Annotated in this window: 47 protein-coding genes; 18 read left to right on the top strand and 29 right to left on the bottom strand. The window is 71.4% G+C overall.

Annotation, left to right across the window (positions count from 1 at the left end):
* Window positions 1-565: 565 nt before the first annotated feature.
* The gene (locus ACWEF6_RS26825) at window positions 566-1288 is read right to left on the bottom strand and encodes a DUF3159 domain-containing protein (RefSeq protein WP_449685453.1); all 723 of its coding nucleotides are present in this window, start codon (window positions 1286-1288) and stop codon (window positions 566-568) included.
* A gap of 9 nt (window positions 1289-1297) precedes the next feature.
* A complete protein-coding gene (locus tag ACWEF6_RS26820; RefSeq protein ID WP_003074944.1) occupies window positions 1298-1678 on the bottom strand; it encodes an OB-fold nucleic acid binding domain-containing protein in 381 nt (126 codons plus the stop codon).
* 135 nt (window positions 1679-1813) lie between these two features.
* On the opposite strand from ACWEF6_RS26820, the gene ACWEF6_RS26815 reads away from it, so the two are divergent.
* On the top strand, window positions 1814-2497 hold the full coding sequence (locus ACWEF6_RS26815) for an alpha/beta hydrolase (RefSeq protein ID WP_449685458.1): 684 nt from the start codon (window positions 1814-1816) through the stop codon (window positions 2495-2497).
* 41 nt (window positions 2498-2538) lie between these two features.
* On the opposite strand, the gene ACWEF6_RS26810 is transcribed toward ACWEF6_RS26815, so the two are convergent.
* On the bottom strand, window positions 2539-3201 hold the full coding sequence (locus ACWEF6_RS26810) for a DUF3710 domain-containing protein (protein WP_449685452.1): 663 nt from the start codon (window positions 3199-3201) through the stop codon (window positions 2539-2541).
* Window positions 3201-3704 (bottom strand): dUTP diphosphatase, encoded by a 504-nt coding sequence (gene dut, locus ACWEF6_RS26805; RefSeq protein ID WP_449685451.1) that lies wholly within the window; start codon window positions 3702-3704, stop codon window positions 3201-3203. Before dut ends, ACWEF6_RS26810 begins: the two co-directional genes overlap by 1 nt.
* Before the next feature lie 24 nt (window positions 3705-3728).
* Between dut and ACWEF6_RS26800 the strand changes: the two genes are divergently transcribed.
* The gene (locus ACWEF6_RS26800) at window positions 3729-4211 is read left to right on the top strand and encodes a DUF3093 domain-containing protein (RefSeq protein ID WP_449680724.1); all 483 of its coding nucleotides are present in this window, start codon (window positions 3729-3731) and stop codon (window positions 4209-4211) included.
* Window positions 4212-4351: 140 nt separating this feature from the next.
* On the opposite strand, the gene ACWEF6_RS26795 is transcribed toward ACWEF6_RS26800, so the two are convergent.
* Complete coding sequence (locus ACWEF6_RS26795) at window positions 4352-4660, bottom strand: DUF4193 domain-containing protein (protein ID WP_013224476.1); 309 nt, start codon at window positions 4658-4660, stop codon at window positions 4352-4354.
* 508 nt (window positions 4661-5168) lie between these two features.
* Here ACWEF6_RS26795 and cei point away from each other — a divergent pair.
* On the top strand, window positions 5169-5852 hold the full coding sequence (gene cei, locus ACWEF6_RS26790) for an envelope integrity protein Cei (protein WP_449685450.1): 684 nt from the start codon (window positions 5169-5171) through the stop codon (window positions 5850-5852).
* Between the two features lie 128 nt (window positions 5853-5980).
* On the opposite strand, the gene ACWEF6_RS26785 is transcribed toward cei, so the two are convergent.
* The gene (locus ACWEF6_RS26785; protein WP_449685449.1) at window positions 5981-6799 is read right to left on the bottom strand and encodes an inositol monophosphatase family protein; all 819 of its coding nucleotides are present in this window, start codon (window positions 6797-6799) and stop codon (window positions 5981-5983) included.
* A gap of 64 nt (window positions 6800-6863) precedes the next feature.
* Here ACWEF6_RS26785 and ppgK point away from each other — a divergent pair, with 64 nt between their 5' ends.
* Window positions 6864-7631, top strand: a complete 768-nt coding sequence (gene ppgK / locus ACWEF6_RS26780) for a polyphosphate--glucose phosphotransferase (RefSeq protein ID WP_396136973.1) — start codon at window positions 6864-6866, stop codon at window positions 7629-7631.
* Between the two features lie 173 nt (window positions 7632-7804).
* Window positions 7805-9205, top strand: coding sequence for an RNA polymerase sigma factor (locus ACWEF6_RS26775; RefSeq protein ID WP_449685448.1), 1401 nt, complete (start codon window positions 7805-7807; stop codon window positions 9203-9205).
* Between the two features lie 55 nt (window positions 9206-9260).
* Here ACWEF6_RS26775 and ACWEF6_RS26770 read toward each other — a convergent pair whose 3' ends face one another.
* From ACWEF6_RS26770 to ACWEF6_RS26720, 11 genes are all read right to left on the bottom strand, one after another.
* Window positions 9261-9653 (bottom strand): hypothetical protein, encoded by a 393-nt coding sequence (locus ACWEF6_RS26770; protein ID WP_449685447.1) that lies wholly within the window; start codon window positions 9651-9653, stop codon window positions 9261-9263.
* Window positions 9654-9767: 114 nt separating this feature from the next.
* Entirely contained in the window at window positions 9768-11975 is a 2208-nt protein-coding gene (glgB, locus tag ACWEF6_RS26765) for a 1,4-alpha-glucan branching protein GlgB (RefSeq protein WP_449685446.1), read from the bottom strand.
* Entirely contained in the window at window positions 11972-13351 is a 1380-nt protein-coding gene (locus tag ACWEF6_RS26760; protein ID WP_449685445.1) for a maltokinase N-terminal cap-like domain-containing protein, read from the bottom strand. The genes glgB and ACWEF6_RS26760 overlap by 4 nt, the downstream gene beginning before the upstream one ends.
* A 5-nt stretch (window positions 13352-13356) precedes the next feature.
* A complete protein-coding gene (gene treS / locus ACWEF6_RS26755; protein ID WP_449685443.1) occupies window positions 13357-15165 on the bottom strand; it encodes a maltose alpha-D-glucosyltransferase in 1809 nt (602 codons plus the stop codon).
* Between the two features lie 41 nt (window positions 15166-15206).
* Window positions 15207-17189, bottom strand: a complete 1983-nt coding sequence (locus ACWEF6_RS26750; protein ID WP_449685442.1) for a maltotransferase domain-containing protein — start codon at window positions 17187-17189, stop codon at window positions 15207-15209.
* 246 nt (window positions 17190-17435) lie between these two features.
* Window positions 17436-19583, bottom strand: coding sequence for a glycogen debranching protein GlgX (gene glgX, locus ACWEF6_RS26745; protein ID WP_449685441.1), 2148 nt, complete (start codon window positions 19581-19583; stop codon window positions 17436-17438).
* 51 nt (window positions 19584-19634) lie between these two features.
* Complete coding sequence (gene treZ / locus ACWEF6_RS26740) at window positions 19635-21359, bottom strand: malto-oligosyltrehalose trehalohydrolase (protein ID WP_449685440.1); 1725 nt, start codon at window positions 21357-21359, stop codon at window positions 19635-19637.
* Window positions 21356-23632: a malto-oligosyltrehalose synthase gene (treY, locus tag ACWEF6_RS26735; protein WP_449685439.1), complete on the bottom strand. Its 2277-nt coding sequence runs from the start codon at window positions 23630-23632 to the stop codon at window positions 21356-21358. The genes treZ and treY overlap by 4 nt, the downstream gene beginning before the upstream one ends.
* The gene (gene glgX / locus ACWEF6_RS26730; protein WP_449685438.1) at window positions 23629-25755 is read right to left on the bottom strand and encodes a glycogen debranching protein GlgX; all 2127 of its coding nucleotides are present in this window, start codon (window positions 25753-25755) and stop codon (window positions 23629-23631) included. Before glgX (ACWEF6_RS26730) ends, treY begins: the two co-directional genes overlap by 4 nt.
* Before the next feature lie 77 nt (window positions 25756-25832).
* Complete coding sequence (gene malQ / locus ACWEF6_RS26725) at window positions 25833-27809, bottom strand: 4-alpha-glucanotransferase (protein ID WP_449685457.1); 1977 nt, start codon at window positions 27807-27809, stop codon at window positions 25833-25835.
* 100 nt (window positions 27810-27909) lie between these two features.
* Window positions 27910-28485 (bottom strand): hypothetical protein, encoded by a 576-nt coding sequence (locus ACWEF6_RS26720; RefSeq protein ID WP_449685437.1) that lies wholly within the window; start codon window positions 28483-28485, stop codon window positions 27910-27912.
* Window positions 28486-28594: 109 nt separating this feature from the next.
* Between ACWEF6_RS26720 and ACWEF6_RS26715 the strand changes: the two genes are divergently transcribed.
* Genes ACWEF6_RS26715 through ACWEF6_RS26705 form a run of 3 tightly spaced genes read left to right on the top strand, consistent with a single transcriptional unit; the run spans window position 28595 to window position 31949 of the window.
* Entirely contained in the window at window positions 28595-29761 is a 1167-nt protein-coding gene (locus ACWEF6_RS26715; protein ID WP_449685436.1) for a sensor histidine kinase, read from the top strand.
* A gap of 58 nt (window positions 29762-29819) precedes the next feature.
* Window positions 29820-30479, top strand: coding sequence for a response regulator (locus ACWEF6_RS26710; RefSeq protein WP_449685435.1), 660 nt, complete (start codon window positions 29820-29822; stop codon window positions 30477-30479).
* Between the two features lie 42 nt (window positions 30480-30521).
* A complete protein-coding gene (locus ACWEF6_RS26705; RefSeq protein WP_449685456.1) occupies window positions 30522-31949 on the top strand; it encodes an amino acid permease in 1428 nt (475 codons plus the stop codon).
* On the opposite strand, the gene ACWEF6_RS26700 is transcribed toward ACWEF6_RS26705, so the two are convergent.
* Together ACWEF6_RS26700 and ACWEF6_RS26695 are read right to left on the bottom strand one after the other, a co-directional pair.
* On the bottom strand, window positions 31927-32709 hold the full coding sequence (locus ACWEF6_RS26700; RefSeq protein ID WP_449685434.1) for a DUF6885 family protein: 783 nt from the start codon (window positions 32707-32709) through the stop codon (window positions 31927-31929). The two genes, ACWEF6_RS26705 and ACWEF6_RS26700, sit on opposite strands and share 23 nt — an antisense overlap.
* A gap of 806 nt (window positions 32710-33515) precedes the next feature.
* Window positions 33516-34319 (bottom strand): EamA family transporter, encoded by an 804-nt coding sequence (locus ACWEF6_RS26695; RefSeq protein ID WP_449685433.1) that lies wholly within the window; start codon window positions 34317-34319, stop codon window positions 33516-33518.
* Between the two features lie 341 nt (window positions 34320-34660).
* On the opposite strand from ACWEF6_RS26695, the gene ACWEF6_RS26690 reads away from it, so the two are divergent.
* A complete protein-coding gene (locus ACWEF6_RS26690; protein ID WP_004561029.1) occupies window positions 34661-34840 on the top strand; it encodes a DUF7455 domain-containing protein in 180 nt (59 codons plus the stop codon).
* A 149-nt stretch (window positions 34841-34989) separates the two neighbouring features.
* Here ACWEF6_RS26690 and ACWEF6_RS26685 read toward each other — a convergent pair whose 3' ends face one another.
* From ACWEF6_RS26685 to ACWEF6_RS26665, 5 genes are all read right to left on the bottom strand, one after another.
* Window positions 34990-36171 carry an ROK family protein gene (locus ACWEF6_RS26685; protein ID WP_449685432.1) on the bottom strand — a complete coding sequence of 394 codons (1182 nt, stop codon included), beginning with the start codon at window positions 36169-36171 and terminating at the stop codon, window positions 34990-34992.
* 11 nt (window positions 36172-36182) lie between these two features.
* Window positions 36183-37646, bottom strand: coding sequence for a sugar ABC transporter permease (locus tag ACWEF6_RS26680; RefSeq protein WP_449685431.1), 1464 nt, complete (start codon window positions 37644-37646; stop codon window positions 36183-36185).
* Between the two features lie 20 nt (window positions 37647-37666).
* Complete coding sequence (locus ACWEF6_RS26675) at window positions 37667-38440, bottom strand: ATP-binding cassette domain-containing protein (protein WP_004561026.1); 774 nt, start codon at window positions 38438-38440, stop codon at window positions 37667-37669.
* A 90-nt stretch (window positions 38441-38530) separates the two neighbouring features.
* Complete coding sequence (locus ACWEF6_RS26670) at window positions 38531-39670, bottom strand: sugar ABC transporter substrate-binding protein (protein WP_449685430.1); 1140 nt, start codon at window positions 39668-39670, stop codon at window positions 38531-38533.
* Between the two features lie 542 nt (window positions 39671-40212).
* A complete protein-coding gene (locus tag ACWEF6_RS26665) occupies window positions 40213-41949 on the bottom strand; it encodes a DEAD/DEAH box helicase (RefSeq protein WP_310974867.1) in 1737 nt (578 codons plus the stop codon).
* A 213-nt stretch (window positions 41950-42162) separates the two neighbouring features.
* Between ACWEF6_RS26665 and ACWEF6_RS26660 the strand changes: the two genes are divergently transcribed.
* Window positions 42163-43314, top strand: a complete 1152-nt coding sequence (locus tag ACWEF6_RS26660; protein WP_449685429.1) for a YihY/virulence factor BrkB family protein — start codon at window positions 42163-42165, stop codon at window positions 43312-43314.
* An 89-nt stretch (window positions 43315-43403) separates the two neighbouring features.
* Window positions 43404-46544, top strand: coding sequence for an efflux RND transporter permease subunit (locus tag ACWEF6_RS26655; RefSeq protein WP_449685428.1), 3141 nt, complete (start codon window positions 43404-43406; stop codon window positions 46542-46544).
* 132 nt (window positions 46545-46676) lie between these two features.
* Here the strand turns inward: ACWEF6_RS26655 and ACWEF6_RS26650 are convergent, their stop codons facing one another.
* Window positions 46677-47513 carry a hypothetical protein gene (locus ACWEF6_RS26650; protein WP_449685427.1) on the bottom strand — a complete coding sequence of 279 codons (837 nt, stop codon included), beginning with the start codon at window positions 47511-47513 and terminating at the stop codon, window positions 46677-46679.
* Between the two features lie 167 nt (window positions 47514-47680).
* Complete coding sequence (locus ACWEF6_RS26645) at window positions 47681-47923, bottom strand: DUF3039 domain-containing protein (RefSeq protein ID WP_176176076.1); 243 nt, start codon at window positions 47921-47923, stop codon at window positions 47681-47683.
* Between the two features lie 58 nt (window positions 47924-47981).
* Here ACWEF6_RS26645 and ACWEF6_RS26640 point away from each other — a divergent pair, with 58 nt between their 5' ends.
* Genes ACWEF6_RS26640 through ACWEF6_RS26625 form a run of 4 tightly spaced genes read left to right on the top strand, consistent with a single transcriptional unit; the run spans window position 47982 to window position 51198 of the window.
* The gene (locus tag ACWEF6_RS26640; RefSeq protein WP_449685426.1) at window positions 47982-48767 is read left to right on the top strand and encodes a sporulation protein; all 786 of its coding nucleotides are present in this window, start codon (window positions 47982-47984) and stop codon (window positions 48765-48767) included.
* Window positions 48767-49384, top strand: coding sequence for an HD domain-containing protein (locus tag ACWEF6_RS26635; protein WP_449685425.1), 618 nt, complete (start codon window positions 48767-48769; stop codon window positions 49382-49384). Before ACWEF6_RS26640 ends, ACWEF6_RS26635 begins: the two co-directional genes overlap by 1 nt.
* Window positions 49385-49393: 9 nt before the next feature.
* Complete coding sequence (locus tag ACWEF6_RS26630; protein WP_449685424.1) at window positions 49394-50299, top strand: pseudouridine-5'-phosphate glycosidase; 906 nt, start codon at window positions 49394-49396, stop codon at window positions 50297-50299.
* Complete coding sequence (locus ACWEF6_RS26625) at window positions 50296-51198, top strand: carbohydrate kinase family protein (RefSeq protein WP_449685423.1); 903 nt, start codon at window positions 50296-50298, stop codon at window positions 51196-51198. The genes ACWEF6_RS26630 and ACWEF6_RS26625 overlap by 4 nt, the downstream gene beginning before the upstream one ends.
* 64 nt (window positions 51199-51262) lie before the next feature.
* Here the strand turns inward: ACWEF6_RS26625 and ACWEF6_RS26620 are convergent, their stop codons facing one another.
* The 3 genes from ACWEF6_RS26620 to ACWEF6_RS26610 form a co-directional block, all read right to left on the bottom strand.
* Window positions 51263-52477 (bottom strand): hypothetical protein, encoded by a 1215-nt coding sequence (locus tag ACWEF6_RS26620; protein WP_449685422.1) that lies wholly within the window; start codon window positions 52475-52477, stop codon window positions 51263-51265.
* Between the two features lie 178 nt (window positions 52478-52655).
* Window positions 52656-52970, bottom strand: a complete 315-nt coding sequence (locus ACWEF6_RS26615; RefSeq protein ID WP_449685421.1) for a DUF3099 domain-containing protein — start codon at window positions 52968-52970, stop codon at window positions 52656-52658.
* Between the two features lie 37 nt (window positions 52971-53007).
* Window positions 53008-54273 carry an amidohydrolase gene (locus ACWEF6_RS26610; protein WP_449685420.1) on the bottom strand — a complete coding sequence of 422 codons (1266 nt, stop codon included), beginning with the start codon at window positions 54271-54273 and terminating at the stop codon, window positions 53008-53010.
* A gap of 28 nt (window positions 54274-54301) precedes the next feature.
* Between ACWEF6_RS26610 and ACWEF6_RS26605 the strand changes: the two genes are divergently transcribed.
* From ACWEF6_RS26605 to ACWEF6_RS26595, 3 genes are all read left to right on the top strand, one after another.
* On the top strand, window positions 54302-55804 hold the full coding sequence (locus tag ACWEF6_RS26605; RefSeq protein WP_449685419.1) for a DUF7782 domain-containing protein: 1503 nt from the start codon (window positions 54302-54304) through the stop codon (window positions 55802-55804).
* The gene (dtd, locus tag ACWEF6_RS26600) at window positions 55801-56226 is read left to right on the top strand and encodes a D-aminoacyl-tRNA deacylase (RefSeq protein WP_310974855.1); all 426 of its coding nucleotides are present in this window, start codon (window positions 55801-55803) and stop codon (window positions 56224-56226) included. Before ACWEF6_RS26605 ends, dtd begins: the two co-directional genes overlap by 4 nt.
* Window positions 56227-56514: 288 nt before the next feature.
* Entirely contained in the window at window positions 56515-57546 is a 1032-nt protein-coding gene (locus tag ACWEF6_RS26595; protein ID WP_449679630.1) for a sigma-70 family RNA polymerase sigma factor, read from the top strand.
* The last annotated feature ends 125 nt before the right edge of the window (window positions 57547-57671 follow it).

Raw genomic sequence — 57671 nt, 5'->3', positions numbered from 1 at the left:
GCGGGTGACCGGAAATGTCGGTGGCTGCCGGTAGTGTGGAAACCGGGGGCGCCCCTACGCGCGCGGGTTGCCGGCTTCGGGGCTCTCGGGGCCTCTTGCCGCACGGCTCGGCATGATCCGGCCCGGGCGGTTGGGTGTGCGGAGGCGGTGCGTCGGAGCGGGCCCGGCGGACATCGCCGGACCCCACGTCGCCTGATCGCGGCGCGGGTTCTCGTGCTCCGGGCCTCGCGCACCTCGCGTGATTCCGAGCGGGACTCGCGTGAACCGGAGACGGGACTCGCTAACTCGCGTGACTCGATGCGGACCTCGCGTGCTTGACCCCGGATCTCGCGTGCTTGGCCCCGGATCTCACGTGCTTGAACCCGGATCTCACGTGCCGGAAGAGGTTTCTCGCGTGATCGGACGGGCCTCTCGCGTGACTGGAGCGGCATCACGCGTGATCGGGCGGTCGACACGGCGAAACTGTCGGTGCCTGCCGGTAACGTAAAAACCGGGGGGGGTCCCCCTCGCGCGCGGGTTGTGGCGCTTCGCAGCGCGGTGGCCGGCTAAAGGCCTACGGGGGTTGTCAGGCTTCGGGGGCTTGGGCGTACTTTTCGCGCAGCCGGGCTTCGACCTCGGCGTCGGTCTCCGGGGCCGGTTCGGACTCCGCCATCGCCTTCAGGCGCTTGTCCGAGCGGCGGACCGCCCACACCACCACCAGCAGGCCCAGCGCGTACAGCGGGTAGCCCATCGCGATCTTCGCGAAGGCCAGCCAGCCCGTGTAGTCCTCCTGGTAGAGCCACCGCTGCACCACGAACCGGGCCGCGAAGATCGCCGCCATCGCCAAGGTCGCGATGTCGTAGCCGTAGCGGGACGGCTTGTCCTTGCGCCACGCCTGGCCCGTGCCGTTGAGCATGTTCCAGACCACGCCCGCGATCGGCCAGCGGACCACCACCGACAGCACGAAGATGCCGCAGTAGATCAAGCTCGCGTAGATGCCGAACAGGAAGAACCCCTTCGCCGACCCCGTGCGGTAGGCGATGAACGCCGCGATCGCGACGCCGAAGAAACCGGAGATCGCCGGCTGCAGGGGCTCCTTGCGGACCACGCGCAGCACCGTGATGGCCACCGCGCTGCCGATCGACGTCCAGATGGCCGCGGTCAGGCCGAAGAACGAGTTCGCCAGCACGAAGACGATCACCGGCACCGACGAGTAGATCAGGCCGGACACGCCGCCCATCTGCTCGAGCAGGGTCGGCTGCGGCTCTTCGCCGTCGGTCTTCTTCTCGCTCGGGGCGGATTCAGTCACTTTGGGTGATCAACTCACTGGGCTCTGGAGCTCGTAATAGGGGTTGTACAGCACCTTCTGGCCGTCACGCTCGGCCATCCGGCCGCGCACCTTGATCGTCCGGCCAGGCTCGATGCCCGGGATCCGGCGGCGGCCGAGCCAGATTAGCGTCACGCCCTGTGTTCCGTCGAACAGCTCGGCCTCCAGCGTGGCGGCCTCGTTGGTCGGGCAGAGCTCGACGCTGCGGAGCCGCCCCATCACGGTGACCTCTTCGCCCGAGCGGCAGTCGCAGGCCCGCTGCGCCCCCTCGGCGCCCGACCTCATCGACATCTCGTCGGCGTCGAGATCCTCGACATCGCTGGTCAGCTTGCGTACCAGCCGGCTGAAGTAGCCGCCGTCTTTGGCGGACATAGGTGCTCCTGTGCTCCGGGGCCCCCGACAAACTGCTTGCGGCCCGTGCGATTCCAGCGTACTGCGGTCCCCGTCAGGGAAACGCCTTTGCGCAAGGATTGCAACGTGACGTCCGCAATCAGAGTTCCCACCGCGGTGCTGCTGCCCGGCACCGGCTCGGACGAAGTGTTCGTCCGGGCCGTCTTCGAACGGCCCCTGCGCGCCCTCGGTGTCCCGCTCATCGCGCCACCCCCGCCCCCGGGCGCGGCGCTCGCCGACGGCTACCTGGCGGCCCTCGACGCGCTGGCGGGCGAACACGGCGAACTGCTCGTCGGCGGCATTTCGTTCGGCGCCCACCTCGCCGCGGAGTGGGCCGTGCGCAACCAGGCCCGTTGCGGGGGCCTGCTGGCCGCGCTCCCGGCCTGGAACGGCGTCCCGGGCCCGGCACCCGCCTCGCAGGCCGCGACGCTGACGGCGGATCTGGCGGCCGCTTCCGGCGTCGGCGCCGCGCTGGCGCAGACCGAAGGCAGCCCGGCGTGGCTGCGGGCGGAACTGGACCGGGCGTGGCGGCGCCACGGCGACGGGCTGGCGGACGGCCTGCGCGTCGCGGCCGGCCGGCCCTCCCCCACCCTCGCCGAACTGGCGGCGCTGGCCGTCCCGGCCGGGATCGGCACGTGCACCGACGACCCGATCCACCCGACGAAAGTCGCATCGGAGTGGGCGAGCGCACTCCCGCGCGCGGCCCTCGGCGAGACGACGCTCACGGCGCTGGGCGCGGACCGCGAGTCCCTCGGCCGGGCGACCGTCCTCGCCTTCCTGAGGGCCCTCAAGACGCGCTGAAGGGCGCTCTCACCGCGGTGAGAGCGCCCTTCAGGAGCGGGTCAGCCCTGTTGCTGCTGGGCCGCGATGTGCTCGGCGACCGCGTCGGGCAGCGTGATGGTCAGCGGGGTCCGGACCGGCATCGGCGCGTCGCCGCGGTCGACGATCGTCCGCCGGACGATCTCGCGCAGCACCTCGACGGCCGCCGCGGCCTCCGACTGGGGGCCGGCGATGACGCCGCGCAGCATCCAGCGGGGGCGGTCGACGCCGACGAAGCGCAGCGCGACGTCGCCGATGATGGCCGAGATCTCCAGGCCCCACACGCCGCGGCCCAAGGTCACCTTGGCGCCGTCGGAGCGCAGCTGATCGGCCAGCTCGGAGCTGACCTCCCGCCACAGCCCGCCCGAGCGCGGCGCGGCGTACGCGCTGACCGTGATCTGGCCCTGCTCGGTGACGACGTGCACCGCGCGCACGCCCCCGGCCTCCGGGTCCATCTCGACCTGGACCTGGGAGCCGTCGGGCACCGGCACCTTCACCGAGCCGAGGTCGATCCGCGGGATGCCGTCGTCCTCGAAGTCCGCGACATCGAACGGGCCGTCGGAAACGTCCGAAAGCTCCGATTCCTCGTCGTACGCCTCGTCCTCGAAAGTGTCTTCGGCCTCGGGCGCGGCGTGCCGTCCCGCGGACCCGCCCTCGGTCCGCCGCTTGCGTCCGAAAATCCCCACTACTTCTCCGTTCCTTCCCCCGTGGCGGCGCTCGCGGCGAGCGCCGGTGCTTCCAGTGTGGCGTGTCCACCCGTCGAGCCGTAGCCTCCGTCGCCCCTCTCGGTCGCGTCGAGGGTGTCGACTTCGACGAACTCGGCGTGCTCGACCCGCTGCACGACCAGCTGGGCGATGCGGTCGCCGCGGGTCAGCTCCAGCGGGTGCACCGGGTCGTGGTTGATCAGGCAGACCTTGATCTCGCCGCGGTAGCCCGAGTCGATCGTGCCCGGGGTGTTCACCACCGAGAGGCCGGCCCGGGCGGCCAGGCCCGACCGCGGGTGGACGAACCCCGCGTACCCGGGCGGGAGCGCGATCGCGACGCCGGTGCCGACGACGCCGCGTTCCCCGGGTCCGAGGACGATATCCGAGGTGGTGACGAGATCGGCGCCCGCGTCGCCCGGTCGGGCGTAGGCGGGCGGCGGGACATCCGGATCGAGCCGGGAGAGGAGTACCTGAACGCTGGACACGGGCGGCGAGATTACTCTCTACCCGTGGGTGAATCAGCGAAGACGGCCGCGAACGCGACGGTCCGGCACTCCGAACGGCTGTACGTCCCGTGGTGGGGCTGGCCGCTGCCGGTGCTGGGGGCGGTCCTGCTCGCGGCCGAGATCGACCTCGGGTACCCCGGGATCCGGGCGTGGCTGCCGTACGTGATCGCGTTGCCGGTGGTCGTGGCGCTGCTGCTGTCGCTGGGCCGGTCGAAGGTCCGGATCACCGGGGGTGACGAGCCGGAACTGTGGGTCGGCGACGCCCACCTGCCGCTGCGCTACGCCGGCGAGGTGGAGGTCTTCGACAAGGAGGCCAAGCGCAAGGCGCTGGGCCGCGACGGCGACCCGGCCGCCTACGTGCTGCACCGCGGCTGGGTCGGCCCGGTCGTGAAGGTGCACCTGACCGACGCGAACGACCCGACGCCGTACTGGCTGTTCAGCACCCGGCACCCGGAGAAGGTCGCCGAGCTGCTCAAGGGCGCCTGATCGCCGTCCGGACATGGGAAGGGGGCCGGCCTGCCGGCCGGCCCCCTTGTCCCCAGCGCGCTTCGAGCCTCCCCCGGTCTCCCTCGAGGCTCTCCGTCGCGTCTGTTCGTCCCCTGTGTCCGAGAACCCCTCTGCGCTTCTCAGGCGCAGTCGCGGCAGATCAGGCGTCCGCCGTTGTCCTCGGCCAGCCGGCTGCGGTGGTGCACCAGGAAGCACACGGAGCAGGTGAACTCGTCCGCCTGCTTCGGCACCACCTTCACGGTCATGTCCTCACCGGAAAGCCCGGAGAGGTCGGCACCCGGCAGCTCGAAGTTCTCGGCGGTCGCGTCCTCGTCGACGTCGACGACGCCGGACTGGTTCTCGTTCCGCCGGGCCTTGAGCTCCTCCAACGAGTCTTCGGCCAGCTCGTCGGCTTCGCTGCGGCGCGGAGCGTCGTAGTCGGTAGCCATGTGTCCCTCACCCCTGCGATCAGCTTGTGTAGTCGTTTTCCCGGACTCCCGGATGCGCCCGTGAGTCCGCCGTGCCGCTGGTCAACGTTCCAGGGCCCCTGTTTGTGCCCGACGGCCGAAGTGACCGAGGTCTCTTCTTTTCGGGCCTCTTCCTGCGGCCGGAGCCCGGGAAGGGTAGCTCACCGCCGTCCGGGTTCTGCAACGAGTCAGACATTGCCGGGGAATCGTCACCCGACAGGGGGAACCCGCAGGTAAGACGCGTTGTCGTCCGTTCGGGTTGCCCGCAGGTGGAGAACTTCACGCGCGACCCGTGTCCGCTTGCCCCGCGCCACCCCGGCGTGGTGCGATCGCTGCCACGGGGATCGGTCCGGCCGGGGTCCGGTACCGCAGAATTGACACGGGAGCCCACGGGGGTGACCCGGGACGACGCGTGTCGGTCGCAGCGCCTAGGCTGACCGGCCTCGGCGGTGCCCGGTGCGCACGGCCGTGTTCGGGAAGGGACGGGCAGGTGGCGTCGGGGAACGGCATCGGGGACCGTGGGACGCGGCCGTATCGGAAGCACAAGCCGCTGCCGGCGCTGATCGTCATCGGCGTGCTCGCCGTCGGCGCGATCGTCGTCTGGGTGAACGCGGCCATCGGCAAGGGCGACGTCGACGAGGCGGTCAAGTGCGACCCGCCCGCCAGCCCGCCGCCGGGCGTCACGTTCAGCAGCCTGCCCCACAACGCGCTCGACGACCGCGCCCCGGTCCCGCCGGACAAGGTCGCCTACCGGGTCCTCAACGCCTCGGGCAGCCGCGGCCAGGGCGGCATCGCCACGACCGCGCTGAAGGAGCTGGGGTTCACCAGCGCCGCCGACCCGGCCAACGACCCGGCGTACGAGAACCGCGAGGCCAAGTGCCGCGGCCAGATCCGCTTCGGCGAGAACGGCGTCACCGCGGCCCGGACGCTCAGCCTGGTGGTGCCGTGCGCGGAGCTGGTCCAGGACAACCGCAAGGACGCGAGCGTCGACCTGGTGACGGGAACCCTCTTCGGCGACCTGCGGCCCCGCGCGGAGGCGAAGCAGATCATCACGCAGCTCGCCGACTGGTCCAAGACCCACCAGGGCGGCGGCGGCAACGAGCAGTCCGCGGGCGCGAAGGCACCGGTGGTGGACCAGACACTGCTGGCCTCGGCCCGCGACGTCGCCTGCTGACCCGCTGACCTGCGCCGACACTCGGCCCCGCGGGGGCGCCCCCCGTTTTCCACGCTACCGGACGGCACCGACAGTTTCGGCCGCCCGAGGCGACCCGGGCCCGGCCGCCGGAGGTCGCGCCGGGAGGCTCAGACCTCCGCGGCGCCGCAGTCGGACAGGACCTTCCGCAGCGGGTCCGCGATCGACGGCGCCGCCGCGTACGTCGCGTCCGCGCCCAGCTCCGGCGCCGCCCCCGGCAACACGACCTCCGCGCCCGCCTCGGCCGCGATCAGCGCTCCCGCCGCCCAGTCCCAGCGGTTGAGGCCGTGCTCGACGTACGCGTCCAGCCAGCCCGCCGCCACCGCGCACAGGTCCAGCGAGGCCGCCCCGTTGCGGCGGATGTCGCGCACGTGCCCGAGCAGCGAGGCCGCGAAGCGCGACTGCCGCGTCCGCCGCGCAGGCGAGTACGCGAAACCGGTTCCGACCAACGTCACCTCCAGGCTCGACGGCGCCGACACCGCCAGGCGCCGTCCGTCGAGGTACGCGCCCTGGCCGCGGGCCGCCGACCACACGCGGCCGCTCGCCGGCTCGACCACCGCCCCGGCCACCGACACCCCGCCGACCTGGGCCGCCACCGAGACCGCGAACCACGGCAGGCCGTAGAGGAAGTTGACCGTCCCGTCGATCGGGTCGACCACCCACGTGACGCCGTCGCCCGCCGCACCGCCGCCTTCCTCGCCCAGCACCGGCTCGCCGGGCCGCAGCGAGGCCAGCCGCGAGCGCACCAGCTCCTCCGACTCGTGGTCCACCGCGGTCACCACGTCGGTGGCCCCGGACTTGGTGCCCACGGCCACCGACCGGCCATCCGCCATGCCCTCCCAGGCCTCGCGGACCAGGGCGGAGGCTTCCGTCGCGACCTGCACCGCGACGCTTTTCAGCAACGACTCGTCAACTCCCACGTCCGACATGTCACCACATCCGGTTAAAGTCTCCGAGGCAGGCTTCTGAATCGTGCGAGAAGGGACCACGTCCGTGGTGGAGGCGACCCGCCGAGGTTTCGGCATCGACATCGGCGGCAGCGGGATCAAGGGCGCCTTGGTCGACCTGGACGCCGGTCAGCTCATCGGCGACCGCATCCGGATCGAGACGCCGAAGCCGTCCACGCCGTCGGCGGTGGCGGACGTCGTGCACGACGTCGTCACGCAGGCGGGCTGGGACGGCCCGGTCGGCGTCACGCTGCCGGCGGTGGTGAAGCGGGGCGTCGCGCACACCGCGGCCAACATCGACAAGCAGTGGATCGGCACCGACGCCGACGCGCTGTTCGCCAAGCGGCTCGGCCGCAGCGTCGACCAGATCGCGATGCTGAACGACGCGGACGCGGCGGGCATGGCGGAGATCCGCTTCGGCGACCCGGTCGCGCGCAAGGGCGTCACCGCGCTGCTCACCTTCGGCACCGGCATCGGCAGCGCGGTGTTCCAGGACGGCAAGCTCGTCCCCAACACCGAATTCGGCCACCTCGAGATCGACGGTCACGACGCCGAGAAGCGCGCGGCCGCTTCGGTGAAGGACAACGAGGGGCTCTCCTACCCCGAATGGGCCAAGCGGGTGCACCGTTATCTGACCGTGCTGGAGAACTTGATCTGGCCGGATCTGTTCATCGTCGGCGGCGGGGTCAGCAAGAAGGCCGAGAAATGGGTGCCGCTGCTGGACATCCGCACTCCGGTGCTGGTGGCGAGCCTGCAGAACAACGCCGGCATCGTCGGCGCCGCGGCCGCCGCGGCGGAGGGCATCGAGCACTGAATCGGCGCTGAGGGTGATCGCTTCGCACCGCATGCGCGTACCGTCGTTACAATGGAACACGGCCCACGGCTGCGGAGGGCAAAACCGCAGGCCGAGGCGTGATCCCCGAATGTGAGGCAGCAGTGGCACCCGTGCCGTTGCTCGTCGTGATCGACCGCTGCGAAAGGGCGTAAGTGGCAGCCGCAAGAACCGCAACCCGAGGCGGGACGAAGACCGCGACCGCAGCCGGCGAGCCGGCCGAAGAGGCAGCCACCGGGACGGCGAAGCCGGCGGCCCGCAAGACCACCACCGCCAAGAAGGCGCCGGCCAAGAAGGCACCGGCGAAGAAGGCCGTGACCAAGGGCGCGAAGACCGAAGACGGCGAGCCGGACGGTCCCGGCGACCTCGAGGACGAAGACCTCGGTTCGCCCGACCTGTCGGATCTGGAAGAGGTCGAGGTCGACGTCGTCGACGAGACGGTCAACGACGAGCCGGACACCGACTCGGCCGACGACGACGATGACGACGAAGAAGCCGACGAGGAGACGCCGGCTCAGCGTCGCCGCGGCGCCGCGGCCGACAAGGCGGCGAAGGGCTCCGACAACCCGGACTTCGTCTGGGACGAGGAGGAGTCCGAGGCGCTGCGCCAGGCGCGCAAGGACGCCGAGCTCACCGCCTCCGCCGACTCCGTTCGCGCCTACCTCAAGCAGATCGGCAAGGTCGCGCTGCTGAACGCCGAGGAGGAGGTGGAGCTGGCCAAGCGGATCGAGGCCGGGCTCTACGCCGCCGAGCGCGTGCGCACCGCCGAGGAGGAGGGCGAGAAGCTCGTCACCCAGATGCGCCGCGATCTCAAGTGGATCGTGCGTGACGGCGAGCGCGCCAAGAACCACCTGCTGGAGGCGAACCTCCGGCTCGTGGTCTCGCTGGCCAAGCGCTACACCGGCCGCGGCATGGCGTTCCTGGACCTGATCCAGGAGGGCAACCTCGGCCTGATCCGCGCGGTGGAGAAGTTCGACTACACCAAGGGCTACAAGTTCTCGACGTACGCCACGTGGTGGATCCGTCAGGCGATCACCCGCGCGATGGCCGACCAGGCGCGCACCATCCGCATCCCGGTGCACATGGTCGAGGTCATCAACAAGCTCGGCCGCATACAGCGTGAACTCCTCCAGGACCTCGGCCGCGAACCGACCCCGGAAGAGCTCGCGAAGGAAATGGACATCTCCCCGGAGAAGGTCCTGGAGATCCAGCAGTACGCGCGTGAGCCGATCTCGCTCGACCAGACGATCGGCGACGAGGGCGACTCGCAGCTCGGTGACTTCATCGAGGACTCCGAAGCGGTCGTCGCGGTGGACGCGGTGTCGTTCACGCTGCTGCAGGACCAGCTCCAGTCGGTGCTGCAGACGCTGTCCGAGCGCGAGGCGGGCGTGGTCCGCCTGCGCTTCGGCCTCACCGACGGCCAGCCGCGCACGCTCGACGAGATCGGCCAGGTGTACGGGGTGACCCGCGAGCGCATCCGGCAGATCGAGTCGAAGACGATGTCGAAGCTGCGCCACCCGTCGCGGTCCCAGGTCCTGCGCGACTACCTGGACTGAGTTTCTCCACGGCACAACGGAAACCCCGTCACTTCGGTGGCGGGGTTTCCGCGTTTCAGGGCACGGCGAGGCCGCGCTCCCGCAGCGACTGCTCGACGCGCAGGCGCTCGATCTCGCGGTCCATTCCCTCGGGAAGCTCCCCGAGCCGATGCGGGACGCCGACCTGGCGGCAGGCCACGGTGAGGAGCTCGTCGTAGGCCTGCCGGGTGCCGAGCCGCCGGGCGGCCGGCGTCCCGGACGGATAGTCGACGAGCAGCCGGTGCACCCGCCGCAGGTCCGCGGCGACCCGTTCGATCGGCGGGCCTTCGGGCTGCGGCTTCGCGCGCTTCTCCCGGATCCAGCCGACCACCTTGGGGACGCGCAGCGCGCACCAGAACAGCACCGTGGGCGCGAGACAGACCACGGCGAAGAGGATCAGGTTCGCGAGGACGCCACCGGCGCCATCCATCCCCCGATGGTAAGCCCGCACCACCCGCCCGGCGGAAGCCTTTTCGGCGCATCTCGCGTGATCAGAGCCGGAACTCGCGTGATTGAAGACGGAACTCGCGAGTTCCGGGGTGGGTCACGGGAGTTCGGGGGTCTCCCGGGCTTCTTCGACCAGCCAGAGGACGCCCGCCGGGGGGAGTTGGAGGACGGCGGAGGCCGGCTGGCCGTGCCAGGGCTCCTTGACCGCCTCCACCGCGCCCATGTTGCCGACGCCGGAACCGCCGTAGGCCTCGGCGTCGGTGTTGACGACCTCCAGCCAGCGGCCCGCCGAAGGCAGGCCGACCCGGTAGTCGTGGTGCGGGACGCCCGCGAAGTTGGCCACGCAGGCCAACCGCGAGCCGTCGGTGCCGATGCGCAGGAAGCTCAGCACGTTGCCGCTGGAGTCGTTCGCGTCGATCCAGCGGAAGCCGTCCGGTGAGGTGTCCTGGCTGTAGAGCGCCGGGGACGACCGGTACACCGTGTTCAGCGACCGCAGCAGCTCCCAGACGCCGAGGTGCAGCGGCTCGTCCATCAGGTGCCAGTCGAGCGAGCGCGACTCCGACCACTCCCCCGGCTGGCCGAACTCGCCGCCCATGAACAGCAGCTGCTTGCCCGGGTGCGCCCACATGAACGCCAGCAGCGAGCGCAGCCCGGCCGCCTTGTTCCACGCGTCGCCCGGCATGCGGCCCCACAGGGATCCCTTGCCGTGCACCACTTCGTCGTGCGACAGCGGCAGCACGAAGTTCTCGCTCCACGCGTACACGAGCGAGAACGTCATCTCGTTGTGGTGGTAGGCCCGGTGGATCGGCTCGTGCGAGAGGTACCGGAGCGTGTCGTGCATCCAGCCCATGTTCCACTTGAAGCCGAACCCGAGGCCGCCCAGGTGCGTCGGGCGGGTGACGCCCGGCCAGGCCGTCGACTCCTCGGCCACCATCACCACACCCGGGTGTCGCTTGTAGACGGTCGCGTTCAGCTCCTGCAGGAACCGCACCGCGTCGAGGTTCTCCCGCCCACCGTACTGGTTGGGCAGCCACTCCCCTTCCTTGCGGGAGTAGTCGAGGTACAGCATCGACGCGACGGCGTCCACGCGCAGGCCGTCGAGGTGGAACTCGTCGAGCCAGAACAGCGCGTTGGCGACCAGGAAGTTGCGGACCTCGTTGCGGCCGAAGTCGAACACGAGCGTGCCCCAGTCGGGCTGCTCGCCGCGGCGCGGGTCCGCGTGCTCGTACAGCGGCGTGCCGTCGAAGCGGGCCAGCGCCCAGCTGTCACGCGGGAAGTGCGCCGGCACCCAGTCCACCAGGACGCCGATCCCCCGCTGGTGCAGGCGGTCGACGAAGTAGCGGAAGTCGTCCGGCGAGCCGAAGCGGGACGTCGGCGCGTAGTACGACGTCACCTGGTAGCCCCACGAGCCGCCGAACGGGTGCTCCGACACCGGGAGCAGCTCGACGTGCGTGAAACCGGTTTCGACGAGGTAGTCGCCGAGCTGGTCGGCCAGTTCCCGGTAGTCGAGCCCGGGCCGCCACGAGCCGAGGTGCACCTCGTAGACGCTCATCGGCGCCGCGGCCCACTGCGTGGCTTCGCGCCGGGCGACCCACTCGTCGTCGTCCCAGACGTGAGCGGAACTGGTGACGACCGACGCCGTCGCGGGCGGCTGCTCGGTGGCGAACGCCAGCGGGTCGGCCTTTTCGTGCCAGTTGCCGTCGGCGCCGAGGATCCGGAACTTGTAGCAGGTGCCCGCGCCGACACCGGGCACGAACAGCTCCCAGACGCCGGACGAGCCCAGCGAGCGCATCGCGTGCCCGCGCCCGTCCCAGCCGTTGAAGTCGCCGATCACCCGGATCCCGCGCGCGTTCGGCGCCCAGACCGCGAACGACGTCCCCTCGACGACCCCGCCCGGGGTCTCGTAGGACCGCACGTGCGCGCCGAGCGCCTCCCAGAGCCGTTCGTGCCGGCCCTCGCCGATCAGGTGCAGGTCCAGCTCGCCCACCGTGGGCAGCCAGCGGTACGGGTCGTCGGCGGTCGCCGTGTGCCCGTCGTACTCGACTTCCAGCCGGTAGTCACCGGGGTGCTCGGGCACGGCGACGGCGAACAGCGCGTCGATCACCGGTTCCATCGGGTACTTCTCGCCGCCCGCGCGGAGCGTGACGCCTTTCGCGCCGGGCAGCAGCGCCCGGGCCGCGAAGCCCTTGCCCACCGCGTGCACGCCCAGCACCGAGTGCGGGTCGTGGTGGGACCCGGCGAGCAGCCGGTCGATGTCCGCGGCCGGCGGGGCCGCGGCCGGGAGGCCTTCGGGGACCGCGTTCACGGTGTCGTCCCTCCGCTAGTGATCCGGGCGATCGAGGCGAGCGGCACGCCCAGCCAGTCCGGCCGGTTCGCGTGCTCGTAACCCACTTCGTAGACCGCTTTGTCCAGTTCGAAGGCGCGCAGCAGCTCGCCCTGCTCCCGCGGGTCCGCCGCGATCGCGGCGTAGCCCTCGCAGAACGCCGCCCGGTTGCGCTCCGACCATTCGTGCGCGCGCTCGGCCAGCGCACTGTCGTCCGGCTGGCCGACCAGCATCTGCTGGGCCGCGTAGTCGAACGACCTCAGCATGCCCGCGACGTCGCGCAACGGCGACCGGAGCGCGTGCCGTTCTTCCACCGGGGCCGCCGGCTCGCCCTCGAAGTCGATCAGCAGCCAGCCGCCGACGGTCCGCAGCACCTGGCCCAGGTGCAGGTCGCCGTGGATGTACTGCATGGTCACCGAGTCCAGCGGCAGGGTGCGCAGCTTCTCGAACGCCGCCCGCAGCGCCGGGGCGTGCGCGGCCAGCTCGGGCACGCGCGCGGCGATCGTGTCGAGCCGGTCGAGCATCGCCTTCGCCGAGCGTTCCAGCTCGTCGGCGTCCACCGGCTCGGTGCCGAGCGCCTCGGCCAGGTCCGCGTGCACCTCGGCGACGGCCCGCCCGAGCCGCTCCGCCTCGCCGGCGAAGTCGCCGCCGACCTCCTCGGCGTGCAGCTCCGGCGCGGCCATCAGGTCGCGGACGCTGGTGGTGGCCATCGCCCAGCCGTCGACCGCGTCCGGGACGAACTGCTGGAGCATGCCGACCGTGGTCGGCTCGCCGTCCAGGTCGCCGGTGATCGAGCCCAGCGGGGCCGCGATGTGCTTGCTGCCCACCGCCTGCAGCGCGCGGTGCAGCAGCAGGTCCTTGTTCTTGCCCGGCGACAGCTTCCGGAACAGCTTGAGGATGTACTGCCCGGCGTAGACCAGGGACGTGTTGCTCTGCTCCGAGGTGATCGGCCGGGCCCGCAGGCCGGTCTCCAGCTCGACACCGGGCTCGTGCTCGAAGGTCAGCGATCCCACGGACTCCTCGCGGGCCATCAGGTCCAGCAGCACGCCGGTGACGTCGAGGTCGCCGGACGCCTCGTAGGCGTTGAGGTCGCCGACGGCCCCGATCCAGCTGGTCGACGCGATCTCCGGCGGATGCGTCCGGCGGCCCACCAGCAGCTGGTAGGGCTCGCGCCGGTCGTCCTGGACGACCTCGATCACCACGTGCAGGAGCTGTGGATCGCCGGACACCAGCTCGGTCACGCCGAGCGTCCGGACGCCGGTGACCAACCGGTCCTTGCCGGCGAACCACCGCTGCTCCGGCAGCCAGCGCTTCAGGTCCTCGGTCAGGTCGTCGACCAGCTCGCGCGGGTCGGACAAGGGACTCACCTCGCTTCGCCTTCGTCTCCCGGGCTCGTCAGCTGGAACCAGTAGAAGCCGTGCCCGGGCAGCGTCAGCAGGTACGACAGGTCCCCGATGCTGGGGAACCGCACGCCGCCGGTGAGCTCCACCGGCGTGCACCCGCGGTGCGCGGACAGGTCCAGCTCCACCGGCTGCGGGAACCGGGACAGGTTGTTCACGCAGAGCACGACGTCCTCGCCGCCGTCCGGGCGCCGCCACTGGCGCTTGTAGGCCAGCACGCTCGGGTTGGACCCGCCGAGGTCGACGAACTCGCCCTCGGCGAACGCGTGGTGCTGCTTGCGCACCTCGATCATCCGGCGGGTCCAGTTGAGGAGCGACGAGCTGTTGTTGGACTGCGCCTCGACGTTCAGCCCCTGGTAGCCGTACACCGGGTCCATGATCACCGGCAGGTAGATCCGGCCGGGGTCGCAGGAGGAGAACCCGGCGTTGCGGTCCGGGGTCCACTGCATGGGGGTGCGGACCGCGTCGCGGTCGCCGAGCCAGATGTTGTCTCCCATGCCGATCTCGTCACCGTAGTACAGAACGGGCGAGCCCGGCAGGGACAACAGCATCGCGGTGAACAGCTCCTGCTGGTTGCGGTCGTTGTCCAGCAGCGGCGCGAGCCTCCGGCGGATGCCGATGTTCGCCTTCATGCGCGGGTCCTTGGCGTACTCCGCGTACATGTAGTCGCGCTCTTCGTCGGTGACCATCTCGAGGGTCAGCTCGTCGTGGTTGCGCAGGAAGATGCCCCACTGCGTGCCGCTGGGGATCTCCGGGGTCTGGGTGAGGATCTCCGAGATCGGGAAGCGCGATTCGCGGCGCACGGCCATGAAGATCCGCGGCATCAGCGGGAAGTGGAACGCCATGTGGCACTCGTCGCCGCCGACCTGCGGGTCACCGAAGTACTCGACGACGTCCGAGGGCCACTGGTTCGCCTCGGCCAGCAGGATCCGGCCCGGGTACTCGTCGTCGACGACCTTGCGGCAGCGCTTGAGGAACTCGTGCGTGCGCGGCAGGTTCTCGCAGTTGGTGCCCTCCTGCTCGAACAGGTACGGCACGGCGTCCAGGCGGAACCCGTCGATGCCCAGGTCGAGCCAGAACCGCAGGACGTCGATCATCGCGTTCTGGACGTCGACGTTCTCGTAGTTCAGGTCGGGCTGGTGGGAGAAGAACCGGTGCCAGTAGAACTGGCCGCGGACCGGGTCGTAGGTCCAGTTCGACGTCTCGGTGTCGACGAAGATGATCCGCGCGTCGGCGTAGCGGGAGTCGTCGTCGCTCCAGACGTAGTAGTCGCCGTACGGGCCGTCGGGCTCGCTGCGGGACTGCTGGAACCACGGGTGCGCGTCCGAGGTGTGGTTGAGCACCAGGTCGGTGATCACCCGGATGCCGCGCCGGTGCGCTTCGTTGAGCAGGAAGACGAAGTCCTCGACGCTGCCGAACTCCGGCAGCACCGCGCGGAAGTCGCTGATGTCGTACCCGCCGTCGCGCAGCGGCGAGGCGTAGAACGGCGGCAGCCACAGGCAGTCGATGCCCAGCCAGGCCAGGTAGTCGAGCCGCCCGGCCAGGCCGCGCAGGTCGCCGGTGCCGTCGCCGTTGGAGTCGGCGAACGCGCGCACCAGCACTTCGTAGAACACCGCGCCCTTGAACCACTCGGGGTTGCTCGGCGCCTGCTGCGCCGAGCGGAAGTCCCCGGCCTGCGGTTCCACGAGCATGCCGTCGGCGGTCATCGCCTCGCCGGTGTGCGGCACACCCTCCAGCCCGGGTACCGCCTCGGGAAGGCCTTCATCCACCATGTGTTGCCACCTCAGTCCCTCGGATTCCTGTCCTTCCGTTCTCAGCCGGCCAGCCGCCGCCGCACCGACACCACGTGGGCCACCGCCCGCCAGGGTTCGAGGCGGACGAAGTTCGCCGGGCCCCAGTCCCAGGTGTCGCCGGTGACCTCGTCGTGGGCGATCAGCCGTTCGTGCGCTTCGAAACCGAGCGCGCCGGTGTCGAGCCAGAGCGTGCCCTCCTGGGGCCCGTACGGGTCGAGGGTGACGACCGTGACCACGGTGTCGCCGGTGGCCGGGTCCTGTTTGGAGTAGGCCAGCAACGCGTCGTTGTCGACGTGGTGGAAGTGCAGGGTGCGCATCTGCTGCAGCGCCGGGTGCGCGCGCCGGACGGCGTTCAGCTTCGCCAGCCATGGCTCCAGTGAACGCCCCTCGGCGAGCGCGCGCTCGAAATCGCGTGGACGCAGCTGGTACTTCTCGGAGTCCAGGTACTCCTCGCTGCCTTCGCGGACCGGGACGTGCTCGAACAGCTCGTAGCCGGAGTAGACGCCCCAGGTCGGCGAGAGCGTCGCCGCCAGCGCCGCCCGCAGCGCGAACATGCCCGGGCCGCCGCGCTGCAGCGACTCGTGGAGGATGTCCGGCGTGTTGACGAACAGGTTCGGCCGGCCCTCGTTCCAGTGTTCCCGCAGGTCGATGCCGAAGTCGATCAGTTCCTGCTTGCCGGTGCGCCAGGTGAAGTAGGTGTAGCTCTGGGTGAAGCCGAGCCGGGCCAGGCCCCACAGGCGCGCCGGGCGGGTGAACGCCTCGGCCAGGAACAGCACGTCCGGGTGGGCGTCCTTGACCGACTGGATCAGCCAGGCCCAGAAGTCCGGCGGCTTGGTGTGCGGGTTGTCGACCCGGAAGATCTTCACCCCGTGGTCGATCCAGACGGTGATGACCCGCAGCATCTCTTCGTAGACGGCCTTGGGGTCGTTGTCGAAGTTGATCGGGTAGATGTCCTGGTACTTCTTCGGCGGGTTCTCGGCGTAGGCGATCGAGCCGTCCGGGCGGGTGGTGAAGAACTCGGGGTTCTTCAGGACCCACGGGTGGTCGGGCGCGGCCTGCAGCGCGAAGTCGAGCGCCACCTCCATGCCGAGCTCGTCCGCGCGGGCGACGAAGGCGTCGAAGTCCTCGAAGGTGCCCAGCTCGGGGTGGATCGAGTCGTGGCCGCCCTCGTCGGCGCCGATCGCCCACGGCGAGCCGACGTCCTCCGGCTTGGCGTCGAGGGTGTTGTTGGGTCCCTTGCGGTTCACTCGCCCGATCGGGTGAATCGGGGGGAGGTAGACGACGTCGAAGCCCATTTTCGCGACGCGGTCGAGCGCGGTCGCGGCGGTGGCGAAGGTGCCGTGCACCGGCTTGCCCTCGGCGTCGAGGCCACCGGTCGAGCGGGGGAACAGCTCGTACCAGGAGCCGTACGCGGCGCGGCGGCGGTCGACCCACACCTTGTGCGGCTTGCCCTTGGTGATCAGCTCCCGCACGGGGAACTCGCGCATGACCTGGCGGACCTCGGGCGAGAGCGCGGGCCCGACGCGCTCGGCGAGGCTGCGCTCCTCGTCGCGCAGGGCCTTCACCGCGCCGGTCAGGAGCGCCTTCTCGCCGCGGCGGTCCGGGCGGCGGGAGACGCGCTCGATCAGCCGGGCGCCGTTCTCGAGGTCGTTGGCGAGGTCTTCGGGGCCCTGCCCGGCGGCGACCTTCACCTCGACGGCGTGCTCCCACGTCGCCCAGGGGTCGCTCCACGCGTCGATCCGGAACGTCCACATCCCGGTGGTGTCCGGGGCGATCACCGCGGCGAACTCGTCGGGGTGGTCGGGACCGCGCGGCACCATCCGCGTCTGGCGGGTCAACCGGTCTTCCGGGCCCCGCCACGCGACTGTCGCCGCGACGGCGTCGTGGCCCTCGCGCCAGACGGTCGCGAAGACCGGGATGTGTTCCCCCACAACGGCTTTGGCCGGATACCGGCCACAGCTCACGCTGGGGGAGACGTCGTCGATGCCGAGCCGGCCGGTCATGGGCAACGCCCTTCGATGTGTCGGTTGGACGCAGACGGCGACAGTCTGCCTGACTCGATCAAGCGCCCACGAGGCAGGGTTCTTTAGGCATGTACCCAGTCCCCGCCGACCGAAACGCTTCCGCCGCAACGAATTTCCAGCGGATGTCCGGCAGGTTAAGCCGGCGCGCGAACGACACGCGAACCCGAACGGCCAAGACCCGTACCCGAACGGACGATTCCCGCTGTGCTCGCCGGGTCGTACGGGTCAGTAGGGCTCGGGGCGGGGTTCGGCGGCGAGGCGGGGGGCGCGGAGCAGGAGGAGGGAGCGGGACTGGAGGGTGACCCGGCTCTTGGCCTCCAGGGTGCCGGGGTTGGCCGGGCTGCCGTCGGCGGTGCTCGTGTCGAGGGTCGGCTTGAACGTCTCGCCGTACTCGCGGCCCGGGAGGATCACCTCGGCCGGGGCGTCGCCGGCGTGCAGCCAGAGCAGCCACGAGTGGTCCGGCACCAGCTCGCCCTCGCGGTTGCGGGCCTGGCTGTTCGAGCCGTCGATCCACATGCCGAGCGTGTGGCGGTCCTCGAACCAGTCGCTTTCGCCGAACTCCTCGCCGTCCGGGCGGAACCAGACCAGGTCCGGCTTGCCGGTCGGCGTGGTCCGGCCTTCGAAGAACTCCGGCTGCCGCAGCGCCGGGCTGTTCGCGCGCAGCCGCACCACCCGGCGGGCGAACGCGAGCATGGCCTCGGCCTCGGGGGTGTCCGGCGTCCAGTCGAACCACGACGTCTCGTCGTCGAGGCAGTACGCGTTGTTGTTGCCGCGCTGGGTCCGCCAGAACTCGTCGCCCATGGTCAGCATCGGGGTGCCGGTGGACAGCAGCAGCGTGGCGAACATGTTCCGGGCCTGCCGGGTGCGCAGCGCGCGGATCGCCGGCTCGGCGCTCTCCCCCTCGGCACCGTGGTTCCACGAACGGTTGTCGTTCGTGCCGTCGCGGTTGTCCTCGCCGTTGCCCTCGTTGTGCTTTTCGTTGTAGGACACCAGGTCCCGCAGCGTGAAGCCGTCGTGCGCGGTGACGAAGTTGATCGACTGCCACGGCCGCCGGAGGTTGTGGTCGTACAGGTCCGACGAGCCGGACAGCCGGTAGGCGAGGTCGCGGACGCCGGTCGCGCCGCGCCAGAAGTCCCGCACGGTGTCGCGGTAGCGGCCGTTCCACTCGGCCCACTGGGCCCCGAAGCCGCCGACGCGGTAGCCCTCGCCGGTCGCGTCCCACGGCTCGGCGATCAGCTTGCACCGCGAGAGCACCGGGTCGGTGGTGATCGCCGTGAGCAGCGTCGACGCCGGGTCGAACGCTCCCCCGCGCGGGCGGCCGAGGGTGCTGGCGAGGTCGAACCGGAAGCCGTCGACGCCCATCTCCTGCGTCCAGTACCGCAGCGAGTCGGTCACCAGCCGGACCACCGTCGGCGAACCGGCCTCCAGGGTGTTGCCGCAGCCGGTGATGTCGGCCATGTGCCCGCGCTCGGTGTGCAGGTAGTACACCGGCGCGTTCAGCCCGCGGAAGCTCAGCGTCGGCCCGTCCGGCCCGCCCTCGCAGGTGTGGTTGAACACGACGTCGAGGATCACTTCGATACCGGCCGCGTGCAGGGCGGCCACCATCAGCCGGAACTCTTCGACCTCGTGCCCGGGTTCGCTGGCGTAGCCGGCGTGCGGGGCGAAGAAGCCGAGCGGCGAGTACCCCCAGTAGTTGTGCCGTCCGGCCCGGACCAGCGACGGCTCGTCGAGGAACGCGTGCACCGGCAGCAGCTCGACCGAGGTGACGCCGAGGCGGGTCAGGTACTCGATCGCCACCGGGTGGGCCAGGCCGAGGTAGGTGCCGCGCAGCGCCTCCGGGATGAACGGGTGCTGCTGCGTGAAGCCCTTGACGTGCAGTTCGTAGACCACCGCCTCCTCGAACGGCACCTCCGGCTTGATCCCGGTGTCCGGCCCGCCCGGCGAGGTGACCACCGACAGCGGCACGCTGCCCAGGGAGTCCACAGTGGACATCGGGCCGCGCTCGGGGTCGCCGGTGAAGCCCTGGGCCGCGGCGAGGTCGGTCAGCCCGCCGGTGATCTGCCGGGCGTACGGGTCGACGAGCAGCTTGTGCGGGTTGCACCGCAGGCCGCGGGCCGGGTCGTACGGGCCGTGGATCCGGTACCCGTAGCGCTGCCCCGGCGTCACCCCGGGCACCAGGCCGTGCCAGACGCCGAAGGTGCGCTCGGTGAGCGCGATCCGGCGTTCCGACCCGTCCGCGTCGATCAGGCACAGCTCGACGGCGTCCGCGACGGCGGACGTGATCGCGAACCGCACCCCGCCGGCCTCGGGGTGGGCTCCGAGCGGGAAGGGGCGGCCGGCGAGGACGTGGTCGGCGGAGGGTCGTGTGGCCATTCCTGAATCGTCCCAGACAATCAGCGGTCCGTGCGCGTCCTGGCAGAGGAGTTACCCGGAGGCAACCGCCGACCGGGCGATCACGAAGGTGTCCGGGGGCAGGTGGGCGGCCCCACCGTCCACGGTGGCCTCTCCCCAGGTCAGCAGCGACTCCGCGGCCCCGAGCGGCAGGGTGACCGGGCCGGGGCCGAAGTTGACGGCCAGTCGCAGCGCGCCGCGGTGCAGCACCAGCCACGACCCGTCCGGCGCGGAGTCGACGCGCAGGTCCGCGACCCACGGGTCGGCCAGCTCCGGCCGTTCGCGGCGCAACCGGATCAACGCGCGGTAGAGCGCCAGCATGTCCCGGTGACCGGGACGCTCCGGCTCGGTCCAATCCAGCCGCGAGCGTTCGACGGTGGCCGGGTCCATCGGGTCCGGCACCTCCGACTCGCCCCAGCCGTGCCGCGAGAACTCGCGACGGCGGCCGGTGCGGACGGCCTCGGCCAGCTCCGGGTCCGGGAAGGACGCGAAGAACTGCCACGGCGTGCTCGCCGCCCACTCCTCCCCCATGAACACCATCGGCGTGTACGGCGAGCAGAACAGGATCGCCGCCCCGCAGGCCAGCCGGTCGGCCGAGACCGTCGCGGACAGCCGGTCGCCGGTCGCGCGGTTGCCGATCTGGTCGTGGTTCTGCAGGTAGCCGAGGAAGCGGTGGCCCGGCACGGTCCGCGTGTCGACCGGGCGGCCGTGCGTCCGCTCCCGGAACGACGACCAGGTGCCCGCGTGGAAGAACACCTCTCGCAGCACCCGCTCGAGGGCGTCCGGTGCGGCGAAGTCCGTGTAATACCCGGTCGCCTCGCCGGTCAGCTTGACGTGCAGGGCGTGGTGGAGGTCGTCCGACCACTGGGCGTGCAGGCCGTAGCCGCCACGCTCGCGGGGCGTGACCAGCCGCGGGTCGTTGAGGTCGGACTCGGCGATCAGGGTCAGCGGCCGGTTGAGCGCCGCCGACAGCGCGTCGGCCTCGGTGGCGAGCTGTTCGAGCAGGTGGACGGCCCGCCGGTCGAGCAGCGCGTGCACGGCGTCCAGGCGCAGGGCGTCGACGTGGAAGTCGCGGAACCAGCTCAGCGCGTTGTCGACCACGTACCGGCGGACCTCGTCGGAGCCGGCGCCGTCGAGGTTGAGGCCGGGTCCCCAGTCGTTCTGGCCGGCGAAGTACGGTCCGAACTTGTCGAGGTAGGCCCCCGACGGGCCGAGGTGGTTGTAGACGACGTCGAGCACGACGGCCAGGCCCCGCGCGTGAGCCGCGTCGACGAACCGCTTGAACCCGTCCGGGCCGCCGTAGGGCTCGTGGACCGCGCCCCAGAGGACGCCGTCGTAGCCCCAGCCCGCGGTGCCGTCGAAGGAGTTGACCGGCAGCAGTTCGACGTGCGTGATGCCGAGGTCGACGAGGTGGTCGAGCCGGTCGATCGCCGCGTCGAAGGTGCCGCCTTCGGTGAACGTGCCGATGTGGAGTTCGTAGAGGACGGCGCCGGGCAGCTGACGGCCGGTCCAGGCGTCGTCGGTCCAGGCGAACTCGCCGTGGTCGTAGACGCGCGACTCGGCGTGGACGCCGTGCGGCTGCCACCGCGACCGCGGGTCGGGCAGCGGTTTCTCGTCGTCGTCGAGCAGGAAGGCGTAGTTGATCCCCTCGGCGTCGGCGTGCCACCAGCCGCCGTCACCCGCGGTCATCTCGTGCACGCCCGCGTCGACGCTCACCCGGACCCGGCGGGCCGCCGGGGCCCACACGCTGAACTTCATGCGTCTCCTCGCACCAGCAACGCGACGGGGTACCGCTCGAACAGGGTCGCCAGGTCGCCGGTCGCTTCCCGGCCGGTCAGGACGTCGGTCCAGACCCCGGGCGGCAGCGGCAGGACGGTGTCGCGCCAGCCGCCGCCGGCGTCGAGCCCGGCCGGGAGCCGGGTCACCGCCACGGCGAGGTCCGAGCTGCGCGTGTAGGCCAGGACGTGCTTCTCCGCGGCACCCTCGGCCCGCAGCGGCCGGTAGCCGCGGAACAGCGCCGGGTGCTCCCGCCGCAGCCGCAGCGCCTTGTGCACGACCAGCAGCTTCGCCGCACCCGACGCGTCGATCTCCGGCAGCTCGCCCTCGGCGATCCGCGCCAGGAGCTCCCGCCGGACGACGTAGTCGACCGGGCGGCGGTTGTCCGGGTCCACCAGCGAGAAGTCCCACAGCTCGGTGCCCTGGTAGACGTCCGGGACGCCGGGCGCGGTGAGCTGGACGAGCTTCTGGCCGAGCGAGTTCGCGTACCCGGGCCCTTCGATGCGCCGGACGAACGCCTCGACGTCGGCGGCCAGCTCCGGGTCGTTCATCACGTCTTCGGGCCAGGCGGCCACGTCGGCCTCGAAGGCCTCGTCGTGGTCGGTCCAGCTGGTCCGGAGCTTGGCTTCCTTGGCCGCCTTGTCCAGGTAGTCCCGCAGCCGCGCCGGCTCGATCGGCCAGGTCGACACCAGGGTCTGCCAGGCCAGCAGGTTCAGCGACGGCTCGTCGATGCCGCGGCGCGCGGTCCACCGCCGGACGGCCTCGGCGAACTCGCCGGGCACCTCGGCCAGCACCGCCATCCGGGCGCGCGTGTCCTCCGAGCGCTTGGTGTCGTGCGTGGTCAGCGTCGTCATCGCCGCCGGGTAACCGGCCTCGCGCTCGGCGGCCAGCCGGTGGAAGTCCTCGACGTCCAGGCCGAACCGGTCCGGGTTGCCGCCGACCTCGTTGAGCGCGGCGAAGCGCGTGTAGCGGTAGAACGTCGTGTCCTCGGTGCCCTTGGCCACGACCATGCCGGACGTCTGCTGGAGCCGGGTGGCCAGCTCGCTCTCCGGGTTCTCGCGCACGTGGGTGTCGAGGGCGCGCAGCGCGTCGGCGAGGTCGGGCCGCGCCCGACGGGCGCCCTCGATCGCCGCCGCCCAGTGCACCACGCCTTCGGGGAGGTAGGAACGGTAGACCGGGAAGGCGATCATGGTCTCGGCCACCGCCTGCCGGGCCTGCTCGGGGTCGACGCCGGGCAGCAGCGCGGCGATCCGCCGGACCTCGGCGACCAGGATGCGGTCGGTGACCAAGCGCCGGGCCTCGGCCTCGACGCGGTGGTAGCCGGTTTTCACGCCCAGCTCGGTGGCCAGCTCGGTGAAGCCGGGCTCGCCCGCCGGGTCGACGAAGACACCGGCGATCTCGCGCAGGGCGTCGTAGCCGGTGGTGCCGTCGACCGGCCAGCTCTGCGGCAGCGGCTCGCCCGGGTGCAGGATCTTCTCGGCCACGATCCACGCGTCCGGTGCGTTCTCCCGCAGCCGCCGGAAGTAGCCGCCCGGGTCGGCGAGGCCGTCCGGGTGGTCGACGCGCAGGCCGGTGACGTCGCCGTCGGCGACCCAGCGCAGCACCTCGCCGTGCGTCGCGGCGAACACCTTCGGGTCTTCGACGCGGACCGCGGCCAGCGTGGTGATGTCGAAGAACCGGCGGTAGGTCAGCTCGGCGTTGCCGCGGCGCCAGCCGATCAGGCGGTAGTGCTGGCGCTCGTGGACCTCTTGCGGCGTCCCGCCTCCGGTGCCGGGGGCGATCGGGAAGCGGTGGTCGTAGTAGACCAGCTCGTCGCCCTCGACGGTCAGCTCCCCGACGGCGTCGTCGTCGCCGAGGACCGGCAGCAGGAGCGGGCCGCGCTCCCAGTCGACGTCGAAGAAGGACGCGTACTCGGAGTCGCGGCCGTGCTCGAGGACGTCCCACCACCAGCGGTTCGCCTTCGGCACCTCGACCGACATGTGGTTCGGCACGATGTCGACCACCAGGCCCAGCCCGAGCTCCTTCAGCAGCGCGGCCAACTCCTGGCGCGCCCCCTCACCGCCCAGCGCGGGCCGCGCGCGGGTCGGGTCGACGACGTCGTAACCGTGCGTCGAACCGGGGGCCGCGTCCAGCACCGGCGACGCGTACAGCGCCCCGATGCCGAGGTCGCGCAGGTAGCCGGCGATGCCGGCCGCGTCGGCGAAGGTGAACTCCGGGCGCAGCTGGACCCGGTAGGTCGACTCCGGCACGGTCATGCGGATTCCGTCTCCGTCCGTTGCAGCACGATCAGGGACCGGGCGGGCAGGGTGAGCCGGCCGCCGCCTTCGACCGGTTTCGCGTCGGCGGGTTCCACCTCGCCGGTCGCGGTGTCGACGACGACGGTCCAGCTTTCCCCGTAGCCGTTGCCCGGGAGCGTGGTGTCGATGTCCTCGTAGTGGGCGTTGAAGGCGAGCAGGAACGAGTTGTCCTCGACGTGCATCCCGCGCTGGTCGAGGTCGGGGATCGCCTTGCCGTTGAGGAAGACGACGACCGCCTTGCCGAAGCCGTCGTCCCAGTTCTGCTCGGTCATCTCCTCGCCGGCCGGGGTGAACCAGGCGATGTCGCCCAGCTTGTCGCCCTTGCCGACCGGGCCGCCCTGGAAGAACCGGCGGCGGCGGAACACCGGGTGCCGGTGCCGGAACGCGCCCAGCCCGGCGGTGAACTTGACCAGGTCCGCGTTCTCCTTAGCCAGCTCCCAGTCCATCCAGGACAGTTCGGAGTCCTGGCAGTAGACGTTGTTGTTGCCCTGCTGGGTGCGGCCGAACTCGTCGCCGTGCAGGATCATCGGCACACCCTGGGACAGCATCAGCGTCGCGAGCATGTTCCGCTGCTGCCGGACGCGCAGGGCGAGCACCTCGGGATCGTCGGTCTCGCCCTCGACCCCGCAGTTCCACGAGCGGTTGTCGTCGGCGCCGTCGCGGCCGTCCTCGCCGTTGGCCTCGTTGTGCTTTTCGTTGTAGGACACCAGGTCCCGCAGTGTGAAGCCGTCGTGGGCGGTGACGAAGTTGATCGACGCGAAGGGGCGCCGGCCGTCGTCCTGGTAGAGGTCCGACGACCCGGTGATCCGGCTCGCGAACTCCCCCAGGGTCGACGGCTCGCCGCGCCAGAAGTCGCGCACGGTGTCGCGGAACTGCCCGTTCCACTCGGTCCACAGCGGCGGGAAGTTGCCGACCTGGTAGCCACCGGGGCCGACGTCCCACGGCTCGGCGATCAGCTTCACCTGGCTGACGATCGGGTCCTGCTGCACCAGGTCGAAGAACGTCGACAGCCGGTCGACGTCGTAGAACTCGCGGGCCAGCGCGGAGGCGAGGTCGAACCGGAAGCCGTCGACGTGCATCTCCGTCACCCAGTAGCGCAGCGAATCCATGATCAGCTGCAGGGTGTGCGGGTTGCGGACGTTGAGGGAGTTGCCGGTGCCGGTGTAGTCCATGTAGTACTCGGGCTCCCCCTCCACCAGCCGGTAGTAGGCCTCGTTGTCGATGCCCCGCATCGACAGCGTCGGCCCGAGGTGGTTTCCCTCGGCCGTGTGGTTGTAAACCACGTCGAGGATCACTTCGATCCCGGCTTCGTGGAAGGCCTTGACCATGCCCTTGAACTCCTGGACCTGGCCGCCCTCGCCGGGCATCGCCGCGTAGGAGTCGTGGGGCGCGAAGTACCCGATCGTGTTGTAGCCCCAGTAGTTCGTCAGGCCTTTTTCGGCCAGCCCGTGGTCGGTGACGAACTGGTGCACCGGCAGCAGTTCCACCGCGGTCACGCCGAGTTTCTGCAGGTGCTCGACGACCGCGGGGTGCGCGAGACCGGCGTACGTGCCCCGCAGTGCTTCGGGCACGAACGGGTGATGCACGGTCATGCCCTTGACGTGCGCCTCGTAGATGACCGTCTCGTTGTACGGCCGCTTCGGCTGGCGGTCGTTGCCCCAGTCGAAGAACGGGTTCGCCACCAGCGAATACGGCACGCGGCCGGCGCTGTCGTCGTCGTTGCGCTCGGCCGGGTTGTCGAACTTGTAGCCGAACAGCGACTCGTCCCACTTCACGCCGTGCGAGACGGCCTTCGCGTACGGGTCGATGAGCAGCTTGTTCGGGTTGCAGCGCAGGCCGCGCTTCGGGTCGTACGGGCCGTGCACCCGGAACCCGTAGCGCTGCCCGGGGCCGACGTTGAGCAGGTAGCCGTGGTGGACGAAGCCGTCCACCTCTTCGAGCGCGTACCGCTCCTCCTTGCCCTCGGCGTCGAACAGGCACAGTTCGACGCGCTCGGCCACCTCGGAGAACAGGGCGAAGTTCGTCCCGACTCCGTCGTAGGTGGCGCCGAGCGGGTAGGGCGTTCCGGGCCAGGGCCGCACTGGGTTTCTCCTCGAGCTTGGTCGTGCCGGTGGCGTACCACCGGGGGTCGCGCGCGCAGGGATGGTCGTTACCGTCGTCACCGGGGCAGCGGCCGGGCCGCCGCCAGCGGTGCGACCGCGGCGCGGACTCCCTTCGCGGTGAAGAAGCCGTCGACGCTGACGGGGAGGCGAATCCGCCAGTTAGGGTACTGGTCGATGGTTCCGGGCAGATTCGGCTGCCGCACCTGGCCCGCCACGTCGGCCGGAGAGGTCAGCACCAGCCGGGACGCGGCTCGCGCGAGCAGGGTGTGCAGCGCGACGACCGGGTCGTCGTCCGGAATGCCTTCGCGGGCAACGAGTTCCAGCAGCGCTGTGCGCTCCTCGGCGGCGGCCTGCTCCTCCGCTTCGACCCCGCGGTCCAGCAGGCCGAGCTCGGCGCGGACCCGGACGTGCTCGCCCCGCAGCCAGCCCGCGACGGTCGGCAGGTCGTGCGTGGAGATGCTGGCCATCGCGTCCGGGTCCCAGGTGTCCGGCGAGGTGAACGGCCGGCCGGGCGCGTCCCAGTCGCGTTCGAACCACAGCACGGCGGAGCTGAGCATCCCCCGTTCGTGCATGGTTTCGGTGACGACCTCCTCGACGGTGCCGAGGTCCTCCCCCACGACGACGGCGCCGGCGCGGTGCGCTTCGAGCGCGAGCACGCCGACCATCGCTTCGGCGTCGTAGTGGACGTACGTGCCGCGGTGCGCGGGCTCGCCCGGCGGGATCCACCAGAGCCGCCACAGGCCGGCGATGTGGTCGACCCGGATGCCGTCGGCGAAGCGCAGGACGCCCCGGATGACGTCCCGGAACGGCGCGTACCCGGCCTCGGCCAGCTTGTCCGGCCGCCACGGCGGCAGGTTCCAGTCCTGGCCCTGCTGGTTGAAGGCGTCCGGGGGCGCGCCGACCCGCACGTCGGCGGCGAAGACGTCGTTGAGCGCCCAGGTGTCGGCCCCGCCGGGGTGCACCCCGACCGGCAGGTCGTGCACGATCCCGACGGTCATCCCGGCCTCGCGGGCGGCTTGGCGTGCCACTTCCAGCTGGACTCGGCAGAGGTGCTGCAGCCAGGCGTGGAAGGCGACACGGTCCTTCAGCTCTTCGCGCGCCTTCGCCGTGGCCGGTCCGGCCGGGTCGCGAAGGTCCTCCGGCCAGTCTCGCCAGTCGCCGCCGTGCTGCTCGGCGAGAGCGCAGAAGAGGGCGAAGTCATCCATGTCCCCGGGGACTTCCTCGACGCGGTGCGGCCACAGCAGCTCGAGGGCGGCGCGCTTGGCCGTCCAGACGGCGTCGTAGTCGATCAATTCGCCTTCGCGGTCCGGGGCCAGGGACTCGACGGCGGCCCGGGTGGCGGCATCGGCCTGCCGGAAGGTCTCGGTGGCGGTGACGCGCAGGTAGACGGGGTTGGCGAACCGGCGGCTCGCGGGCGAGTACGGCGACCGCTCGATCGGGTGGGCGGGGCTGATCGCCTGGACCGGATTGACCAGCAGGACGCCGGCGTCCAGTTCGGCGGCCGACCGGGCGGCGAAGGTGGCGAGGTCGGCGTAGTCGCCGATGCCCCAGGAACCGGCCGAGTGCAGGGCGTAGAGCTGCAGCATCCACCCCCAGGCGGGCCGCACCTGCGGCAGCTTCGCCGGCACGACGGCGAGCACGACGTCCTGGTCGGCGGTGACCACCCGGTGCCACCCGAGCGGCAGGTCGGCGGGCAGGTGGCCGGCGGCCTGCCGCCGCGTCCCGTCTTCGAGGACGACCTCGGCGTCGACGCTCAGCGCGGTGCCGGTGCCTTCCCGCACGACGATGGTCGGCGGCAGGGCGGCCGGGGCTTCGCGCGCGGCGCCGAGCGCGGCGGCGATGGCCTGGTCACTGGTGGCATCGACGCCGAACTGGCCGAGAACGGCGACGACGACGTCATCGGCCACCTCGACCCAGACCCGGTCGGCGTTCTCGTACCGGGTGGCGACACCGTAGTGGGCGGCGAGCTCGTGCAGGGCGGGGATCTGTTCGGGCACGGGACCAGCATTCCGGTGCCGGGCGGTTCCCGCCATCCGCACGGCCGACGTCACCCTCGGAGCTTCGCGAGCCCGAGGGCCGGGAGCCACTCACCCCGGCGGCGGGAGCGCCCCGGCCGGCCCGCAGGAAGGTCCCTCACGAGCGGACCTCCTCGCGCTTGCCGAACAGCTCCTCCCAGACCGGCCCGGCGAACAGCCAGATCGCCGACACCGTGCCCAGCCGCGGCAACCACCCCCACAGCGGCGCCACCCTCTCCGGCTCGCCGATCGCGAAGATCGCCGCCAGCAGGGCCGCCGCCGCCAGCCCGCAGGCCAGCAGGCACTTGCCCCACTCGCGCCACTCGTGCCGCGCCCTCGCCCGGCCCTGCCGCTTCGGCGGCGGTGGCGGCCCGCCGGCAAACCGGTGCGCGAACCGCTCGTCCGCCCACCGGACCATGCTGGGCCCGAAAACGACGCTGAACCCCAGGTAGACCGCGGCCAGGCCGTGCGTGAAGCCCGGCTTGCCCCCGGCGGACAGGTCCAGCACGGTCGCCACCAGCACCACGACGTCGACCAGCGGCACCAGGGCCAGCACCACCGCCGAGGCGCGTCGCAGGCGCAGCACGTACCGCACCGCCAGCCCCGCCGCGATGAACACCCAGAACCCGATCTCGCCCGCCGCGATGACGGCCGCCATCGGGTTCTCCGCGAAGAACTTCCCGATCTCGTCCACCCCGCCACGCTCCCGCGCCCGCCCGCCCGGCCGCGTCCGCGAAGGGACGGACCGGGCGTCATCACTTCGTAGGACGCGGCCGCCTCACGCGGTGTGCTGGGATGATCAGGTGCCTCTCCCCCGCCTGCGCTCGCTCCCGGTGTGGCAGCAGGACGGCCTGATCGCGCTGGCCACCTGGCTGCTCGGCTTCCTCGTCTACGCGACGGACGTCCACCGGCTCGTGACGGGCTACGACCACGCGCCGCTGGGGGTGCGGCTGCTGGAGCTGACCGCGTTGTGCGGGCTCGAGCTGCTCCGCCGGCGCGTCCCCCTGGCGCTGCTGCTGGCCACGGCGGTGCTCGCGGTGGACGTCCGGCTCGGCCCGTCGCTGCCGGTGCTGATCGTCTACACCGACTTCCTCTACGCGGCGACGCTCTACGGCTCCCGGCGCACCAGCCGGGTGATGATCGGCCTCGCCGCGTCCTCCGTGGTGGGCGTGCTCGCCGCGGTGCTGGTCCTCTCGCAGCAGTGGCGGGCCGCGGTGCTGGCCGCGGTCGCCGTGCTGCCGTTCGTCATCACGCCGGTGTGGTGGGCGGCGAACGTCCGCCAGCAGCGCGACGTCGCCGAGGCCGAGCGCGCCAACGCCGGGCAGCTGGCGAAGATCGCGGAACTGGACCGGCGGGCGGCGGTCGCCGCCGAACGCGGGCGGATGGCCCGCGACCTGCACGACGTCATCGCCGGACACCTCTCGGCCATCGCCATCCAGTCCGAGGCGGCACTGTCGCTGCCGGACCCGAAACTGGCGAAGGCCGTGCTGGAATCGGTGCGGGAGAACAGCGTCAGCGCCCTGGAGGAGATGCGCGCGATGATCGGGCTGCTCAAGGCCGACGGCGGCGAGACGGAGACGACCGCGCCCGCCCGGCTCGCGGACCTGGCCAAACTGGCGGAGTCGGCCAGGGCCAGCGGGCTGGAGGTGCACGTCGAGTCCACTGTGGACGAGCGGCTGCCGCTGCCGGCGGCGGTCGACCTGACGGCGTACCGGATCGCGCAGGAAGCGCTGACCAACGCCGTCAAGCACGCCCCAGGCGGCCGGGTCGACGTCGCCGTCCGCTGCCTCGACGGCGTGCTCGCGGTCGAGGTCCGCAACGACGTCCGCGGCCCGCTCCCCGCCACCGGCGCCGGCACGGGCCTGCTGAACATGCGCGAGCGCGCCGACGCGGTGGGCGGCGAGCTCACCGCGGGCCCGGCGGGCGACGGCTGGCTGGTGCGCGCCGAACTCCCGGTGAGCCCGCTGTGACAACCGGAACTTCGTCCCGGGCCGGGGGCTTCGCCACCCGGACCCCCGAAAGGCTGCGATGACAGTCCGCGTCCTGGTCGCCGACGACCACAGCGCCATCCGGTTCGGCCTCACGACCATCCTCGGCAACGCCGAGGGCATCGAGGTCGTCGGCGAGGCGGCTGATGGCGCCGCCGCCGTCCGGCAGGCGCGGGCGCTGCGGCCGGACGTCACGCTGATGGACGTCCGGATGCCGGGCACCGACGGCATCGCCGCCACCCGGGAACTGGTGTCCGCGGGGCTCACCCAGGTGCTCGTGCTGACCACGTTCGACCTCGACGAGTACGTGCACGGCGCGCTGCGGGCCGGAGCGGCCGGTTTTCTGCTCAAATCGGTCGAAGCGCCCCGGCTGATCGAAGCGGTGAAGCTCGTCGCGGCCGGTGACGGCGTGCTCGCCCCGCAGGTCACGCGGCGGCTGATCACCGCGTTCGCCGCGTCGGCCCCGGACCGGGCGCCCCTCCCGCCCGGCCTCGGCGACCTCACCGACCGCGAACGCGAGGTGCTCGGCTGCCTGGGCGAGGGCCTGTCCAACACCCAGATCGGCACCCGGCTGCACATCGGCGAGGCGACGGTGAAGACGCACGTCTCGCGCGTGCTGGCCAAGCTCGGCCTGCGCTCGCGGGTGCAAGCCGCGATCCTCGCCCAGGAGACCGGCGCCGATCTGCGGAAAGACCCGTGACCTTCTAACTTTCTCCTCATGGGTGAGCGGAGAACGTTGAACGTGGACGAGGTCCTGGACCGCCAGGACTCCGGGGAGCTCAAACGGCGGCTGCGCGGGCGCGACCTGATCGGGTTCGGCGTCGGGATCATCATCGGCACCGGCATCTTCACCTTGGCCGGCGTCGAGGCGAAGACCCACGCGGGGCCGGCGGTGACGCTGTCGTTCGTGCTCGGCGCGGTCGTCGCCGGGCTCGCGGCGCTGTGCTACGCGGAGCTCGCCTCCAGCGTCCCGACGGCGGGAAGCGCTTACACCTACGCCTTCGCCACCCTGGGCGAGGTGTTCGCCTGGATCATCGGCTGGGACCTGCTGCTGGAGTTCGCGCTCGGCGCCGCCGTCGTGTCACGCGGCTGGTCGGGGTACCTGGCGAACCTGCTCGGGCTGTCGCCGGAGTGGTTCGGCGAGGACGCGAAGGTCAACATCGGCGCGGTGCTGATCATCGCCGTGCTGACCGTGGTCGCCGTGCTGGGGATCAAGGAGTCGGCCTGGCTGACCAACCTGCTGGTGTGCGTGAAGGTCGCGGTCTGCGTGCTGGTGCTCGCGGTCGGCCTGTTCTTCGTCAAGGGCGCGAACCTGACGCCGTTCATCCCGCCGGCCAAGGCGCCCGAAGCCGGGTCGACGGTGCTGGAGCAACCGATCGTCCAGGCCGCGCTCGGCCTGGAGCAGTCGGTGTACGGCATCGCCGGCATGATCACCGCGGCCGCCGTGGTCTTCTTCGCCTACACCGGCTTCGAGGCGCTCGCGAACCTCGGCGAGGAGACGCTGAACCCGCGCAAGGACCTGCGCGTCGGCATCCTCGGCGCGCTGGGCGTGTGCGCGCTGCTCTACATCGGCGTCTCGATCGTGCTGACCGGCATGGTCCCGTTCACCGACATCGACACCGGCGCGCCGCTGGCGGACGCGTTCGACCGGGTCGGCCAGCACTGGGTGGGTGCGCTGATCTCGCTCGGCGCGGTCACCGGGCTGACGTCGGTGATGATGGTCGAGCTGGTCACGATCGGGCGGATCGGGTTCGCGATGGGCCGCGACGGCCTGCTGCCGAAGGCGCTCGGCACGGCACACCCGCGCTGGGGCACCCCGCACCGGATGACCATCGGCGGCGCGGCGCTCATCGCCGTCCTGGCCGCGTTCATCCCGATCTCCGAGCTGGCCGACATGGTGAGCATCGGCGCGCTGTCGGCGATGATCATCGTGGCCGTGGCGGTCCCGGTGCTGCGCCGCCGCCGTCCCGACCTGGACCGGCCGTTCCGGGTGCCGTTCTCGCCCGTGGTCCCGGTCCTGGCCGCGCTGGCGTGCCTGTACCTGATGCTGAACCTGAACGTGCTGACGTGGCTGCGGTTCGCCGCGTGGCTGGTGATCGGCCTGGTGATCTACTTCGCCTACGGCCGCCGCCACTCCCGCTTCGCGGTCAGTCCCAAAAGGACGGAGTGAGCCCGGCGCCACCGGCCGCCGCGCGCACCACGCCGGCCTGGCCGGTGTCGACGACCACGAGGACGCCGAGCCCGGCCAGCGCCGCCGTCACCCATTCCACGGGCTGGTCGTGCCGGCCGTCGTCCCCGAGCGACGGATAGGTGTCCACAACGGACAGCAGGGTGCCCTCGGCGCCGATGCGGATGCCCGCCAGGAGCACGAAGTGGCCGCCGGGCGGCCGCCAGCGTGACGTCCACAGTGGAGGGACGCCGGTGTCGAGGTAGTCGAGCAGCGCGCGTTCCGGGGTGTCGTGCGCGCCGAGCTCGGCGCCGTCGATCCGGGCGAGCACCGCGACGCGCGGGACGTCCCACAGCCCGACGAGCAGGTCGAACAGCGCCTCGGTGGTCCACTCGCCGGTCACCGGCACCGCCGCGAGCGTCCCGCGCGACAGCGACTCGACGGCCGCCGCCAGCCGGGAAACCCGGGTGCCGGCCGCGGCCGGATCCTCGACGACGGGCACGGGCAGCCGGAAGTCCCGCCGGCCCGGCTCCCCCGGCGGGTGCACGGCCGGCCCCCGGACGGTGCCGGCGGCCACGGCGACGGCGTCCTGATCCGGCACGTCGAGCCCGGCCGCCCGCAGCGCGGCGAGCCCGCAGAACGCCGCGGCCAGCCCATCCTTCTGGGGCAGCTCCGCCTGGGCGACGGCGGCCAGCCGGGCCCCGCCCGGCAGCCACCGCACCCCGGACAGGTCGAGCTGCCCGCCGTCGATCCCCGAAGTCATCGGTCCCCTCAGTTGCGCCGGAGGTGGCGGCCTGTGGTTCGTTGTGCCGTCCTGACCAGAATAGGGTTCTCGGTGGGGGTGGAGGGGCTGGCAGGGGCTCGGGGCGCGGGTTGGGTGGTCGCAGGGTGGGGGCTTGGTGGGGCTGCTCGCCTTGGGGGCTCTCTGTCGTGAGGCCGCCTGTCGTGGGAGGCCGCCTGTCGTGGGAGGCCGCCTGTCGTGGGAGGCGCCTGTCGTGGGAGCCGCCCGCCACGGGAGCCACCTGCCGTGGGAACCGTCTGCCGCGGGAGCCACCAGCCACGGGAACCACCTGCAGCGGGAACCGCCCGCCACGGGAGCCACCTGCCACGGGAGCCACCAGCCACGGGAACCACCTGCAGCGGGAACCGCCCGCCACGGGAGCCACCTGCCACGGGAACCGTCTGCCACGGGAGCCGTCTGCCGCGGGAACCGCCCGCCGCGGGAGGCTGCCGCTGCAGGACCTGCCCTGCCCGGTAGTGCTGCCGTGGAGTTGGTCGCTGCTGTGTGGTGGGAGCGGGTCTCTCTCCGGCGGTTCCGCCGGCTTGGGTGGGTCTTCTGGCAAGCAGCCTGGTGTCCACCACCCCGAAGCCTGAATTGTCACTACGGCCGGTGGTACCGCGTCAAGGCGGGAAAGATGCCTTGACCCGGCACCACCGTCCGCGTGCTGGCTTCGGATCGGGGTGGTTGGGGGGGTCTGGGTGGGGGCCGGTTGGGTGGTCAGCCTGCCGTTTCAGTCGGGGACGTCCGGACTTTCCAGGTAAACCAGACAAAAGCAAGCCAGCCAAACCTCAGCCCGGCGGCTCCGCCACCTCCGCCGCCCCCGGCTCCCGGCTTCGCAATGCCACCCCCGCCACGACGGCCACCGTCCCCAGGGCCTCGGGCAGCGATGGCACCTGGCCCAGCAACACGAACCCCATCACCCCCGCCGTCACCGGCAGCAATGCCAGCAGCGTTGCGAACCGTGCCTGCCCGACCCTCCTCAACACCACCTGGTCCAGTGCGTACGGCACCACCGTCGACAGCACCCCTACCCCGACTCCCAGGAGCACCAGCCGTGGCGATGACCACACCGGGCCCGTGCCCAGGGCCAGCGGGGACAGGACCACCGTTCCGGCGAAGAACCCGATTGCCAGGCTGTCGATGCCGTCGCCGCCCACCGCCACTCTCTTGCCCAGCAGGATGTAGCCCGCCCAGGCCAGCGCTGCTCCCAACGCGAACGCCACTCCCCAGAAGCTGCCGGCGATGCGGACGTCCGCGATCGCCACCACGCCCGCCGCCACCAGGAGCAGCGCCACCACGTCGCGGACCGTCCGGGAGCCCAACGCCGCGACCACCACCGGGCCCGCGAACTCCATCGCCACCGCCGTGCCCAGGGGCAGGCGGGCGATCGCCTCGTAGAACAGGACGTTCATGCCCGCCGTCACCACGCCGAACACGATTGCCAGCAGGAGGCGGCGGCCCCTCCAGGCCGCTCGGCCCGGGCGGCGCCAGGCCAGCAGGACCACCGCCGCCCCCAGGCAGCGGAGCCAAGCCACCCCGGCGGGGGATGCGTGGCCGAAAAGGTCGACCGCCACCGCCGCTCCGGCGTACATCGAAATTCCGCTGAGAACGAACAAGAGGGGAGCGGGGACCGCGGAAAGCCGTCGGGGTGAAGTCACGGTACTCACCACCCCATGCTGCCTGACCACGGAAAACGTAACTCTCCGGGTAATCGTCTCCTGGAATGCAGGACGGCGTTACGGCATCCGGGGTAAATCGACGTGACTCAGGTCCCACCGGCGCGGGAACACTTGCGAGCCGCGAAACGTCTGGAACAGTGGAAGCACGAACACGCGGAGCCGGAGGCGATCGCCGCCACCGGTAGCAGTCCCGAAGTGGGCGTAGCTGGATCGATGGCACCGGGCGACCGGTGCCGGGACGGAGGGAGACCCCCATGACATCGCCGACGCTCACCCGCCCCGAACTGACCGCCGCCGACCGCTGTGACCGGTGCGGAGCAGCAGCTCAGGTACGAGCCATCCTCAGCACGGGTGGCGAACTGCTCTTCTGCGGGCACCACGCCCGCGAGCACGAGGCCAAGCTCAAGGAACTGTCCGCCGACATCCAGCGGTAACAACCCAGACGCGAAAGGCGGCCGGTGCGCACAGGCACCGGCCGCCTTTCTGCATCTCCGGCGACTTTCTGCATCTTGCAGATTGCGTGGCTGAAATCACGGTTCGACTACCGCTAGCAGTGATTTCGGACACGGAACCGGACAGAAAATCAGACAGAATCCAGGACGACTTCGAACGCGACTTCCGCGGCCCCGAGCAGCTTCCCGTCGCCCCCGAGGGCCGAGCTGACGATCCGCGTGCCGCCCACCGCCCGGCTCACCAGGCTGCGGCGGCGCACCTCGGCGCCGACGTGCCGCAGCACCGCCTCCGGCAGCACCGTCAGCAGGTCACCCAGGATGACCAGCTGCGGCCCCAGCAGGTTGACGACGTTGATCAGCCCCAGCGTCAGCCACTCGGCGAACTCCGCAAGCCGCGACATCGCCTTCTCCGGGGCGCGGCCCAGCTCCCGCAGCTCGAACAGGATCGCCCCGCGCGGGGTCTCTTCGGGCAGCCCGAGCGCCCGGCACAGGGCCGCCTCGCCGACCTCGGTCTCCCAGCAGCCGCTGCTGCCGCAGTAGCAGGGCCGCCCGTCCGGCCGGATGACCATGTGCCCGATCTCGCCGACGTACCCCGAGCCGCCGCGCAGGGCCGAGCCCTCCGCGATCACGCCGCCGCCGACGCCGACGTCCGCCGAGATGTACACCACGTCGGACGCGCCGCGGGCCGCCCCGCGCAGGTGCTCGGCGACCGCGCCGAACTCGGCGTCGTTGCCGACCAGGATCGGGATCTGCAGCACGCCGCCGAGCCGATCGCCGAGCGCGACGTCGGTCCAGCGCAGGTTCGGGGCCTCGTGCACGTGCCCGTCCGCCCGCCGGACGACGCCGGGTACCGACACCCCGGCCGCCACCGGGGTCACGTCGAGGTCGCCGGCCAGGATGGCCGTCGACTCGATGACGTGGGTGATGACCTCTTCGGGCTGCCCCATCCGACCGCGCAGGTTCCAGCTGTTGCGGCCCAGGATCTGCCCGCCCAGCCCGACCAGGGCGATCGCGACGTGCTCGACCTGCAGGTCGACCGCGAGCACGACCGCCGCGTGCGGCTGGGGCAGGACCAGGAGCGAGGGGCGGCCCGCCCCTCGTCCCGGCCTCGGCACCTTCTCCTCGACGACACCGGCTTCGGCGAGCCCGTCGACGAGGGTCTTGATCGTGCTCCGGTTGAGCCCCAGCTCGGCGGCCAGGGTCGCCCGGGTGCTCGGCCCGCCGACGTGCAGCAGGCGGAGCAGTGTCGTGCGGTTGTGCCGGCGCACCTCGTCCGGTCGAGCAACGGGCGTGCTGGTCACGGGCTTGATCATCCCATGCTGGTTCAGCGCGCCGACGCAGCCGCGCGGCGCCGGGACAGCGCGTCGACCGTGGCGGCGAGGAGCAGGACCAGACCGGTGATGATGTTGACCACCGCGGCCGGCTGCTTGAGCAGGCCAAGGCCGTTGATGACCACGGCGATCACGAGCCCGCCGACCACGGCGTCGGACACGCGGCCCTTGCCACCGAACAGCGACGTGCCGCCGATGACGGCCGAACCGACCGCGAACAGCAGCGTGTTGAGGCCACCGGACTGCGGGCTGACCGAGCCGACCTTCGACGCGGCGACGATGCCGCCGATGGCCGCGATCGCCGAGCCGATGACGAACACGCTCGCCCGGATCTTCGGCACGTCGATACCGGCGCGGCGGGCGGCTTCCTTGTTGCCGCCGACCGCGTAGACGTACCGGCCGTACCGGGTCCGGTTGAGCACGTAGGTCCCGGCCACCAGCAGCACCAGCATGATCGGGATGACGTACGGGACGCCCTCGATCGTGACGACCGCCTTGTTCGGCGAGCGGTTGATCGTCAGCAGCCAGGTGCCGATCGCCGACAGTACGACGAGCGCGCCGACCTTGACCATCACCAGCGCCGTCGGCTGGACGACCAGGCCGCGCTGGAGCCGCTTGAAGTGGCTGGTCAGCGTGATCACCGCGAACCCGCCGGCCGCGACGAGGAAGAAGATCCAGCTGCCCAGGATGTTCAGGTTGCCGTTGGCGATCTTGTACAGGATGTCCGAATTGCTGATGCCGATCGTGCCGCCCTCACCGATGAACTGCAGCAGGACGCCTTGCCACACGATGAACAGCGCCAGCGTCACGACGAAGGACGGCATGCCGATCTTCGACACGAGGAACCCGGTGATGCAGCCGATCGCAGTACCGACGCAGATGGCCAGCAGGATCTCGAGCCAGGCGTTGGCCGGGACGCCGATCGCGACGAGCAGCAGGCCGATCAGCGACAGGGCGGCACCCGCCCAGATCCGCTGGTAGGCCGACAGGAGCATGGCCAGGGCGAGCACCCCGATGAACGTGATGAACACGCCGGTGCCCATGTTGCCCAGCAGGTTCCCGTTCTGGACGTAGTGCAGGGCCATCACGGACGCGGCGACACCGGAGGCCACACCGGCCGCGAGGTCGATCTCGCCGAGCAGCAGCACGAACACGATGCCCATCGCGATGATGATGACGCCCGCGCCCTGCGGGAACACGTTGGCGATGTTGGCCAGCGTGAAGAAGTTGTCCGACAGCGCGCTGAACAGGATCACCAGCACGAGCAGGCCGAACAGCGACGGCAGCGCGCCGAGCTCACCGGCCCGCAGGCGGGCGAAGTAGTCGCGGACAGCCTCGCCGGTTGACATCGATGTCGTGTCGATGCCGAAGTCGGAGATCGCCCCGGTGGGGGCCTGGGTCTGCGCGAGCGCGTCGGCGGGGGTGCCGACCTCGTGCTTGGCAGGGGTTTCAGTCATTTCCGGTTCTTTCTTCCCGCTCACAGGACCACGGCTTCGGGCCGGGCCAGGCCGAGGTCACCGGAGCGACCGGCGGTGATCAGTTCCACGACCTGGCCGTGGGTGACGTCCTTCGTGTGCACCTCGGCGACGAGCCGGCCGAGGTAGAGCACGGCGATGCGGTCGGCGACCTCGAACACGTCGGCCATGTTGTGGCTGATCAGCACGACCCCCAGGCCCTGCTCGGCCAGCCGGCGGACCAGGTCGAGCACCTGCCGGGTCTGCGCGACACCGAGGGCGGCGGTCGGCTCGTCGAGCACGACGACCTTGCTGTTCCACAGCACCGACTTCGCGATGGCGACGGTCTGCCGCTGGCCACCGGACAGCGAGGAGACCGGCGTGCGGACCGACTTCACGGTCCGGACCGACAGGGAGGCCAGCGTCTCGCGGGCGGCCTTCTCCATGCTGGCTTCGTCGAGCTTCCAGGAACTGCCGCGCTCGCGGCCGAGGAACATGTTCTGGACGATGTCGAGGTTGTCGGCGAGCGCGAGGTCCTGGTAGACGACCTCGATGCCGAGCTCGGCCGCGTCCTTCGGGCCGCGGATGTGGGCGTCCTGCCCGTTGAACCGCACGGCCCCCGAGTCGTACGGGTGGATGCCGGCGATGCACTTGACGAGGGTCGACTTGCCGGCACCGTTGTCGCCGACCAGTGCGGTCACTTCGCCTGCACGCACGTCGAAGTCCACGTCGTGGAGGACGTGGACCGGGCCGAAGCTCTTGTTCAGGCCCTTGATCTCGAGAATGGGCTCACTCATGGATGGGCTTTCTCCTGGGTGGGGACCGGGCCGGGACGCGCCGTCGGGGTGCGCGTCCCGGCCCGGCTGTTCATGGGGTACTACCGGGGCTCAGGAGATGCCGAGCGAGGTGCACTTGGCGGCGAGGTCGCCACCGCAGATCTCGCTCGCCTTCACGTAGCCCTGCGTCACGACCGTCTTGATGTCCTTCGCGAGGATCGTCGTCGGCGTCAGCAGCACGGACTTGATGTCGCGGTTGTTCTTCGGGTCGTGCAGCTTGCCGGTCGCGATGGCGTCGGCCGCGGCCTTGTCGCCCTTGGCCAGCGCGGCGGCCAGCTTGGCGCTCGCCTCCGCCTCTTCCTTGATCGGCTTGAAGACGGTCATGTACTGCTCGCCGCGCATGACCGCCATGAGGCCGTCCGCGGTGGCGTCCTGGCCGGTGACCGGGATCTTGCCGTTGAGGCCGTTCTTCTTGAGGATGGTGATGACCGCGCCCGCCAGGCCGTCGTTCGCCGCGACGACGCCGTCGACCTTGCCGCCGTTGGCCTGGAAGATCTGCTCGAACGTCGTGCCGCCGAGCTGGTTGTCCCAGTCGTTGATCGGCTGCTTCTGGATCCGCTTGAGCTTGCCGGAGGAGAACAGCGGCTCGAGGACGGAGTCCTGGCCGTTGGTGAACAGCGTGGCGTTGTTGTCGGTCGGGGCGCCCTCGATCTGGACGACACCCGCGCCGGCCTTGTCCTTCAGCGCGTCCGCCATGGCCTGGCCCTGGAGCTGGCCGACCTTCTCGTTGTCGAACGAGACGTAGTACTCGGCGCTGCCGCCGAGGCTCGGCCGGTCGTAGTTGATGACCGGGATGCCCGCGGTCTTCGCCTTGGCCTCGACCGCGGCACCGACGGCCGGGTCGGACGGAGCGATGATCAGGACCTTGACGCCGGAGCTGATGAAGCCGTCGGCCAGGGTGGAGAACTTCTGGGCGTCGCCCTGGGCGTTCTGGACGTCCGCCTCGAAGCCCTGCGCCGAGAGAGCGGCCTGCAGCATCGGCTTGTCGAAAGCTTCCCAGCGGGCCGAGCTGGCGGTCTCCGGCAGGATGACGCCGACCTTGCCGCTGGCACCGCCACCGGCGGCCGGGGCGGACGAGGAAGCGGAGTTGCTCCCCGTGCCCCCGCTGTTCGAACTGTTGGTACCGCAGGCGGTCAGCACCAGGCCGGCGCTCACCGTCGCGGCGAGGAGGGTAAGGGTTCTGCTGCGCATCCTCGTTCCTTCCGGATCCAAGCATTGGTGACGAGTGGCCGTCGGCGTGTGCTTCGGGCCAGCGAGGCGGCGATCCGGGGAGGCCCGGCGCACCGTCGCGCATATGTTGTGGGCGACAACATATGCCGCTGAGCGGCTGCGGGGAAGATAGCTGGATCGATTAAATGACACCAATTGGACACGGTTCGGCAACACGGGCTGAACCTCGCCCGGAAAGAGTAGATCCGCTGACGATGTGATCGCCAGCACTCACGGTTAGTTACATCGAGGTTTCATCGACCCGTGACGTTGGGCCGGTCGTGTGCACCGAGCGCAACCCGTGGCGAATCCACGGGGTGGCGGCGGGATCGGTCGCCGACTTGCGAACTTCGGGCCAAGAGGTGCCCGAACGGCCATTCCGCGGGGAACGGACGGGCGGCCCCTGGGTGACAGCGTGATACGCAGCGTCACAAGCCCGGCGGTGCGGTGATCGCGCCGCCCCGGGGACGGACGGTGATCGCCGGAACTTCAGCCTCCCGGGCGACAGCGCGCCGCCCGAGGCCTCACCAGGACCGCAGTGTCACGATCCGTTCTTCGAGCTGCTCGACGGTCGCCATCGCCGTCACCGGGCCGCCGCACACCCGCCGCAGCTCGTTGTGGATCGCGCCGTGCGGCTTCTTCGTGCGGTGGTGGTACATGCCCACCAGCGCGTTCAGCTCCTTGCGCAACGCGCCGAGCCGCTCGCTGACCGACTGGGGCCGGGCCGCCGGCGGCGGGGCCTCCTCCTTGGCCGGCTTGCGGCGCTTCTCGTCCGCGATCTGCTCTTCCTGCCGCTTCCGCAGCAGCGCGCGGACCTGATCCGGCTCCAGCAGCCCCGGCAGGCCCAGGTACTCCTGCTCCTCGTCCGAGCCCGAGAACACCGCCGTGCCGAACGAGTTGCCGTCGTAGATGACCTGGTCGAGCTCGGCCGAGGCGCCCAGCGACGTGAACGCCTTCTCCTCCTCGCCCGGCTCGTCCTCGGTGCGGTTGGCCTGGGCCAGGAGCTCGTCCTCCCAGCCCTCCTTCTCGCGGTGCGGCTTGCCGAGGACGTGGTCGCGCTGGGCCTCCAGCTCGCTGGCCAGCTCCAGCAGCACCGGCACCGACGGCAGGAACACGCTCGCCGTCTCGCCCTTCTTCCGCGCTCGCACGTACCGGCCGATCGCCTGGGCGAAGAACAGCGGTGTCGACGCGCTCGTCGCGTACACGCCCACCGCCAGCCGCGGGACGTCGACGCCTTCGGAGACCATCCGGACCGCCACGATCCAGCGCTCGTTCGTCTCGGAGAACTCCTTGATCCGGCCCGAGGCCTTCGGGTCGTCCGAGAGCACGAGCGTCGGCATCTCCCCCGAGATGCGCTCCAGGATCTTCGCGTACGCCCGCGCCGACTCCTGATCCGTCGCGATGACCAGGCCGCCCGCGTCCGGCACGCTCTGGCGGACCTGCGACAGCCGCGTATCGGCCGCCTGCAGCACCGCCGGGATCCACTCGCCCGCCGGGTCGAGCGCCGTGCGCCACGCCCGGGCGTTCTGCTCCGCCGTCAGCGGCTCGCCGAGCCGCGCGGTGAACTCCTCCCCCGCGCTGGTGCGCCAGGAGGCCTCGCCCGAGTACGCCAGGAAGACGACCGGCCGGACCACGCCGTCGGCCAGCGCGTCCGCGTACCCATACGCGTGGTCGGCCTTGCTGCGCTGGAAGCCGCCCGCATCCGGCTCGTAGGTGACGAACGGGATGGCCGAGTCGTCGGACCGGAACGGCGTCCCGGTCAGCGACAGGCGCCGCACCGCCGGGGTGAACGCCTCGCGGATCGCGTCACCCCAGCTCTTCGCGTCGCCACCGTGGTGGATCTCGTCGAGGATGACCAGCGTCTTGCGGTTCTCCGTGCGCACCCGGTGCAGCGTCGGGTGCGCCGCGACCTGCGCGTACGTCAGCGCGACCCCGTTGTAGTCCGACGACGTGACGCCGGTGCCGTTGCGGAAGTTCGAGTCGATGGCGATGCCGGCGGCCGCGGCCGAGGCCGCCCACTGGTGCTTGAGGTGCTCGGTCGGCGTGACGATGGTGATCGCCTCGACCGTGCGATCGCTCAGCAGCTCCGCGGCGATCCGCAGGCCGAACACCGTCTTGCCGGCGCCGGGCGTCGCCACCGCGAGGAAGTCCTTCGGCTTCCGCGTCAGGTACTTGGTGAGCGCCCGCCGCTGCCACGCCCGCAGCGGGCGCGCGGTCGAGTCCTTCTCCGCGGGAGGCGCCCCGAGCTGCGTCTCCGTCATGCCGGTCCTCCCCCTCGCTCATGCCGTTGACGTGCGAAAACCCTCACTGTGGTACCGACTGCGGTGTCGGAGACTTCGGTGAGGGCACTGGAGCGAGTCTACCGGCCGGGTCCGACAGTTCCGGGCACCGGCACGGGTGATGTCCCCCGACACGCCCGGCCGCAGGGGGTGTGACGAGCCAAATCAGCACGGATGGACCATGCTGGACACGTCATGGGTGAGGTGCAGCCGTCCGGAGCGACGAAGGTGGCCCGCAAGGGGCCGTGGCGCCTGCTCACGCGCACGTTCGCCAAGGCCTGGGAGGGCAACATCTTCTCCGAGGCCGCCGAGGCGGCCTTCTGGCAGACGCTGTCGCTGCCCCCGCTCCTGCTCGGCCTGCTCGGTTCGCTCGGGTTCGTCGGCGAGTGGTTCGGCGCCGGCGTCGTCACCGCCGTGCACGACCGCATCATCGGCTTCTGCCGGACGGTCTTCAGCACGAACGCCGTCCAGGACATCATCGAACCGACCGTGAACAGCATCCTCACCGTCGGCAAGGGCGAGATCGTCTCGGTCGGCTTCCTGATCTCGCTGTGGGCCGGTTCGTCGGCGATGTCGTCGTTCGTCGACGCGATCACCGTCGCGCACGACCAGTACGGCGTCCGCAACGACGTCTGGCAGCGGATCTTCGCGCTCCTGCTGTACCTGTGCGGCCTGGTGATCCTGGTCGTCGGGCTGCCGCTGCTGGCGATCGGCCCCGACCTGCTGCCGGAGTTCTTCCCGCTGGCCTGGCGCCCGACCGTGACGTCGTGGGTGAGCGCGCTCTACTTCCCCACCCTCGGCGTGATGATCACCCTCGCGCTGACCACGCTGTACAAGCTCGCGCTGCCGCGGAAACTGCCGTGGCACCGCGGGCTGCCCGGCGCGGTCCTCGCCATGGTCGTGTTCCTGCTGTCCTCGGTCGGCCTGCGCGTCTACCTGAACTGGATCACCAAGACCGGCTACACCTACGGCGCCCTGGCCGCGCCGATCGCCTTCCTGCTGCTGATGTTCTTCATCGGGCTGGCCGTGGTCGGCGGCGCGTACTTCAACAGCGCGATCCAGGAGCTGTGGCCGGCGAAGGCGACCCGGCGGCAGCGGCGCAAGTGGCGGCGGCTGGAGATGGAACGCGCCTCCGAGCGGCTGCGCTCGGAGGACGGCCGCAAGCTGTGGGACCGCACGACCACACCGCTGAAGCGCCCGCGCGCCGAAGACGTCGCCACCAACGGCAGCGAACCCGAGCCGTCCGAAGAGGACACCTCCTCACCCAGCGCGCCCGAACCGGCACCCAGCGCTGCTCAGGGTCCGGTCTCCTCCCCAGGAACGACCCGGAATCCACCCCCAGACTGAGTCGCTCCTCAGGTCGGACATGGGACGCTTCCTCCGTCACTGACGCAGACGTCGGTCGTCGCGTCGTTCCCGAGGGGGTTTTCCACGTCATGTCCGTGCTGGCCAGACTGAGCCTGCGCAACCGGAGCCTGATCGGCCTGCTCGCGCTGGTCGTCGTCGGCTTCGGTGCCTTCGCGCTGCCGCAGCTCAAGCAGCAGCTCTTCCCGTCCCTGCAGTTCCCGCAGGCGCAGATCGTCACCGCGTACCCGGGTGCGTCGCCGGACGCGGTCGACCGGCAGGTCTCCGAGCCCCTCGAAGGCGGGCTCCAGGGGCTGAAGGGCCTCGAGCAGGTCACTTCGACGTCGTCGGACGGCGTCTCGCGGGTCGTCGCGCAGTTCGAGTTCGGCACCGACATCGACGCCGCCGTCTCGCAGATCCAGCAGGTGGTGAACCAGATCCGGCCGCGGCTGCCGCAGAACAGCGAGCCCGCCGTGTCCGCGGGCAGCACCGACGACCTGCCGGTCGTGCTGGTCGCCGCGGGCACCACCGGGGACCCGCAGGCCCTCGCGCCCGCGCTGACCGACCAGGTCGCGCCGGAGCTGCGGAAGATCGACGGTGTCCGCACGGTCACCGTCACCGGCGTGCAGCAGCCGCGCGTGACGATCACGCTCGACTACGCGAAGCTCGCGGCGGCCGGGGTCGATCCGGCGTCGATCGCGACCACGCTGCAGACGGCCGGGGCCGCGGTGCCGGCCGGGACGCTGACCGAGAACGGCAAGACGCTGTCGGTCCAGATCGGCGGCGGTCAGACCACTGTGGACACGATCCGCAACCTCTACCTCACGCCGGGCGCGGCGGCGGGAGCCGGCCGCACGCCGGCGCGCGGGCCGGTGAAGCTCGGTGACGTCGCCGACGTCCAGGCCGGGTTCGCGCCGCCGACGTCGATCACGCGCACCAACGGCAAGCCCAGCCTCGGCCTCTCGGTCACCATGGTGGAGAACGGGAACGCCGTCGCCATCTCCGACGCCGTCCGCGACAAGCTGCCGGACCTGGCGAAGAAGACCGGCGCCGAGATGAGCGTCGTGTTCGACCAGGGCACCCCGGTGAAGGACGCGATCAGCGGCCTGACCACCGAAGGCCTGCTGGGCCTGGCCTTCGCGGTCGTCGTCATCCTGCTGTTCCTGCTGTCGGTGCGCTCGACGCTGGTGACCGCGGTGTCGATCCCACTGTCGGTGGTCGTCGCGCTGCTGGCGCTGTGGACCGGCGACCTGTCGCTCAACCTGCTCACCCTCGGCGCGCTGACCATCGCGATCGGCCGGGTGGTCGACGACTCGATCGTCGTGCTGGAGAACATCAAACGGCACCTGGCCTACGGCGAGGAGAAGGACCGCGCGGTGCTCGACGGCGTCCGCGAGGTGGCCGGCGCGGTGACGTCGTCCACGCTGACGACGGTCGCGGTGTTCCTGCCGATCGCGTTCGTCGGCGGGTTCGTCGGCGAGCTCTTCTCGCCCTTCGCGATCACCGTGACGGTGGCGCTGCTGGCGTCGCTGCTCGTCTCGCTGACCGTGGTTCCCGTGCTGGCGTACTGGTTCCTGAAGCGGCCCGCGGTCCCGGCGGACGCTCTCGAGGCCGAACGCGCTCGCGAAGCCGCCGTCGAGAAGGAGCGCCGCAGCATCCTGCAGCGCGCGTACCTGCCGGTGATCCGGTTCGCGACCCGGCGGCGGCTGACCGTCGTGCTGCTGGCCCTGCTGATCTTCGCGGGCACGGTGGGGCTCGCGACGCGGCTGAACACGAACTTCCTCGACCAGTCCGGCGGCACCACGCTGAACATGACGCAGAAGCTGCCCGCCGGCACCAGCGTCGAGGCGAAGGAGAAGGCGGCCACGGCCGTCGAACAGGCTCTCGCGGCCGAGCCCGCGGTGCAGACCTACCAGGTCAGCATCGGCGGCGGCGGGGCGTTCGGCTTCGGCGGCGGGACCAACACGAGCATCTCGGTCACCGTGGCCAAGGACACCGACCTCGACGCGCTGTCGGACCGGCTGCGGTCGAACCTGACGTCGCGGCCCGAGCTGGGCGAGATCAAGATCGGCGCGGACGCGTCCGGGTTCAACTCCGACCAGGTCTCGGTGACGGTGACCGCGCCGTCGGAGGCCGCGCTGAAGCCGGCGTCCGACCAGGTGGTGCAGGCGCTGCGCGGGGTGTCCGGGCTGAGCGAGGTGTCGAGCGACCTGAGCGTCGGTTCGCCGCGGGTGCAGGTCGAGGTGGACGACGCCGCGGCCGCCGCGCGCGGGCTGTCGGCGAGCACCATCGGGCAGATCGCCAACCAGGCGATCGCCGGGCGCACGGTGACGCAGCTGCCGGTCGGCGGGCAGCGCACGGACATCGTGCTGCGCGCCGGCACGGCTCCGGTGACGGTCGACCAGGTGCGCGGGCTGCCGATCCCGGGCCCGGGCGGCGTCGTCCGGCTGGACGAGGTGGCTCGCGTGTCCACAGTGGACGGCCCGGCGTCGGTGCACCGCACCGGCGGCGACCTGAGCACCACGGTGACCGCGAAGAACACCGGTGACGACCTGACGAAGACGACGGCGGACATCAAGTCCAAGCTGGACGGTCTGACGTTTACCGGCGGGGCGGCGTACTCGCTCGGCGGCGTCAGCCAGGACCAGCAGGAGGCGTTCTCGAACCTGTTCCTGGCCCTGCTGGCGGCCATCGCGATCGTGTTCCTGATCATGGTGGCGACGTTCCGGAGCCTGATCCAGCCGCTGATCCTGCTCGTGTCGATCCCGTTCGCGGCGACCGGCGCGATCGGGCTGCTGCTGGCCACGGGTACCGCGCTCGGCCTGCCGGCCCTGATCGGGATGCTGATGCTGGTCGGCATCGTCGTCACCAACGCGATCGTGCTGATCGACCTGATCAACCAGTACCGGGCGGAGGGGATGAGCGTCGCGGACGCGGTCACCGAAGGCGGCCGTCGCCGCCTGCGCCCGATCCTGATGACCGCGGCGGCGACCATCTTCGCCCTGGTCCCGATGGCGCTGGGCATCACCGGCCAGGGCGGGTTCATCGGCCAGCCCCTGGCGATCGTGGTGATCGGCGGCCTGGTCAGTTCCACCCTGCTGACCCTCGTCCTGGTCCCGACCCTCTACACGATGGTCGAGACCCGCAAGGAACGCCGACGCGCCCGCCGCAACGCCAAGCTAACCCCGGCCCAGGCCCCCGAATCGGAGTCCTTGAACCCGGAACTCGCGTGATCCAAGCCGTAACTCACGTGATCTGAGCCGGAACTCGCGTGATTGGGGCCGTAACTCGCGAGTTACGGCCCCAATCACGCGAATGACGGGCCTGATCACGTGGGTGACGGGCCGGATCACGTGGGTGACGGGTTACTGGCGGAAGCGGTAGGTCTTGCTGTCCCAGAGGATGCAGATGCTCGGGGCCATGACCACCACGCGGAGCGTGTTGTCGCGCTCGTCGAAGTCGATGCCTTCGACCTCGAACGAGCCCGAGCAGCCGCTGCGGAGCGGGAGCTGGCCGAGCGAGGTGACGTGGGCGGTGACGTCCGAGCCGTTCGGGACCGAAGCCAGGTCGACCTGGAGGAGCGGCTTCGTGGTGCCGAAGAGGCTGCCGTCCGGGTCGTCGGACGCGCAGAGCAGGCGGGTTGCGGTCTGGAAGTCGCAGCCCTGGACGTCGCGGACCGCGTGGTCCAGGCGGATCGTGCCGGCCATCGGCAGGTTCTGCGCCGGGTTCGTGGCCACCACCCCCGGCATCGGGTGCACCAGGAGCCGGGTCATCGTGCCCCACTCCCCCGCCACCAGCCAGCGCGCGTCGGGCGACACCGCGGCGAAGGAGTTGTTGTTCGCTTCCCACGACTCGAGGGCGTGCTTGTAGTCGGCCCACGAGCCGTCCGGGGCCTGGACGCGGAACAGCTTCGCGCCGCGGTCGTCACGCTGGTAGGGCTCGACGTACCAGCCCTGGGCCGAGCCCGGGTCGCCGACGTGGTTCCAGCCCTGGGCGTTCAGGTCGGCCGGGATGGTGCCGATCCCGGTGTAGCGGATCGTCGTCCCCGAGGGACGCACGATCGTCGCGAGGCCCTGGCTCTCGTCGAGGGCCCGGGCGTTGTCGGAGCCGACCTCCGTCCAGCCCGTGACGGCCTGGGCCAGCGCCGGCGAAACCACGGCGAGCAAGGCGGCGAGGGTGAGCACGATCCCGGTTCTGCGCATGTGCGACTCCGGTCGGTGAGAGGAACCTGGCCCGCTGGATCTACCAGGACTTCCCCACCCCGCACACCCGCCGAATGAAGGTTTTTCACGTTTGTTCGACGATTTGTCTCATTCCGGACAGCAGAAGACCCCGGCGGGTGCACCCCGCCGGGGACCTCGCGCCGGGATCAGTTCCCCGGACGGAGACTGTCGTAGATCTCCTTGCAGGCCGGGCAGACCGGCGACCCGGGCTTCGGCGACTTCGTCACCGGGAAGACCTCGCCGCACAGCGCCACCACGTGAGTGCCCATGACCGCGCTCTCGGCGATCTTGTTCTTCTTCACGTAGTGGAACATCTTCGGCGAGTCGTCGTCGGTGGTGTCCGTGCCCTCGGGCGTGGTTTCCGGCTTCGTCAGCGTCTCGGTGCTCACCCGGCCATTGTGCCCGAGTCCCCGCGCGAAAGGTCTCCGGCCTGGCAGGATCCCCGGCATGTTCCAGAAGGTGCTCGCGACGTTCGGCTCGGGCGGGGCGAAGATCGACGCCCGCCTGCTCGACCGCACCGCCGCCCCCGGCCGGCCGCTCCACGGTGAAGTCCTGCTGCTCGGCGGCGAAGTCGACCAGGAGATCAAGGGGCTCGCGGTGACGCTGCTGGCCCGCGTCCAGGCCCCCGGCGGCAAGACCGAAGACCTCCCCTTCGGCACCCAGCAGCTGGTCGGCAGCGAGGTCATCCGGGCCGGCCAGCAGGTCCGCGTGCCGTTCGAGGTGCCGCTGCCCTGGGAAACGCCGGTGACCAGCGTCTACGCCAAGCCGCTGACCGGCATGGCGGTCGGCGTCCGGGCCGAGCTCGACCTCGCCGCCGCGGTCAGCGACCCCTTCGACGCCGACGCCGTCGCCGTCGAGCCGCTTCCGGCGCAGAAGCGGATCCTCGACGCGCTGAGCCGGCTCGGCTTCACCTTCCGCGAAGCCGTCCTCGAACCGGGCCGGGTCGACGGCGCCCGCCAGCAGCTGCCGTTCTTCCAGGAGATCCGCTTCACGCCCTCGCCGCGCTTCGCGACCATCTTCTCCCAGGTCGCGGTCACCTTCCTGACCTCGGCCGAGCGCACCGACGTCGTGCTCGAGGTCACCAAGCGGGTCCGGGTGAGCAAGACCGGCGGGTTCGGCGGCCGCGGCCAGGACTTCCTCGGGATGTTCACCATGAAGCCGGACGTGAACTGGGAGAAGCAGCTCGAAGACTGGCTCGACCAGGTCGCCCGGCCGCGCGGCATCTTCGACTGATGCGCTGGTCCGAAGCGGTCGCCACGCTCGGCGGCACGTCCGACGCCTGGCCACGGCTCGAAGCGCGCTACGCCGAGCCACACCGCCGCTACCACACGCTCACGCACGCGGCCGCCGTCGCGCGCGACTCCGCCTCGCTCGCCGAAGGACTCGACGAGACCGAACGTGCCATCGTCGCCGTCGCGGCCTGGACGCACGACGTCGTGTACGACGCGAAGCCCGGCGAAGACGAACGCGCGAGCGCTGCCTGGGCGCGCGAAGCCCTGGAGGGAGTCGCCGAAGCGCACGTCGAGCGGGTCGAGGGCCTGATCCTCGCCACGATCGGGCACGACGCCCCGCCGGACGACCTCCTGGCCACCGCCCTCCTCGACGCCGACCTCGCCGTCCTCGGCGCGCCCGAAGACCAGTACGCGGCGTACGCCCGCGGAGTGCGCGAGGAGTACGCGAAGTACCCCGACGACGTCTGGCGCGAAGGCCGCATCGCCGTCCTGGAGCGCCTGCTCGGGCGCGAGCTCTACCGCAGCGAAACCGCGCGGGCACGCTGGGCGAGCGCCGCCGAAAGGAACCTGACCGCCGAGCTGACCCACTGGCGCGGCGAGCGGACCGATCACCGATGATGGTCCCTCGTGACTACCGCACTCTCGCTGCACGAAGAGGTCGCCTCGGCGCTGCGTGACGGGCACCCCGTCGTCGCGCTGGAGAGCACCATCCTGTCCCACGGCCTCCCCGCCGGCCGCAACCTCGACGTCGCCCGCCGCCTCGAAGGCGTGGTCCGCGACGGCGGCGCCGTCCCGGCCACGATCGCGGTGCTCGACGGCCGGGTCGTCGTCGGCCTGTCCCCCGCCGAGCTCGAGCGCGTCTGCGCGCCGGACGCCGGCTTGGACAAGCTCTCGCTGCGCGACCTCGGCCCGGCTGTGGGCCTCGGCCGCTCGGGCGCGACGACCGTGGCGAGCACGTCGGCGCTGGCCGCGGCGGCCGGCATCGGGATGTTCGCCACCGGCGGGCTCGGCGGCGTGCACGTCGGTGCCGCGCAGTCGTGGGACGTCTCGGCGGACCTCGGCGTGCTGGCGAAGGTGCCGACCGTGGTCGTCTGCTCCGGCGTGAAGTCGGTGCTCGACATCCCGGCCACCCTGGAGGTGCTGGAGACGAACTCGGTGCCGGTGCTGGGCTACCGCACGAGCGACTTCCCGGCGTTCTACCTGCGCTCGTCGGGCCACCAGGTCGGCTGGCGGGTCGACGACCCGAAGCAGGCCGCCGCCGTGATCGACGCGCACCGCGCGTACGCGGCTTCCGGTGTGCTGCTGGCGAATCCGATCCCCGAAGCGTCCGAAATGGACAAGGAGCTGCACGACCGGCTGCTCGCCGAGGGTCTCGCGCTCGTCGAGGACCAGGGCGTGCACGGCGCCGACGTCACGCCGGTGCTGCTGGAGCACTTCCACACCGCCAGCGGCGGCGTGAGCATCGACGCGAACGAAGCGCTGGTGCTGAACAATGCCAAGCTGGCCACCGAAGTCGCGGTGGCGCTGGCATGAACGAGCTGGCGAGTGAATCGTCTGACACCGGCGGGATCGTGGTGGTCGGCGACGCGGCCCTGGACGTGATCGCCCGGCACGACAAGCCGTTGCCGCACGGCGGCGACGCGCGCGCGAAGATCCGGTTCACCGGCGGCGGGTCGGGCGCCAACACGGCGCTGTGGCTGCGGCACCTCGGCGCGGAGACGACGCTGCTCGCGCGGATCGGCGACGACCCGGGTGGCCGGCTCATCCGGGCCGAGCTGGAGGCGGCGGGCGTGCGGTGCGCGTTCGCCGTCGACCCCGAGGCGCCCACCTGCTGCGTCGTGGTCATGGTCGACGGGTCCGGGCAGCGCAGCATGCTGGCCGACCGCGGCGCGAACCAGCGCTTCGCGCCCGGAGACGTCACGCCCGAGGCGCTCGAAGGGGCGCGTCACCTGCACCTTTCCGGGTACGTGCTGCTCGACCCGCCGTCGCGCGCGGCCGGGCTCGCGGCGCTGGCGGCGGCGAAGGAGGCCGGGCTGACCACGTCGGTCGACCCCCAGGCCGCCGCGCACATCACCGACCCGGCCGCGTTCCTGGCCGACGTCCGGGGGGTCGACCTGCTGCTGCCGAACACCGAGGAGCTGGTCGCGCTGACCGGTTCGGCCGACCCGGTGTCGGCGAAGGAGCTGCTCGGCGCGGTCGGCGCGGTGGTGGTCACCGCCGGGCTGGACGGAGCCAGCTGGGTCGACGCCGACGGCGTCACGAGCGTGCCGGCGGTCGAGGCGGAGTGCCTCGATTCGACCGGCGCGGGCGACGCCTTCGACGCGGGCGTGCTCACCGGCTGGCTGGCCGGGGAGTCCACTGTGGACGTCCTGCGGCACGGCACGCGGCTGGGCGCGCTGGCCGTCGGGAAGGTCGGCCCGCAGCCCGGGTAGGACGTGTCCGGCATCGCCGCGGTCCAGGCGATCACGGCGTGCCGGGAAGGAGCGGCTCCCGGTGTCAGGTGTCCGTCCCGCCGCCCTGCGCCCGGTTCCGCTTCCACTGCGACCACAGCACGTCGCCGAAGTTCTGCCACTTTTCGAATCGCTCGTCCGGGCTCGCCGCGGCCGAGGGGTCGAACGTGCCGATGCGGGCCGCCGGGCCGTCGGTCCGCGGCGGGACGGCGGCCTGGCGCTGGAGTTCGTCCCGGAACTCCACCCAGATCTTCTTGGCCGCCACCTTCATGTCGTTCTCCACGCCGTCGAACGCCCGCCACACCTCGGCGAGGCAGTTCCCCGGGGAGAACGGCTGCACGAAGGCCATCTGCAGGTCGAGCCAGCCGACGTTGCCGCCGAACATGGTGTCCATGGCCCCGTTCAGGTTCCGGTTCAGCCACGTGCTCGACAGCCCGGCGACCGGGACGGCGATCGCGCGCACGCTCGCCGCCCGGCCCGCCAGCGAGGGCTCGCTCGAGTAGAAGGCGGCCACCAGATTCCGGAGCTCGATCAGATCCGTGGCCCGCTGGGCCGCCACGACCGCGGTGAGCTTGTCCTTGACCAGCGCGGTCACGGTCCGCCGCACGTTCGACTCGGCGGCGGCGGCCCGGCTCATCAGCAACCTGTCGATGGCGTCGGGGATTTCCGGCAGGACGGTCTTGTAGGCGTTCGTGTAGTAAACGAGTCCCTCGGCCGCTTTCAGGGCCCCGCTCCAGACTTCGCCCGGCACGCGGGGCTGGGCGGCGCGGAGGCGGTCGGCCACTTCGGCGCCGTAGGCCGCGCCGGCGCCGGCCTGGCTCCTCCCGCCACCGCAGGCCACGAACTTGAACGCGGTGTCCTTCTGCACCTGCCGCCGGTCGTCGGAGGCCTCGGAGACGAAGTCGGCCGGAGTGAGTCCGCCCAGCTTCGCCCGGTTGCCGTGGCCGTAGAAGACCGAGGCTTCGGTGGTGGGTGCCGGCGGGAAGACCCAGGAGCCGTCCCACTGGTGCTTCCCACCCGCCCCGGCGGCTCCCTTGGCGGTCAGCGACTCCTCGATCTCGTCGACCTCGGCGTCCCCCACCATGTTGTGCACGCCTTCGCCGTAGGGGTTGGGCATGCGCACCATCAGCCGCTGCACGGGCACCGCCGGCCCGGTCCGCCCGAGCATCGCCACCACGGCCTGGTTCCCGGCGAGCCGTTGCCAGCCCAGGAGCGGGTGGCCGGGCGCTTGACCAGGAGCGCGGACGGGACGCTTGGCCACGCGTTCGGGCTGGGGTTCGGCGTGTTCTTCCACGGCGCACCGGCTTTCCGACCGGGAGGCGGACTTGCCGCCTGTGTACGATCGGACACTACCCGTGACGACGGGCCTTCCGGCAGTTCCGTACGGGCACGGATCACTGCCCGTCAGGCCGCCCGTGCCGAACCCCGGCGCGCGATCCCTAGCCGTCGATCACCCGGTGAGTGGTGCTTTCGATCGCCTTCGCCTCGCGCTGGTAGGTGTTGACCTTCTCGGACTTGCGGGGCGGGCGGTCGTTGGCGATCAGCACCGCCACCCACGGCAGCGGCACCGAGATCGCCAGGAAGCCCAACGCGAGCCACCAGGTGTGGTAGGTCAGCCCGGCGAGGATCAGGCACGGGATCCGGCAGGCCATCATGATCACGTACTTGCGCTTGCGGGCGGCGAACTGCTCTTCGTACGACGGGGCCGCCCCGGTGATCAGCACCGGGTCCGAGTCCCTGGCGGGCGTGGTCACTGCACCACCTCCACGTCCATCGTCCCACTTGTGCGGTTCATGCGACACCGGGGTGACGCATCTTGCTCAGGGCGGCGAGGACGAGGGTTTCGATGCCGGTGCGCAGGGTCGGGTGCAGGACCGGGGCGAACCGCGGCGAGTGGTTGGACGGGATGTCGCGCTCGAACCGGCCCTCGGTCATCGCCGTGATCACCGTCTGCGGGTCGAAGCCGCCGACCAGCCAGAACACCGACGGCACACCGGCCGCCCGGCCGAACTCGCTGAAGTCCTCGCTGCCGGTGATCAGCGGCGCCGGCAGCACGACGTCGGCGCCGAAGTGGCTGCGGAAGACCTCGGTGAGGGCCTCGTTGGCGGCCTCGTCGTTCTCCGTGATCGGGTAGGCGCCCGACCGCTCGATCTCCGGCGGCTTCGGCGCGCCGGCCGTGGCGGCCTCGCCGTGCACGATCCGCTCGACCGCGGCCAGCACCCGCTCGCGCACGGCCTGGTCGAAGGACCGGACGTTGACCTCCAGGACGGCGTCGTCGGCGATCACGTTGCTCGCGGTGCCCACGTGCAGCGAGCCGACGGTGACGACGGCCGAGTCGGTGGCGGCGATCTCGCGGGAGACGATCGTCTGCAGCTTGAGCACCACGGACGCGGCCAGCACGGCCGGGTCGACGGTGGTTTCCGGGCGCGAGCCGTGCCCGCCGCGGCCGTGCAGGGTGACGCGCAGGGTGTCGGTGGCGGCCATGATCACGCCGGGCCGGGTGAGCACCCAGCCGGCCGGGCCGGGCACCAGGTGCTGCCCGAACACGACGTCGGGCTTCCCGGCGATGTCGAAGAGGCCGTCGCGGACCATCGCCGACGCGCCGCCCGCGCCCTCCTCCCCCGGCTGGAACACCACCAGCAGCGTGCCGGACCAGGTGTCGCGGCCCTTCGCGAGCAGCGCGGCGGCACCGGAGAGCCAGGTGGCGTGCATGTCGTGGCCGCAGGCGTGCATGACCGGGACGTCGGTGCCGTGTTCGTCGGTGGCGCGGGCGGTGCTGGCGTAGGACAGCCCGGTCTTCTCCTCGACCGGCAGCGCGTCGATGTCGGCCCGCAGCTGCACCACCGGCCCCTCGCCGTTGCGCAGCACGCCCAGCACCCCGGTGCCGGCGATGCCGGTGTGCACCTCGTAGCCGTCGCGCTCCAGCCGCCGGGCCAGCTCGGCCGCCGTCCGGGTCTCGGCGAAGGACAGCTCCGGGTGCCGGTGGAAGTCGATGTACAGCGCTTCGAGTTCGGGCAGCGCCGCGTCGAGCGGGGCGAGGACGCGTTCAAGGGTCACGGGGGCCATCGTGGCAGCATTACCCACCGTGAGCACGCGAAGTGGATTGCCCGACCTGTCCGACGACGTCTGCGCGCGGCTGCGCGAGGCCTTCCGGCGCACCTCCTACGACGCCGACGGCGTGGTCGACGCCCTCGGCGGAGCGCCGCACGCGGCGCTGGGCCGCGGCGAGCCGGTGCCGGCCGAGCGCGCGACCCGGGACGCGGGCGACCTCGGCACCCTGATCCGGCTGTTCCTGCTGGGCGGCACCGAGCCGGAGACCGCCGTCAAGGCCGCCTTCGCGCCGCTTTCGCCCGAAGACGCCGTCTCCGCCGGGGTGCTGGCGCCGGCCGCGGACGGCTACCGGGCCGCGCTCGACATCCGGCCGCACGGCGACGAAGAGGGCTCGTGGTGGGTCGTGTCGGACCTCGACGCCGACCTGCTGGGCCACACCGTGCCCGAGGACCACGTGCTCGGGGTCGGCCACGCGTCGCTGTCGCTGATCCGCGCGACGAGCCGCCGCCCGGTGGGCACCCTGCTCGACCTGGGCACCGGCAACGGCGTCCAGGCGCTGCACGCGACCCGGCACGCCGAGCGCGTCACCGCCACCGACGTCTCCGCGCGGGCCCTCGCCCTCGCCGCGGCGACCTTCCGGCTGAACGAGCTGGACGTCGAGCTCGTCCGCGGCGAGTGGTTCGCGCCGGTCGCGCGGCGGAAGTTCGACCAGGTCGTCTGCAATCCGCCGTTCGTGGTCGGCCCGGCGCGGGTGGACTACACCTACCGCGACTCCGGGCTGGCCGGCGACGACGCGAGCGCGCTGGTCGTGCGGCAGCTGCCCGGGTTCCTGAACGACGGCGGCACCGGCCACCTGCTGGCGTCCTGGTTGCACACCGGCACGGAGGACTGGGCCGATCGGGTGAGCCGCTGGCTGCCCGCCGAGACCGACGCCTGGTTCGTGCAGCGCGACGTCGCCGATCCGGCGCTCTACGTCGGCACGTGGCTGCGGGACGCGGGACTGGACCCGCGGTCGCCCGAAGGCCGGGCGAAGGCGGCGGCGTGGCTCGATTGGTTCGCCGCCAACGACGTCCGGGGCATCGGCTTCGGGTTCGTCACGCTGCGGCGGGCGGCGGGGCGCACACCGGCGGTGGTGTGCGAAGACCTGCGGCAGGCCTACGACGACCCGCTGGGCCCGGAAGCGGCCGGGTGGCTGGACCGCGTGGAATGGCTGCGCGAATCGGGCGATTCCTTGCTGGATGTCCGTTTTGTGGTGCCGGACACGGTTTTGCTGGAAAGCGTCGAAGAACCCGGCGACGAGGGCTGGGCGACGACCGTCCGCCGGCTGCACCGCACCGACGGGCCGGGCTGGCAGCACGAGGTCGACCAGCTCGCCACGCGGCTGCTGGCGGGTTGCCGCGGGGCCTTGCCGCTGGAGGACCTGATCGAGCTCCTCGCGGCCGCGCAAGGCCTGTCGCCGGAGGAGCTCGCGGCCGCCGCGCTGCCGGTCGTCCGGGAGCTCGTCCGGCACGGGATGCTCGTCCCGGCGGGCCGGTGAGGGCGGTCGCGGCCCGGGTCACACGGGCGGACGTGACGGTGGACGGCGAAGTCGTCGGCGCGATCGGCGAACCGGGTTTGCTTGTGCTGCTGGGAATTCACGTCGACGACGATCCGGCGAAGGCCGCCACGATGGCGCGCAAACTGCACGAACTGCGACTGTTGCGCGACGAGGAATCATGCGCCACGGCGAATGCCCCGTTGCTCGTGGTGAGCCAGTTCACGCTCTACGGCGACACGAAGAAAGGGCGGCGGCCGTCGTGGACGCAGGCGGCCCGGCCGGAGGTCGCCGAGCCGTTGGTGGACGCCGTCGTGGCCGAGCTGCGCGGCCGCGGCGCCACCGTGGCGACCGGGCGGTTCGGGGCGATGATGGCGGTGTCGAGCGTGAACGACGGTCCGTTCACGGTTGTCGTAGAGGTCTAGACCACTGCGATCCGGTTCAGTTTCCGGCCGGATTCATATGGAATTCTCAGGTTTACCGGTCACGGAACGTTCTCAGCAAAAGCTCAGCCTTGATTGAGCAACCGGATCGCTCCGGCAGCCGTCTTCTTCTATGACGAGCCGGGAACGTTTTGGGAACCCGGAGCGTTGTGCCAGATGTCCAGCCAAGCCGGCCGGACCGGCGTACCGGGTTCCACAGGCCCCGGTCCGCGGGTACGCACCCGGTGGACGACCGCAGCAGCACGTTCAGCCCGTGACCGGGGAGGCAGAATGTCAGTCCAGACTCTCGAACGCGAGTCGCGCGGGATTCGCGAGCGCATCCCGGCTCAGACGACCGAGGAGCCGGCGATGGGCGTGGGGGCGCTCACCGACGCCGACCTCGACGCCCAGAGCCCCGCCGCCGACCTCGTCCGCGTCTACCTCAACGGCATCGGCAAGACGGCCCTGCTGTCCGCGGCCGACGAGGTCGAGCTGGCGAAGCGCATCGAAGCCGGCGTGTTCGCCCAGCACATGCTGGACACGGCCGAGGAGCTCACGGCCAAGCGCCGCACCGAGCTGGCCGCGCTGGTCCGTGACGGCCACGTGGCGAAGAACCACCTGCTGGAGGCGAACCTCCGCCTGGTGGTCTCGCTCGCCAAGCGCTACACCGGCCGGGGGATGCCGCTGCTCGACCTGATCCAGGAGGGGAACCTGGGTCTCATCCGCGCGGTGGAGAAGTTCGACTACTCCAAGGGGTTCAAGTTCTCGACGTACGCCACCTGGTGGATCCGGCAGGCCATCACCCGGGGCATGGCCGACCAGGGCCGCACGATCCGGCTGCCGGTCCACCTGGTGGAACAGGTGAACAAGCTGGCCCGCATCAAGCGCGACCTGCACCAGCAGCTCGGCCGCGACGCGACGCACGAGGAGCTGTCGGCCGAGTCGGGCATCCCGGCGCACAAGATCTCGGACCTGCTCGACCACTCGCGTGACCCGGTAAGCCTGGACATGCCGGTCGGCACCGAGGAGGACGCCCCGCTGGGCGACTTCATCGAGGACTCCGAGGCAACGGACGCCGAGAGCGCCGTGATCTCGGGCCTGCTGCAGGACGACCTGCGCCGGGTCCTGGCCACGCTGGACGACCGCGAGCAGCACGTGATCCGCCTGCGCTACGGCCTCGACGACGGTCAGCCGCGCACGCTCGACCAGATCGGCAAGCACTTCGGGCTGTCCCGCGAGCGCGTCCGCCAGATCGAGCGCGAGGTCATGTCGAAGCTCCGCCAGGGCGAGCGCGCGGACCGGCTCCGCGCGTACGCCAGCTGATCGTTCCCACGAGGGGCGGGCGGCGGGGGGGGCCCCCCCCCGGTGGTTTTAAGCAAACCCGCGAGCCCGCGTAGGAGAGAAGAAAGGGGGGGGTGGTGGGGAAAGGGGTTTTTAGGTGGGGGTGT

The organism is Amycolatopsis sp. NPDC004772 (assembly GCF_053601215.1).
This window is presented reverse-complemented; position numbering and strand designations above follow the sequence as displayed.

Excerpts from the sequence above, each read along its gene's own strand:
- ACWEF6_RS26820 (WP_003074944.1), bottom strand. The coding sequence starts at position 1,678 with ATGTCCGCCAAAGACGGCGGCTACTTCAGCCGGCTGGTACGCAAGCTG.
- ACWEF6_RS26795 (WP_013224476.1), bottom strand. The coding sequence starts at position 4,660 with ATGGCTACCGACTACGACGCTCCGCGCCGCAGCGAAGCCGACGAGCTG.
- ACWEF6_RS26785 (WP_449685449.1), bottom strand. The coding sequence starts at position 6,799 with ATGTCGGACGTGGGAGTTGACGAGTCGTTGCTGAAAAGCGTCGCGGTG.
- ACWEF6_RS26770 (WP_449685447.1), bottom strand. The coding sequence starts at position 9,653 with ATGGATGGCGCCGGTGGCGTCCTCGCGAACCTGATCCTCTTCGCCGTG.
- treS (WP_449685443.1), bottom strand. The coding sequence starts at position 15,165 with ATGGTGGATGAAGGCCTTCCCGAGGCGGTACCCGGGCTGGAGGGTGTG.
- ACWEF6_RS26750 (WP_449685442.1), bottom strand. The coding sequence starts at position 17,189 with ATGACCGGCCGGCTCGGCATCGACGACGTCTCCCCCAGCGTGAGCTGT.
- glgX (WP_449685441.1), bottom strand. The coding sequence starts at position 19,583 with ATGGCCACACGACCCTCCGCCGACCACGTCCTCGCCGGCCGCCCCTTC.
- treZ (WP_449685440.1), bottom strand. The coding sequence starts at position 21,359 with ATGAAGTTCAGCGTGTGGGCCCCGGCGGCCCGCCGGGTCCGGGTGAGC.
- treY (WP_449685439.1), bottom strand. The coding sequence starts at position 23,632 with ATGACCGTGCCGGAGTCGACCTACCGGGTCCAGCTGCGCCCGGAGTTC.
- malQ (WP_449685457.1), bottom strand. The coding sequence starts at position 27,809 with ATGGCGGGAACCGCCCGGCACCGGAATGCTGGTCCCGTGCCCGAACAG.
- ACWEF6_RS26710 (WP_449685435.1), top strand. The coding sequence starts at position 29,820 with ATGACAGTCCGCGTCCTGGTCGCCGACGACCACAGCGCCATCCGGTTC.
- ACWEF6_RS26700 (WP_449685434.1), bottom strand. The coding sequence starts at position 32,709 with ATGACTTCGGGGATCGACGGCGGGCAGCTCGACCTGTCCGGGGTGCGG.
- ACWEF6_RS26695 (WP_449685433.1), bottom strand. The coding sequence starts at position 34,319 with ATGTACGCCGGAGCGGCGGTGGCGGTCGACCTTTTCGGCCACGCATCC.
- ACWEF6_RS26690 (WP_004561029.1), top strand. The coding sequence starts at position 34,661 with ATGACATCGCCGACGCTCACCCGCCCCGAACTGACCGCCGCCGACCGC.
- ACWEF6_RS26685 (WP_449685432.1), bottom strand. The coding sequence starts at position 36,171 with ATGATCAAGCCCGTGACCAGCACGCCCGTTGCTCGACCGGACGAGGTG.
- ACWEF6_RS26680 (WP_449685431.1), bottom strand. The coding sequence starts at position 37,646 with ATGACTGAAACCCCTGCCAAGCACGAGGTCGGCACCCCCGCCGACGCG.
- ACWEF6_RS26675 (WP_004561026.1), bottom strand. The coding sequence starts at position 38,440 with ATGAGTGAGCCCATTCTCGAGATCAAGGGCCTGAACAAGAGCTTCGGC.
- ACWEF6_RS26670 (WP_449685430.1), bottom strand. The coding sequence starts at position 39,670 with ATGCGCAGCAGAACCCTTACCCTCCTCGCCGCGACGGTGAGCGCCGGC.
- ACWEF6_RS26665 (WP_310974867.1), bottom strand. The coding sequence starts at position 41,949 with ATGACGGAGACGCAGCTCGGGGCGCCTCCCGCGGAGAAGGACTCGACC.
- ACWEF6_RS26660 (WP_449685429.1), top strand. The coding sequence starts at position 42,163 with ATGGGTGAGGTGCAGCCGTCCGGAGCGACGAAGGTGGCCCGCAAGGGG.
- ACWEF6_RS26655 (WP_449685428.1), top strand. The coding sequence starts at position 43,404 with ATGTCCGTGCTGGCCAGACTGAGCCTGCGCAACCGGAGCCTGATCGGC.
- ACWEF6_RS26650 (WP_449685427.1), bottom strand. The coding sequence starts at position 47,513 with ATGCGCAGAACCGGGATCGTGCTCACCCTCGCCGCCTTGCTCGCCGTG.
- ACWEF6_RS26640 (WP_449685426.1), top strand. The coding sequence starts at position 47,982 with ATGTTCCAGAAGGTGCTCGCGACGTTCGGCTCGGGCGGGGCGAAGATC.
- ACWEF6_RS26635 (WP_449685425.1), top strand. The coding sequence starts at position 48,767 with ATGCGCTGGTCCGAAGCGGTCGCCACGCTCGGCGGCACGTCCGACGCC.
- ACWEF6_RS26625 (WP_449685423.1), top strand. The coding sequence starts at position 50,296 with ATGAACGAGCTGGCGAGTGAATCGTCTGACACCGGCGGGATCGTGGTG.
- ACWEF6_RS26595 (WP_449679630.1), top strand. The coding sequence starts at position 56,515 with ATGTCAGTCCAGACTCTCGAACGCGAGTCGCGCGGGATTCGCGAGCGC.